We start from the raw sequence: 57,671 nt of genomic DNA, 5'->3' as shown, positions 1-57,671 counted from the left end.
TACCTGCTTCACCAACGATTCCCATATCATTTAATATGGAGAAAACCACATCCTTAATCGTTCGATGTGACTCTTCTCGTGTTTCTGCCTCGAAATTTAAGAGTGATTTACGGATGGTCAATAGAGATTTCTTTAATAAAAAACGCTCTGACGTTTTTTTAAGGATACTCTGCACTTCAATTTTGTTGATTGGTTTATGAATAAAAAATTCAATGTCCTTTTCATATGCATGGCCCACCATTTCTTTATTCTCCACCTGAGATATCATAATAAAGTATCCTTTAAAACCTTGTTTGCGCAATTGTTCAATTGTTTCAATACCATCTAAATTAGGCATCAGTAAATCAATCAGCACAAAATCTGGGTCACTGGATAAAATCGACTCTATAGCACTAATACCACTATCCGCCTCACCGACAATGACCCCCATATCTCCTTCCAAAATAATTTGCTTTAGCATACGGCGGCTCGCCGCATCGTCATCGACTATAAAGTATCTCATCTTTGCTCAACCCTCTTTTCTATGTTTTTCTTTGGAATCCTTATATGAAAGGCTGTGCCGTCTGCTTGATCTTCAAGCCTAATTTCTCCTTCAAGCATGTTGATTATTTCTTTTACATGTGAAAGGCCAATACCAGTAGCCGCAACGCCTTGTTGATTGTATTTTGTTGTAAAACCCGGTTCAAAGATAATATCCATATCTTCTTCTTTAATGCCAGTCCCATTATCTTGCACTTTAAAATGAATCATATTCCCTTCTGCCCATATAGACACGCTTATCATGCCAGATTCCTCGATTGCTTCCACAGCATTTGCAACTAAGTTATTGAGAATGGCTAGAATAGGATTTTGCTGAGATAGGATAAAGTCGACCGTCTGAGTAGTTTTGAGTTCCACTCTTTTATTTAACATACTGCTATATTTAAAATTTGCTTTTTCTACAAATTCTACAATATTCGATAAATAGTACTCCTCATTTGTTTTCACTACAGATATGTCTGAAAGGCCTGAAAAGATTCTTTGAGCATCCTTTTTCACCTCATGGATTTCCTGGGAAATACGGAGCGCGCGTACGCTAAGGTTTGTTTGATTATCAGCTTTCAATGTTCGATAAAAGTCATAACTATCAGCCATAATTTGTTCGATATGATTCATCATTTTTTGCAAATAGAGCGTTTCTACGTATAAACCAGAGTCGAGTGATAGTTGTTCACCTACTCGTTTTTTCTCTTCCATTGCAATGATTGAACTAAAAATACCCACAACAAAAAAGCTTCTTAAAAAAGCAACCATCACAATTAAGAGCAGATCAGAAATACCTATATTGGTAACTGACATAAGGTATCTCAGCAAATGCTCCGCAGTGTTCGCCACAATTTCAATGCCTGTAGCGATTAAACCTAATTTAAATGGTGAATCAATAAATTTCTCCAGCTTTATGAATTGAAAAAGGAGAACATACAAGAAGTAATAAAAAAACGCAGGAAGATGTTCTTGAAAGCTATTGTCCCATGTGCCACTGTAAAATATAACTGAAATAATGAGACGAAAAAGAACTACGGTTGTCCCCGTTATAATACCTGTTTTTAAAACGGACTTTGGTTTCCGAGCTAACAGAAGCACTAAGAAAGTTATACTGCCTACTCCAAAGCGAAACGGTTCGCCTTGAAAGGGAGAGAGTTTAATTTCGCTACTGACAGCTGTTAAAACAGCGATCAATAACATCCATATCGTTTCCGACTTCAACCAATTTTTTTGACTAATGCCTATGGAGATTCCCCTCCAATCAGATAATATATTCTCTTTATATTACCATGATTGCACTAGAATGAAAAAATACGGTGAAACTTATAAGTCATATAAAAAACAAAAGACGATATCCACGCTACTAAGGGCGTGGATATCGTCTAACTGTTAGCTCATTTGATCAATGAGCTTTTATGAAAAATGAATAGGTGTGCTGAAAATCATTTGAGATTTCGAGAAACCATTTAATAGTTCCCTGTATTTTGTTATGCTCTTTGCAAAAATGCCCTTGTACGCTCATTCTTAGGTTGATTAAATACCTCTTCTGGCTTGCCATCTTCTACGATAACACCTTGATCCATAAAGACAATACGATCGGAAACTTCCCTTGCAAATTCCATTTCATGTGTCACTATAATCATTGTTAAACCTAGATTCGCCAGCTCTTTCATCACTTTCAAGACTTCTCCTACCATCTCAGGGTCTAAGGCAGATGTCGGTTCGTCAAACAGTAGCGCATCAGGCTGCATAGAGAGGGCTCTGGCAATGGCTACACGTTGTTTTTGGCCACCTGAAAGCTGATGGGGACGAGCATTTTTGTAACGATCCATCCCGACAACCTTTAAATATTTCATCGCCACTTCCTTCGCTTCTTCCTTTGGCCGCTTTAATACTTTTATTGGTCCTACCATACAATTGCTTAATACATCACAGTTATTAAACAGATTAAATTGCTGGAATACCATGCCGAGGTGAGTACGGTATGTATTTAAATTATGCTCTTGGTCCAGTATATCCTGTCCTTTATATAAAATCTTTCCGCCAGTGGGCGATTCAAGCAAGTTAATACAGCGCAGCAGTGTTGATTTCCCTGAGCCCGAAGAGCCAATCACACAAACTACTTCACCCTCCTTAACAGAAAAGTTAATATCTCTTAATACCTCATGTGATCCAAAGGATTTATTGAGATGCATGATATCGATAATGTTTTCCATAGAATCCCTCTCCTTTGTTATTATGATGCCTTCTGTCCGCTCAGCATTTCTTGATTATCTATTAGCTGATATGTTGCATTGCCGGCAAGTTTTCTTTCGAAATATCTCAATATTTGTGTCACTATAATAGTCATAATCAGATAAATGATACAGGCGACAAAGAATGACTCAAAGTAGCGGAAGTTATTTCCTGCAATCGTCTTCGTTTGGAAGAATAATTCGGTAACACCGATCACATTTAACACTGATGTATCTTTAATATTCATAATGTATTGATTGCTTGTAGCTGGCAAAATATTGCGCATTACCTGTGGCAAAACGACATGCACCATCGTTTTCCAATGATTCATACCAATCGCGCGTGCTGCTTCAAATTGTCCATTGTCGATGCTAATAATGCCACCTCGTACGATTTCTGCCATGTAAGCCCCTGTATTGAGAGAAACAATGAACATTGCCGCAAATGTACGGTTCATATCAATGTGAAATATCAGGTCAGAACCAAAGTAAACAACCATCGCCTGCACAATCATTGGGGTTCCGCGGAAAAATTCCACATATACCGATAAAATGATGCTTACGCATTTTAAAAATACTCTTTTAATTCTACTTTTGCTTTTCGGGATTGTATGAATAATACCGATGATTAAGCCAATTAAGGCGCCAAAAATTGTACCAACTGTCGCAATGAGCAACGTCATCCATGCGCCTCTTAAAAACATTGGCCAGTTATTGACGATAATCTCTATAAACCATTCTAAACTCATCTATTTTCCTCCTCCAAACAGCGCCTTAACAGATGCTTATGTCTCTCCTATAACAAAGCTTTAATACATGCCGTATCCTTTAGGCGTAAATATTACATGTTAAAGCGCGATTGATGCAAAGCTAGTGAAAGCTGAAGAGCACTTTCACTAAGTGAACTTTTGCATTATTTGGCTGCTGGTTGTTGTTTAATGGCATCATCCATCATTTTTGTACGCTCTTCTTCTGAGATGCCTTTTAGTATTTCATTGATTTTCTTTGTTAATTTGCTATCTTTCGGTATACCCACTGCTGTTTGTGTATCTTCCGCGGCTGTTTTAAATCCTTTGCCGTCGCTAAATTCAACCATTTTAAATTGATCATTGGCTGAAGTTGCTGATACTGCTTCTGGTTTCTCTGAAACATATGCATCCATCTTGCCTGCTTGTAAAGCCACGCGCATAGCGGAGAAATTATCCGTTGCTGTTTGTTTTTTCACGCCTGGAATTTGATCAATAACTGTATAGTGGAATGTATTTAATTGAGCTGTTACTCTTGCCCCTTTAAAGTCTTCAATTGAAGTAGCATTTTCATATTTACTTCCTTTTTTAACGACCATCACTAGATGAGATGTATAGTAATTGTCAGAGAAGTCGATTGTCTTTTTGCGTTCTTCAGTAGGAGACATCCCTGCAATAATCGCATCTATCTTACCTGAAGCTAAAGCTGGCACTAAACCGTCCCATTCCATTTTAGAAATGACAAGTTTTTTCCCTAAGCCATCTGCAATTTTTTTGGCAATTTGAACATCATACCCACCTGCATACTCAGCGTTCCCTTGAATGGCAACCGCACCATTAGAATCGTCACTTTGCGTCCAGTTAAACGGCGGATAACCTGCTTCCATGCCGACTGTAAATGTGTCGCTTCCTTTGCTGCCTGAAGACTTTGCATCACCAGATTCTTTAGAACTGCACCCTGTTAGAATTAGCACAGCAATTAGTAACATGCTTGATAACAGTGTTCCTATTTTTTTCATATTGATCTCTCCCTTTTTTCTAAATAAAAAAGACTAGAATTATAGACCTGAGTTGAACTCAGGGCTACGTAATTCTAGTCCTAAATCCTCTACTTATATCCCAATTTGAGATAGCACAACTCAATAAACCATAGAAATTTATTGAGACAGTCCTGCAGTTATTCACTGCAGACCCAGCATACAACAATGAGAAACTTGTTACACACTTCGGCAATATTTCCTTCTTCTTAGACTCATCGCTTTCTCTAACTCCACTAAGAACTAATAAATACTGCGCCTCTACCTCACCGTATAAGTGAGGCTATATTTAGTTATGTTTTAAACAGTCTACAATAGGGATGGAATGGATGTCAATAATATTTCAACAATTTAAAAGATTCTAGCCATCAATCTTCCTCATATTCTTCTTCTGCATAATAGACTTCCCCGCTCATGGCATTAATAGCCATGATTTCTTTTCCAGCTGGAAATTCTGCTTCATAAGTCAAATCATATATAATTAGGTCTTCATCTTCTTCATCATTGACCTCAGTTCGTGCAAGATGCATTTCCAGCTGTTCTTTAAATTTAGCGTCGGCTTCCTCTAAAGGCAGGACTGGTACAATGTCTAGGGTATTTAACTTCCCTTCGTTTGGCAACAGCAGCGAACATTCACGAATAATCCCCGTATATTTCCCTACATTGATATGAATGGTGTAATCACTTAATAGGACACCCTTATGCTGTCTTATAAATGAAAATGTTGTGTATGGCTCAAAGTCAAAGTTTTCGTCAAACTCATCATCTTCTTCTAACTCCAACTCTTCAAAGAATTGTCGTTCCTCTTCTGACAAGTCTTCTTCTGTTATTATGCCATATGACGAATATTCCATTTCCCCTTGCTGTACTTCTAACAGGTACTTTTCATGGACATCGCCCACAATCGCCTCTAGGAACATTTTTGCTTTATTAGCTAATGTAGCTTCTGGCAGTTCTTCTTTCTGCTCTTCCCACTCTACCAGCGATTCGTATTCCATAAACATAGAATCTATGTTTTCAATTTTAATAACAGGTTCTTCTTCATCGGTGTTTTTCGAATTGCCTATATACCAAAAACGATTTGCTCCGTCCTCAATCAATTGCATATCATCAGTTACACCAAGCAATGTTTTTACACTCTCGGTTACTGTAACGGGCTCAAAGGAATTAGCATTTTGCTCCCCATATTCCATAAAATCCTCTTCGTATTGGAGACTACCGTCTACATGTACTCTAAAAGTGCCACTTTTTGGTTTGTAGAGAAGCTGTAATTCCCCATTCAAGTCTGCAATCGCAAGTTCGACAAGCGGTTGTTCAAAAAGAATTTCCCTAGCATCTTCAGCAGAAATCTGAATATCAGGATAGGCTAGCTGATAATACGACTGATTAAAGGTAGCCGACAGGATAAAACCTTGTTTATTTATTTCTAGCGTCACACCTGAATTAGGCAAGAATAGATTTAGTGCAACATCCTTTGCTTCAAACGTTAACAAGTATGATTCACCATTCCATTCAGAAATACTGCGGAAAGTAAGTTCTTTTTGATAGAATTCATCTATAAAATCTTCCGCAATTCCCATCAAATCCTCTTGTGTTAATTCTTCATACTCATCAAGTGACACATCATTGTGTTCCATGATGTCTTCCATTTCAATTAAAAGTGATGCTAATTTTCCGTCTTCTGTTACTTCGATTTGCCCATAAGGCAACTCTCTATTTAAGTCTACAATTTCTCCAACTGTCGGATCGTCCTCATCGTACTGAATAGCAATGACCGGACGCCCAATCATATAATCGCGTAATATAAATTCCCAGCTCTTCATTGGTTTTCTCCCCATATTCATTTAATTTTCTATATCTAATTATTAAGTGGTTAGTATTGTTCATCTATAATAAAAGTGCTCTTTCTACTAAAAGTAGTATCTTCTTTGTTAATTTTACAGTGCTACTACTAAAAAATTCTACCATAAATAATACATTTGGGCTTAAACAAATCAAAAAAAAGCCAGAGGAATTAATCCTCTGGTCCGTTTTCTAAAACACTTTTTTCCATAAGCTCTTTTTCATACCGTTCAATCTCTTCGATTGAATCTGCATACCAGACTCCGGTAAATCTAGATGGTTTTTTTTGCTCGAAATAATCTCCATCATAGTAGGCTAATGGGAATAGTACGCCTTTTTCAACATACTCTTTTATCGCTGTATAGAATGCATCTCGTTGGTCATTTGATCGGTAGGCTAAAAACTTGTTTACTGGCTTTCCAAGTTGTTCGTGTAGTAATAACATGGATGTAGAACCATTTTGTCTAAAGTTCAAATCGATAGCTTTCACTTGGCCATCCTTTGTAATAACAAGGTCAAATCCCGCTACACCGATAAACCCTTTTTCTACACCGCATTCCATAATTTCGCGACCTGCCTGAATGATTTCTTCTGGTACATTCTCTACTAGTATATTTCCACTGTATATTCCGTTGTCATCTGTAATTTGCTTCGATGCACCGATGAATTGGATACCAGTTTCTTCTGAATAAAGGTACTGGCAGCAATAATTCACTTCTATATCAAGACACTCTTCAACAATAACCATTTTTGCATCTTCACTTTTAAATTTGCGGACGGCCGCGACTAGCTGATCGTCAGTGTGACAAATCATAACACCATAGCCCCCAGATGAAGGCAAATCTTCACCTTGTTTTAAAATAAGTGGTAGCTGCCATGATTTAAGCTCTTCCTCTAATTGATCTATGCAAACAACGTCTCGTTTAGGTACATACTGTTTTGGGATGATATCATCGATATTAGCCTTACAGTTCAAATAATTAAACATTTCTGCATCCATCCAATAACAATCTCGACTGATTTCTTCTTCATCATATAAATAATGGAAAACAATTTTCTTTTTCTCTCGGCTCCACTTGTGTAAAACAGCTTCATATTCTTCTTGGTTGCCATATTGATAGGGTTGTTCGGGTATTTCTACCCCTACTATTTCGAACAGTTCTTTGATTTTGTCTGTTTGTGTCGCTTTATGAACCAGCGTTGGTAAATTTGAGATAACTAATTCTCTTGCAGTTAAAAAGTCCAACTGTTCCATGTCCTGCGACATCCAAGGGTTTTCTTGATAAGATGGCCTTGGACTATAGACAGCGTCCTCTCCGTAGATTTGCTTCAATGTAAAGGTTGGTTTTACGACTAGCTGATCCATATTATCTTCTCCTTTTCTATAACCGCACTGTAGCGGTCTTTTTTATCTATTGTGTTTCAATTGTTAGATTCGTCTTTAGTTAACTCTTTATAGCTTTCAAAAATCCCTTATAAGGATGCTATTAATTACCCCTTACTCTCTAACAAGAAACTATATTTCAAAAAGATAACTAAAATCTAAAAGACCTTTACAAATAACTAAAAATAATGTAAATTATCAAATGGCGAACGTTTTATAAATAAATAAAAATAATATTCGACTTTAGGGGTGTTCCTTTATGGATAATGTATTTGATTACGAAGATATTCAGTTGATTCCTGCAAAATGTATTGTGAATAGTCGATCAGAATGTGATACAAGTGTGACACTTGGCGGACATACTTTTAAACTTCCAGTGGTCCCTGCAAATATGCAAACAATTATTGATGAAAAGGTAGCAATCCAATTAGCTGAAAATGGCTATTTCTATATCATGCATCGTTTTAATCCAGAAAAACGCGCAGACTTTATCAAAGATATGCATGCACGCGGTTTAATTGCATCTATCAGCGTTGGTGTTAAATCGGAAGAATATGACTTTATTGAGACATTAGAAAGAGACGGGCTAACACCTGAATTCATTACTATTGATATCGCTCATGGACATTCCAATGCAGTCATTAACATGATCCAGCATATTAAAAAACATCTCCCTCAATCATTTGTCATTGCAGGTAATGTTGGAACACCAGAAGCAGTTAGAGAATTAGAAAATGCTGGTGCAGATGCAACAAAAGTAGGCATTGGACCGGGTAAGGTATGTATTACTAAGATTAAAACTGGCTTTGGCACAGGCGGTTGGCAATTAGCTGCACTTCGCTGGTGTTCTAAAGCTGCTACTAAACCAATTATTGCTGATGGTGGCATTCGCACACACGGCGATATTGCAAAATCTGTACGTTTTGGCGCTTCTATGGTGATGATTGGCTCTCTATTCGCTGGTCATGAAGAATCCCCTGGCGAAACAATCGAAATAAACGGCAAACTTTATAAAGAATACTTTGGCTCTGCATCTGAATTCCAAAAAGGGGAACGTAAAAATGTAGAAGGCAAAAAATTGCATGTTGAACATAAAGGGCATTTAAAAGACACCCTAATTGAAATGGAACAAGATTTACAGTCATCTATTTCATATGCAGGCGGTACAAAACTAGATGCAATTCGCAATGTTGATTATGTAATTGTAAAAAATTCAATTTTCAACGGAGATAAAACATATTAATTTTCTTTACCGGACAAATAAAAAAGCCCTCTACGTCATGCTATATGCTGATCGTAGAGGTTTTTTTCTACCCATTATTAAAAATATTTACTATTATCCGATAAATATTTTGGAAAACTATCACTAAACGATTCTTTATGTGATAGAATTAGCTCGCAATTAAGGTAAAAGACACTCATATGCACTATGTACATAACAGAATAAGGGAAATAAAGGATCTAAAATCCACATCACATAAGCTTTTAACCTTATCTAAAAACATGAGTGAGCCCAAAAGTCTTGATAGGAATCAGCACCCTTAAAGCAATTTGGTTAATGAATGCTCAGCGGACTTCCAACGAGTAAAGTAGTCACTAAACTTTCTTGCAGCATATCAAAGTTTTAGTATAAGAGAGGTAAACGCGAGTGAAAAAATTATTTAACTGGAGTCTGCGTTCTAAGTTAATTGGGGCTTTTTCAATTTTCTTGATTATTCCTTCGTTGCTGATGGCTACGATTTCTTACAGTAGCACAAAATCACAAATTAAGCAGGAACAACTGAATAGCGCTAATTCTACTATTAAACTGTTGAATACAAATATAACGAATACTATTCAACCTAAAATCCATGATGCAACTTATTTATCTAAACACATTTCTAAAGGTTTAATCGATTCTTCAAAGGATTCAGAGCTTCGAAAGATATTAAATCAATATATTAACGAACATCCCGAGACAGCGATGGCTTATGTAGGTACAGAAAAAGGCGAAATGATCCGTATGCCTTATGCTACATATCCGAAAGACTATGACCCACGAGAGCGTCCTTGGTACCAAGAAGCAAAGGATAAGTCAGGAGATGTGGCAATCACTGAGCCCTACACTTCAACTTCAACTGGCGAGTACGTGGTAACTATTACAAAAACATTATCAGACGGATCGGGCGTCATAGGCATAGATATTAAAATTGATGCTTTAAGAGACATTTCAAATCAAGTGAAAATTGGAAAGCTAGGTTTTATTTCTTTATTAAGTGATGGTGGAAAGTATATTGCAGATCCGAAGGCAGATAGTGGATCAGCTCCTAAAGAAACTTATATGAAGGAAGTATTAAATAAAGCAAAGGGTCAGACAGAGACAAATGAACACAATATCATCTACCTCACAAATAATGAAACAGGTTGGAAAGTAGTCGGCACCACATACAAATCAGAAGCAGATAAAGCGGCAGCATCTACACTTTACTTGGATATTATAGTAGAAATTATATTCTTATTATTAGGTGCATTTGCCATTTGGTATATTGTTCGGTCTATTATAAAGCCTATCAATCGCTTAAAAGAAAGTGCCTCTAAAATGGGGAAAGGCGATTTATCAGAGGAAATTATCGTCACTTCTACGGATGAGATCGGACAGCTTTCTAGCTCATTCAATGATATGAAGAATAATCTTGCCACTCTTATTCAAAAAGTAGGATCAAGCACAACGCTTGTCCGCACATCATCAGAAGAATTATCAGCAAGTGCTAGCCAAAATATTGCTGCTTCAGAACAGATTGCCTCTGCCATGCAGCAAGTAACTATCAATACAGAAAATCAGACAACTGGCATTGAGCAAAATGCTACTGCTGTTGAAGAAATTTCTCATGGCATCAGCCATATTACAGAAAGCATTAATGAAGTCGCTGTTTTATCTTCACAAGCGACAGAACAAGCAGAAACAGGCGAAGAATCCATCCAGCATACAGTGAATCAAATGGATTCAATCCATCATTCCGTATCTGCTACGGACACAAAAATAAAGTTACTGTATGATCGTACTAAGGAAATTGGTGCAATCTTAGATATCATCGGTGATATTGCTGGTCAAACCAACTTGCTTGCATTAAATGCATCGATTGAAGCCGCACGCGCAGGTGAACATGGCAAGGGCTTTGCAGTAGTTGCAGAAGAGGTACGTAAGCTTGCAGAGAGCTCACAACAGTCTGCATCACAGATCGCAAGTCTCATCCATGCGGTACAGCAGGATTCATCAGAAGCTGTTAAAAATATGGCTTCGACTCTAGAAAACGTTCAAGAAGGATTAAGCATTTCCAAACAGACAGCAATGCAATTTGAAGCAATCATTTCAAGCATGCAAGAAATTACACCAAAAATTGAAAATGTCTCGGCTACTACAGAGCAAATTTCTGCCTCTATTCAAGAAGTATCGGCTACTGCTATTACATTAAATGATCATGCAAAAGACAATGCAGCAGCATCCGAAGAGGTAGCAGCTTCAACAGAAGAGACGCTTACTTCAATGGAAGTAATGGAAGAAAACGCAAATCAACTTCTCAATATGTGTGAAGAGTTACAAAACATGATTGGTGAATTTAAAACAAATTAAGAGATACCTCCTATATAGAACTATCTATAGAGGAGGTTTTTATTCTATCACTTCCCCTTCATATGAATGGGCCATGCTGCATAAAGTGAATTAAAAAGGTGGGATTGATATGAATAATGACTTGCATTTTATACGTTACTTTTTGCCCCCGACAGCTGCTATTTTAGAATTAGAAACAGGTCCTGTTATTTTGCATGCCGATGTAGACGGTGACTCAATTGAAGAGCTGATTAGCGCCTATAGCTATAGGGGCAACACGTTTCTTCTTATGCTAAAGCAAATAAATTTCCAGTGGCAGCCGCTCGTCCACCTCAAAATAGAACAGCACCATATTGCAGGGTTATATGCTGTAAAAAAGAAGGAAAGCACTAAAAAGGATTTAGTCATAGAATGGAAAATAAACAACCTTCCTCCTTACTTAGATACACTAACGTGGACTTCTAATGGATTCCAGCGGCAGACAACCCCATCTCAACAGCTTATCATTACGAAAGCTTATGGCGATGTTACGGGAGATGGACTAATAGATACCGTCTACCTCACAGGTGAAAAGCAACCTGATAGCCCGCTTTGGCAGAACCTAGAGTTACAGATTATGAATCACTCGCAAGGCATTCCTGTTAACATATCGCTCAATGATATGAAAGGTTATAACCCAACCATCTTTCTCGGTGACTTTACCGGGGACAAAGCTCAGGATATCCTTGTAACTGTGGATTCTGGTGGGAGCGGTGGTATTATTTTCACAAAAATCTTTTCTTATCAAAATGGAGTATTTAAAGAAATATTCGACGACGAACGCTTTAATAACAAATCAAGTTATAAAGTAACATATGAAGACGGCTTTAAAGTGCGCGTTACGAGCTCAGTACCGCCAAAACAGTATAAAATCGATCTTACTTATAAAGGAAAATCCTATCTTTCAGAAATATACAAGCCAAATGGCCAATTAAAAGAACCGATTGAAGGTTGGGTAGATCCAATAAGCGGTCTATACCCAATCGATTTTGACCGTGACGGTGTCTATAGTCTCTTGGCATTCCAAAGCATTGCAGGCAGGTATCACGCTGACCGTTTAGGCTATGTTCAAAGTACATTAGAGTGGGATGGTGAACAGTTTGTAGTTGTAAGACAAAATGTCTCTATAGAAGGTCGAGAAGGAAAGCGCCAATAAACTATTAGGACAGGAGAGAAATTTTGCAAAATATCTTGCCAAAACATTCCTCTTTGAAAATCGTCTTACGAAAAAGGCAAAAACAAATGTGTAGGCAAAAAAGAGAGTCAATGAAAAAAGGTACTAGAAAAACAGGTATCGAGCCTACACTTCTTCCCGCTCACCAACAGCAAAAATAGTAAACTATGAGGCAGAGTGGCAAACACCACTTTGCTTTTTCTTTTCTTCTCTGCCTATACATTCCGTTGTATTTAAAATATAGTAGAAGCGGGTGATAAAATGAATACAAAAATATACATGGACAACGAAAACTTAATTGCAGGCATTTCATTAAAAGATACAAGTATGCCCGAAAACGGCAATATGGCACTCCATAGTTGCACTGATCCTTCTTTAATTTTACAAAATCGAAGCTTGTTGGCAGCATCTATCGGTTGCGATCTTAATCAATTTGTTTGTGCCAATCAAACACATAGCCCAAACTTTTATAAAGTCACTCGAGACGATGTTGGGCGTGGAGCTGAAGCAAAAGAAACAGCTATTGAGAACACAGATGCACTATATACGTTTGAACCAAATATAGTACTGTGCACCTTTACTGCTGATTGTGTCCCCGTGATATTATATGATCATTCTACAGGCCTGGTTGGCGTTATCCATTCTGGCTGGCAAGGGACGATTAAAGAAATTACTCTGAAAATGATTGACTATTTGAAAGAGAATGAAACATGTGACCCTAAAAATCTGTATATTCATATTGGCACAGCTATTAGCCAAGATAAATTTGAAGTAGATCAAGATGTATATGATCAATTCAAAAATCTGAGCTATGCAGATGAGTATATGTATTTTAATGAAAAAACAAATAAGTATCATATCTCTAACCAACAAACCGTTAAAAGGCAATGCGAGCTTGCGGGTGTACCAAGCGCTCACATTACCATAGATGAAACATGTACGTATATTAATAATGAAGGCTTTTCATATCGTGAGGATAAAAAAGCAGGTCGCCATCTAACATTTGTGATGAAAAAGCAGTAACTGATTGTACTTCCCTCCCTCTCTGCATATACTCTAAGACCATGCAAAAAGGGAGGACCCATATGTATATATATCCACGATTTGGCCATTCACTTTGGTATTATAGCCAACTATTTGATGTACCTCTTGCTCTTATAATTGATTCCAACCCTCGCCTTGAAATAAATGATTTAGGCGATAATGAAAGATTACAAATACCCGGATTCACTTTAAATCACTATATAGCCAAGCAGGAGGAAACCTTAAAACAAATTGCTAGGAAATTCACTATTCCCTGTGAAGCTATTCTTTGTGTAAATCTAGACTTACATGAAAATACCTCATTAACCGTGGGCCAAAAAATTGCTCTCCCCCAAAAAGTGACTTGGCGAACTATACGCGATAAAGACCACTACGACTCAGCCAAAATGAGGAAGGATCTTCAGGCACTGTTTCAAATTTATCCTTTTCTAAAGCAACAAACGATTGGCTACTCTGTATTAAATGATCCATTAAAAGAAATTCAAATTGGAAAAGGCCCTAAAAAGGTTCACTTCAATGCATCTTTCCATGGCAATGAGTGGATTACCACTGTATTTCTTTTGTCATTTTTAGACGATTATCTTTTAGCCTTAATGAATAAAACAGATTTGAGAGAGACAAACCCCCTCACTCTTTATATGCAAACAACTCTTTCCATTGTGCCGATGGTCAATCCTGACGGAGTCAATCTGGTATTAAACGGCCCTCCGGATGATCAAGAATGGGCAGGATATCTGCTTACTATAAATAATGAATCAACTGATTTTACTGGATGGAAAGCTAATATAAACGGTGTTGATTTAAACGATCAATTCCCCGCTAATTGGGAAATTGAAAAATCCAGAGCCCCTCAACTGCCAGGTCCCCGAGACTATGGTGGTGAGCTTCCGCTAACAGAACCCGAATCTATTGCTATGGCTGTGTTGACTAAACAGCGAGACTTTGATCGGGTATTGGCATTCCACACACAAGGTGAGGAAATTTATTGGGGGTATCATCATTGTGAACCCAAAGAATCAAAAACCATCGTGAAAGAACTCTGTAAAGTCAGCGGGTACAAGGCTGTCAGAAATGTAAATAGCGATGCGGGCTATAAAGATTGGTATATACAAGAATGGCGAAGACCTGGTTTTACTGTGGAACTTGGCTATGGTACAAACCCGCTACCTATTGAACAATTCAGCTATATTTATAAAAGGGCGATGGGAATTTGCTTAGCAGCTTTATATATGTAGATAAAAGAAGTCAGCTATCGCCTCCATGGCGTATAGCTGACTTCTTCTCTAATGTAAAACCTTTTTTCTATTGTTTCGTTTTTCATCGATGCGGGCAATCGTCCCGTTCTCTACACCAAGCTCTTGTAGCCATCTACGATAAGCAATAGTCAAGGCATCTGATTTAAGATGCATTTCCGCTTGTAAATCTAATGGTAGGAGTTCAGGCTTTTGGCTTTCTACGATATCCAAATCCTGAGCAAAGATTAAATCTTGAAATTCTACAAAAGATGCATCTGGCTGATCTAAATCATAGTTTCTTGTTAAAAGCATAAAGGCTTTAGTTTTTTCATGATCTTCTTGATTTACACAAACGAGAATCGTTAATTCATCCTCTGATTCTTTTGATGTTTTTGTAAAACGTGCAGTAGTTGGATTTAAAATCTCATAAACATAGTCAGTATAACCGCCCTTTGAACGTCCATCAGGATTAGGCTGATATACTGGTATTTTACTTGTGATAAATCGATTGTCTTCAAAAGAAACGGTATAATTATCAACTTCAGCATGGTCTTCGTCTCCAAGCATGCCGCCATGGACAAACATAAGGTGAGACACATCTAAGAAGTTTTCAATAATTCGAGGCGCGTTTGCATTTACATCATATGGCCCGCAGATGACTGTCCGATATCCCTCACGACTATAATCAAGGTAAGGAATCATCGGAGCAGGCTCATCACCTAAGCATACCCAAATCAAACCATACTGTTCTTGGCAATGGTAGACTGTAGCCTTAGCCTTGCTAGGAATTGCCTTCCCGCATGGTAACGCAGGAATTTTTGTACAATCGCCATGGCTGTTATATTCCCATGCGTGATAAGGACAAACAATATTCCCATCTTTTACTTTTCCAAGAGACAGCGCTGCCCCGCGGTGAATGCATAAATCTTTAAATGCATGCACTCCTTCTTCGTTACGGAAGACAACGACGCGTTCACCTAGTACAAAAACCTGCTTTGGCGCATCTTCCACTTCATTTGCAATACATACGGGATGCCATTCATTCCATAGATAATCTTGACGCATCTTCAATTCCCCCACTAATTTAAATTTGTCTGTACCTCGTTTGATTCCTTATGATCTTCTATACTTTCCGGCAAGATTAAATTTAATAACAATGCAGTAACTGCACCAACAGCAGTGCCTGATGCAACAAAATATGTCGCTAGGTCTGGTAACTGAGCCAATATATCTGCTGGCATTAATACTGCAAACAAAGCAGCCATAATAGAAACACCTATTACTAACATATTTCTTTCTGTAAACGGCACTTCTTTTATCACTTTAAAGCCGTTCATCATAATTACTACACAAAGGATGGCAAAAATACTATTAACTACAACAGATGGAATACATGCAATACAATTCATTAATTTTGGCATCATTCCAAGAACGATTAAGATGGCACCACCTACTAGAATTGGTTTTCGGCTTTTAATGCCTGTAATCGCAATAATGCCGGCATTAGAAGAATAACCAGTGACAGGGGTACCTCCGAGGAAGGAGCCCAAAAAACACCCCAATCCTTCTCCCAATGCCCCACCGTTTAGTCGCTTGTCATCTAGCTTGTCACCCGTAATATTGCTAACTGTAAACCAAGTACCGGTTGTTTCAATCATGACGATCAAATAGATGGCCAACATAATAAGGATGGCGTTGATATTAAACGTGGGCATTCCGAATGCAAAGAGAGTTGGCAACTGAAACCACGACGCTTTCTCAACAGAAGAAAAGTCAATCAATCCATAAAAGGATGCAACAAGAGAGCCGCTGGCAAGCGCTAAAATAACGGAAATTACTTTGATAAAGCGAAGTTTTGTTTTTGACTTTTCGCCAATATACATACAGAAAATTAGAACAGCAGCTGTTACAATCGCTACAATCATATTAGAGCTTAAACTGCCCTGCGCAGTATAAATTGAGTGGATGGCACTAGGCATTAACGAAATACCGACAATAACAATAACCGTACCAGCCACTAAAGGAGGAATAAACCTTCTTACTGCCTTACTGAACAGCTGCAGTGGATAACCTAGCAAGCCTATCAGCAATGCACCAGGTATTAAACTTCCAATCATTGTACCGATTCCCGAGGTTGTCCCAATGGCAGCAAGCGCGCTGATCGGAACGAATGAGGGTCCTTGCATGACAGGAAGCTTCATTGCAAGCCCTGCTTGAATTAATGTCGCCAGCCCACATGCAATAAATGTCATTTGAATTAATAGTGCACTATCATTTACTGAAAAAGAAAGCATACCTGCTAGGATCATCGGCGGAATAAAAAGGTCCATTGCCATTACTTGTTGTAATCCGAGAAGAAGCATTTGAGCAGCAGCGCCTCCCCTTTTCCGGTCCACAATAACTCTTTTTGTTCTCCCTGTTTCTAATTCTCTCGTTATACTTCCCATCATCAATCCTCCTGTAATAAATCAACCCATATAATTCATCAAAATAAAAAACTCGGATTACATACCTCTACCTTTGTAGAAAGCCATGTAATCCGAGTTCAAAAAAATGAGAATTCGAAAGAGAAGATAAACGTCCCTATAGGCGATTTATCTTTTCAAAGCTTTCCATAGCCAGTTTATTTACGGTAAACAGGTAGAAACTTGTGAGCCATATTCTCACGATTATATGAAAAACAACTTATATAATTTTATGGGCTAAGTATAGCACTCACCCTATGAATTGCAAGTATATTTTTTAATAAGTTTTTAGTCAGCAATGTCTTAAAATAACTTAAACCTGCACCATATAAGGATTTAGCCTATCAAAATAAACTTTCGCTTTTTTGTAATAGTATTTAGTCAACTAATCATTTATAATCAAAATATAAACAAAAACACGAACTTTATGGAGGTATTTATGGATAAATATACGTATATTTTCAAGGGAACTGCTTTTACAAGTGAAACAAATAAAAAAGTAGCCATCTTAAAAAATCATCTCTTCTGCATTAATGAAAAGGGCGTGATTGAGGATATTTTCAATCCTACGCAAGATGAGTATTCTAGGTTGATAGATGCCTATCAAGATAATGACAATTTCCACACATTAGCGGCAGGCCAATACATCTTACCTGGTTTTGTCGACTTACATGTTCACGCACCGCAATGGGCACAATCAGGAACAGCCCTTGATTTACCTCTATATGATTGGCTCCATACGTATACTTTTCCACTCGAAGCAAAGTTCGCTGATTTAGAATTTGCAGAGCTTATTTATGATGATTTAGTTACAACATTGCTTAAGAACGGAACAACAACAGCTCTTTACTTCGCTACTATCCATAAAGAAGCAAGCTTATTACTCGCGACAATATGTGCTAAAAAGGGACAACGCGGGTTAGTAGGCAAAGTGGTGATGGACGATCCAACACAAAACCCCGATTTTTACCGAGATCAAGATGCCAAAACGGCATTAGCTGATACAGAAGAGTTTATTCTTGAAGTCAATCACCTTTCAAAGGAAACCAAGCAAGGCGTGTACCCTGTAGTGACCCCTAGATTTATCCCAAGCTGTACAGATGAAGTACTGGCAGGATTGGGGGTATTAGCTGAAAAATATGATACCTATATCCAATCGCATTGCAGTGAAAGTGATTGGGCACACAATTATGTACAAGAACGTTTTTCAAAACATGATGCCTTTGCACTCAATGATTTTGGATTACTAAAAGATAAATCAGTGATGGCACATTGTAATTTCTTAGACGATGAAGACGCCTCACTATTCGCAAAAACGGGAACGGCTATTAGCCACTGTCCCTTATCCAATGCCTATTTTGCCAATAGCGTATTGCCTGTAGCACATCTGCAAGAAAAAGGAGTGGATATTGGCTTAGGAACAGATATCTCTGCTGGCGCTACGCCAAGCATATATGCCAATGCCATTCAATCAATTATTTCATCTCGGATGCTAGAAGATGGTGTAAACCCTTCTATACCAGCCAGTGAGCGGGGTGTACCTCATTCTCGCTTGACCATCGATGAAGCATTTTATCTGGCAACAGCCGGCGGTGGCGAAAGCTTAAGTTTACCTATTGGGAAAATCAAAAAAAATTACTCGTGGGATATTCAAATTATTGATACTACTGTGTCATCTGCAAGAATGCCCATCTTTTCGCCAGATGAGCAACCATACGATATTTTCCAAAAAATTATGTATCATACACGCCCAGAATATATCCAAGAGGTGTGGGTACAGGGAGATAAAGTCCAATTTTAATCCACAACAAAAAAGCACAGACCATTTATGCTGGTCTGTGCTCTATTGACTTATTTCCAAAAGCCATCTTGCTCTAATTTCTTTTTACCTTTAAATGCAAACAAGATTGCAATGATATTGATAACTAACATAGCTAGTAAAGCGTATAAAACAACTGTGTAGCTTCCTGTAAAATCATACACATAGCCATATACAGGAAGAGCGACAATAGAAGAGATTGCTAGTCCTAAAGAGGCTGTTGAATAAATTTGGCTATACTCTTTATTACCAAATAGACTTGCTGTCAACGCAGGTCCTAATGTACCGATTGATGATGAAATCACGCCAAATAACCCTACAGCTAAAGTAATGATCCCAGCATTTGACTCTGTAAATACAAGCAAGCAAATAGATATTAAACCAACAGCCATTGCAAGAAGTGCTGTATTTTTTGAACCTATACGGTCAGTCAAGAAGCCTATGATTAATGATCCAATTAATACACCGATCATTAAGGTCCCCATAATATTACCTGCAAACGAAACACTGAATCCTTTATTCATCAAGTATGTTGGGATATGCATAGAAAAACTTGCAATAGATGTTACAAGGAAGAAGAAAATAAGCAATGCATAAAAAGCAGAAGATTTTTTTGCTATTGCAAATGTAACACCTTTCTCTTCAGTATTGACTGCTGTCCCATTATTAGTTGCAGCTACTTCATCCACTCCATAGGGAAGAAGACCCTTTGCTTGTGGAGATTTTTTAATCAAAAGTAAAACAACGGGTATAATGATCACCATTGCTGCAATACCCACAATAACATACGATGATCTCCATCCATGGCTAGAAATCAATTTACCAACGATTGGTTGAGAAATAGCACCTAATAAACCACCAGCAGCACCTAAAATACCAAGAGCCAAGCCACTGTTCTTTTTAAACCACTGATTGATCAGCACTGGTCCTGCAATAACTGTGATAAAAACGCCCCCTACAGCTAATGGAATGGCCATAATATACCATCCCCATACAGAACTCATAAAACTAAATAGAACATAAGATCCCGCTTGTAAAATAATACCTACAATTAAAACTGCGCGAATATCATATTTCGCCAAGATTTTTCCGCCTATTGGCAGGAAGATCAACGTCACAATAGCAGAGACACTGAAATACAGGCTTAAGCTACCTAAGCCTACACCAAGATCTTTAGTAATCGGCGTTAAAAATAAGCTTGCAGAGTTACTCAAACTTCCTTTACCGATACCAACAATGATACAAAGCGCTAGCAAGGTCCACCACGCGTAATGTATTTTTTTCTTTTCCATAATTCGTTACTTCCTTTCTGCTTTCGTATTTATCACCAACAATAAGCAATTCAAAGTAACAATTGATAAGTGTGTATAGAAACCGATAATTTTATTGAAATAACTAAAAGTTGCATGTTCTAAATTTTAGTTATCTAAATATTAGGAGACTAAATATTTACCGCTACTTGACCTAATAGAATAGTAAATAGCGGTTATGGACTCTCAATTATTCTTTTTTCATGCTTGGCTTTTCAAAAAAAATTACTTAGAATTCTAAATAAATCACCAGTAAACAATAGCAGACTTACTGTAAAAGCGCAATACCTTTCTTTTAAATTTTGTGATAAAATATTGTTTTTTTAAGTAATTATTGGTCCAATTAATTACAATAATGTTATATAGAGCGATTAATTTAATGTGCGAATATATTCTAACGCAACGTATAATTTACATATGATAGAGGTTTTTCTTTTCCTATAAACGGTTAAAGTATTAAAAACAGGAGGGATCCATTATGCATCCAGTTGTACTTTTTGATGGCGAATGCAATTTTTGCGATTCAAGTGTACAGTTCATTATCAAACATGACCCTAAAGGACGTTTTTATTTTTCTTCATTACAGGGGGACACGGGAGAAAAAATGCGGGAGAAATATCAGATACCTTCTTCCATTGACAGCATCGTACTCATAGAGGATGACAAAGTTTACTATAAATCAACAGCAGCACTCAGAATATGCAAGGGCCTCTCAGGCTTTTGGAAGATATTTTATTTCTTTGTTGCCGTACCACTACCATTGCGTAATGCTGTATATGACATCATTGCGAAAAACCGCTATAAATGGTTTGGCAAAAAGGAAAGCTGTATGCTTCCATCGCCAAATATCCGAAAAAGATTCATATAAAAAAGAGCGAAAAGAAGGCCTTTTCGCTCTTTTTTTCTTTTTTATATTGGTAGATCTTATACCTCAAACTTCTGTAAAAGTGGTATAGCGCCATAAATGATTTGCCGTTTGCGGAGCCATCATTTCAAGGCCCTTATTATCCGTTTGATGTACTGTGTGCCAATCTTTTTTATCATGTTCTTTCATATACACTTCATGGCAAGGTGCTTGGTCATGGCTGCCTATAAAATCTACTGTCCCATTGCGATAAAATGTCCCAAATAATCTATAATTAATGGCAGGAGAAGCTACAAGCGGATTACCTACTTCATGATACAGCTCAAACCGTACGAAATCCTCGTTCTTGATGACTTCTTGCATTTCTATTCCTTCATCAGAGGCCCGCTCTTCTTTTAAAAAATGCTTATCCTCATCATATGCCTTGGTAATGCCAGCTGTTTTCTTCAGCACTGTCGCTTCTTCAGCTTCTGCATCATAGGTAATTTCTGTCCGAGTACGATAGCTATTTGCTTCCGGATCGTAATGACGATTGTCTCCTTTAAAAAAACGTTCAGAGGAGGCTATATTTGGGTTTCCAATCCACTCTTCCTTTAAAAATGTGGTGTAGCGCACCAACCAATTTTTATCTTTTTTCTCTTGCCTGTTTGCTTCGGGTCTTATAAGAAGATGTTCTGCTGGTCCAATCTTTTTTCTCAGCGTAAATTCTTCTTGTGCTGTTTGTTCTTTCGAGGTATCATTTTTTGCTATTCCTAATACACCAGCTATTGCAGAATTGGTCTTACTGCTTCCTTGTTCTGACAAGAGAAGCGGCCTTTTCGCCTTGATTTGGTAATTACATTCTTTACTTGTGCTTGGTATTTTTTCTTTAAAGTTGCATGTTTTTGTTTTACCAATCAATTGTTGATCTCGATATATAAAGTATTCATCAATTCCATCAATAGCTTCCCATTTAAACTGAATGTCTTCTTCTGAAATAACAGTTGTAATAACTAAATCCTTCAAAATATTATTCTCGGATTTTTTATCAACAGCTGTAGCCGTTTGAACAACGTACTTTTTAGAAAGTCCCTTTTCTTCTTCCTCAGTAAATTCCACATAATACTGATATAACGTACCTGGAACCAAACCTTTGTCAGCGAATTCACTTTTATCACCTTTATAAAGCAACTTTCCATCTCTATAAATTGTATAAAGCCCTTGTGTTTCCTTAAGTAAAAAAGTAATTGAATCCTTGGAATGACGAATAGTGCCAAAAGCAAATCCGTCATCTTTCTGCGGAGCTTTTTCTATTTTTTTTAAGATAATTTTTTCAGCGGTTCGAGCGATTACAAAAGTCCCCAGAAGAATACCTGCTGTCTTGATTGGATTTCTTTTCACTTTTTCCAACAACGATGAAGATAGCATTTGATCACCTCAGTATTTTTTTATGCTATACCCTTTTTTTGGTTTTTGCTATCAACATTTTGCTTAGGTGTTAAAAACAGTTGATCATAAGAAGAAAAACAAACCAAATAAAAAAACAAAAAATATTTTTAAATGGCCCCATTTTTCACCGTCTTTTCACTATTGAGGGATAAGGTATAGAGGCAACAAAAAATAAATGATATTTGGAGGAACACTTATGAACAAAAAGAAACTAGTTGGATATGTAATGTCAGGTGCCCTGTCAGTTGGAGTATTAAGTGGAATTGGCTCTAACGTATATGCAAAGACGATGTCAAATTCCTCTGATAGTAGTAATACGACTCAAGAACAAATACAAAAGATTAAAGCAGAACTAAAAAGCAAATTGGCGAAACTCGGCGTGTCATTACCAGAACCTACTTTTAAAAACTCTATGTTAGCTAATTTAGATGACGCCACTAAAAAGAAGGCTCAAGCTATTCTAGATAAAGAAAAAGATGGCTCTCTTTCTCATGAAGAGGCTCAAAAACAACTTAAAGCTTTAGGCGTAAACTTCCCTGAACATCCTGGTAAAGGTAAGTTCAAAGCTCCTCTAGACAACCTAGATGACGCCACTAAAAAGAAGGCTCAAGCTATTCTAGATAAAGAAAAAGATGGCTCTCTATCTCATGAAGAGGCTCAAAAACAACTTAAAGCTTTAGGCGTAAACTTCCCTGAACATCCTGGTAAAGGTAAGTTTGAAGCTCCTCTAGACAACCTAGATGCCGCTACTAAGAAGAAGGCTCAAGCTATTCTAGATAAAGAAAAAAACGGTTCTCTTTCTCACGAAGAGGCTCAAAAACAACTTAAAGCTTTAGGCGTAAACTTCCCTGAACATCCTGGTAAAGGTAAGTTCAAAGCTCCTCTAGACAACTTAGATGCTGCTACTAAGAAGAAAGCTCAAGCTATTCTGGATAAAGAAAAAGATGGCTCTCTTTCTCATGAAGAGGCTCAAAAGCAGCTTAGTGCTTTAGGTGTCAATTTTCCTGATCACCCGAAAAAAAGAGGAAATAAAGAATTAGAAAAAAGCTTGGATAAATTAGATGAAAAGACGAAACAAAAAGCACAAAAACTAATGGATCAAGCCCAAGAAGAAATACAAAAGCTTGATACAAAACGCTAATTATCACATTCAGTAGATATTTCAGGGCTCATACCACTACAACTTAGTTGTGGTGGTATGAGTTTTTTTAAAGAATTCTTTTCTACCGTAAAAGAAAGAAGTACTATAAGAAAAAGACATTACACTATAGAAATGGGGTGTGCCAGATTTGAATATTCTTTTAGCTGAAGATGATTTGCAGCTTGGTGAGTTAATTAGCTTTATGTTGAAAAAGAAAGGTGGCTATAAAGTAGATTGGGTCAAGGAAGGCGAAGATGCTTACGTATATGCCACCACCTCCTACTATGACCTCATTATTTTAGATTGGATGATGCCCAATGGGGATGGAATTTCGATTTGCCAAAAGCTAAGAAATGATGGATATACTGGTGCCATTATAATGCTTACAGCTAAGGATACTGTCAAAGATCGAATTAATGGTTTGGATGCCGGGGCTGATGATTACCTTATAAAGCCGTTTGAAATTGATGAACTATTAGCACGTTTAAGGGCACTTTCTCGGCGCAACTTTGCCCCACTTATAGAAGATAAAGTATGGATACAGGACCTTCTGTTGAATCGAACAAACCAGACGATCGTTAAAGGTAAAAAAAATATCCAGCTAAGCCCGAGAGAATTTCAGCTACTCGATTTACTAGTTCAAAATAAAGGGCAGGTGCTAACACGAGATATCATATTAGAACGTGTATGGGGTTTTGATGCAGAGGTTTCGATGAAAACGATAGATGCAACTGTAAAATTGCTACGTAAAAAATTAGAAATGGTTGATCAATATGATTTGCTTAAGAGCATAAGAGGAGTTGGCTATACACTTGAAAATTGCTAAACTACCATTCTCCCGCTTATTCCGTAAAAGAAATATATTTGAACAGACTCAATTTCGTTTAACTGCATTATACAGTGGATTGCTTATGCTCTTCCTTCTTTTCTTTACAGCTGTTGTTTACCTTTTGTTGTATACAACCATTTTTAAGAATCAAGAACGTAATCTCCAAGGAAACTTAAATCATGAAGTTAAAAATATCGAATCCTATCTTCAATCACACAATAATAAAGGTCAGTTGCGCTTTAAATATCAAGATTCTCTTATGAATGATGCAGATCAATTTTTTTATTACATTATGGATAATTCAGGAGAGTTAGTACTAGGTAATGAAGTCATACCTAGTATGCGTGATAACTTACTTAAAACCCTTTCTAAAAAACAAGAGAATCAAGAAAATATGTACCAAGAAACAGTTCAGGCAGAGTTTCCGAAAAGGGGTCAGTTTACCGATAATAAAGATGCCTTTCAACCCATTAAAACAACAAACAACATCCGCTTACTCATTGCTAAACACTCTATTAACTACCATGGTGAAGTGATCGGCACCTTATATATTGGCAAAGATATCTCAGTTGTACACCAAATATTCAAATGGCTCTTACTCATATTATTAGGATTAGTTCTGCTCTTTTCAGTGATTGCCCTTATTATTAGCCACTATATGTCGAAAAAAGCTATGATTCCAATAACGTATGCCTTTTCAAGACAACAAGAGTTCACTGCAGATGCTTCGCATGAGTTGCGTACTCCCTTAAGTGTGATGCTATCATCTATCAACGCTTTAGAATTAGTTATAGATTTAGAGGAAGAGTCCTATGAAAAAAAGATTATTTTAGGAATGAAGAAAGAAGTTAAAAGAATGACTAGATTGGTGAGTGATTTACTAACACTGGCACGTTCGGGCAGTGATGCTATTGAACTTAAAAAAGAAACATTTGATCTTCAACCTATTGTCGAAGAAGTCATAAACTCTGTTTGTCCACTTGCAGAAGCTAAGGAAATCAACCTTCATTATGACACGCCTAAGCAATTAATCCTTACAGGAGATCCCCAAAGATTAACTCAACTTCTTTATATTTTATTGGATAATGCGATTAAGTATAATCGAAGTGGTGGAGAGACAAGTCTTTTCCTCTCCATACGTGATAAAGAGCTGTGGGTGACAGTGAAAGATACAGGCATAGGGATTGATCCGGCTAATTATAACCGGATTTTTGAGCGCTTCTATCGCGCAGACCAGGCTCGCTCTCGTGAACTCGGTGGTTATGGCCTCGGCCTCTCTATTGCCAAGTGGATTGTGGAGTCTCATGACGGCACAATTCAAGTGAAAAGTGAACTAGATAAAGGAAGCACGTTTATTGTTCGTCTACCTATCCAGTAGGTTGATATAAATAATAAAGGAGTTGATGATATAAAAATCACCAACTCCTTTTTCATTAAAATGGATTTGTTGCAATAAAGCTAGCTGTTTTAATGTACATGCGTGAATTTAGTTTTAATTGGCTTACAATGAATTCAGCAAGATCTTCAGCCTGAATAAATTTAGATTCGTCATTGTCTTTAATTAAGCTTAGATCAAGCGCCAAATCTGTCGCTACTGTACTTGGGGTTAATGCAGATACACGAATATTATTACGGCGTACTTCTTGTGCAAGCGATTCTGTGAAACCAATCACAGCAAATTTGGATGCACTATATGCACTTGATGTTGCTGCTCCTCCCAAGCCGCTTGTAGAAGAAATATTGATAATATCTCCGCCATTTTTTTCAATTAATTGTGGCAATACTGCACGAGTTACATAATATGTGCCCATTAAATTAGTATCGATGATGCGTTTCCATTCTTCTGGATCCATTTCTAGAACACTAGCGAATGTTGCAACACCTGCACTGTTAATCAAAATGTCTGCTTGTCCTAATTGATTTGTCAAAGCTTCAACAGCCTCTTCAACCTGCTGTTTATTGGCTACATCAGCAACTGCATAAGCTGCTTTTACACCAGTGTTTTCAATTTCTTTTACTACTTCTTTTAAAGTCTCTTCTGTTCTGGCAAGCAATCCTACATTTACGCCTTCTTTAGCTAAAGCGATAGCTGTTGCTTTGCCGATGCCGCGAGCACCACCCGTAATAAATGCTATTTTGCCTTTTAATGATTGTGTCATCATACCAGCTCCTTGTTACAATATTTTTTAAGTATACTATGTCCGATAGATTCTGGCTAAAAGGATGCTTATAGATAATTTAAGACACCTAATTAACCATAATATGGACGTTTATAAAGACGTTCCTTTGGCAATGGTTACTTATGTTTGGACTAAAAGATCTTTTGTCTCTTGTCATCTCAGCCTTTATCATCTTGCCCGTAGTCTTGTTAATTAGGGAATCAGGATATCTTATTGTCAGCTGGTTATTTGGAGTTATAAATCCAAGGGTAACCATTGGCACTGGTCCCCGGATCTTTAAAATTGGCATGATTGATATTCGTAAATATTATCATTTGTATAGCTGGTTTTCCTATGATGGGATCAAACGGAAGAGCAACTTTGCATATGTCTGCATCTACGCAGGCCCTATTATAGCCAATCTAACTGTAGCTTTTTTTATTAATTTTTCTGTAGCACATGGATGGGGAGAGGAGTATAAGACTTTTTTAGATCGATTTGTGTTTTATGCTATTTATTATGTAATGTTCGATATCATTCCGATGATTACAACCAATTCTAAACCCAATAATGGAATGATTATCTATGAAATGCTCCGCTATGGCAAACGGGTAGACTTTAATAATGAAGCATTTCTTCCATCCACTTCAGAAGTAGAAAAGGAATACCAAGAGTATATAGAACAATTAGAGGAAATAAAAAAGGAAAGAAAAGAAAAATAGCATAACTATACCTCTTTAGTTCTAATAAGGTGTACCTCATGGAAAGAGGTACACCTTTTAAATTGCCACGACTACTGACTACAAAGAACATTTTAGAAAATACCAGCTCTTCCAGTTAGATAGAGTTCGTTTTATAATGAATAGAACGGCAGTTAGATATTTTGTTTATATTTTCAATTAATGTTAACCAAATAAATAGCGGAGGTATTTTAAATGAGTCAATACTTGTTATTGAAAGACCATGTTTATAATTATATTGTGGAACAAATTAACAATAACGAACTTCTTAGCGGCAGCAAAGTCAATGAGAGTGCAATTAGCGAAAGTTTAAATGTAAGCAGAACACCTGTTAGAGAGGCTTTAATTCAACTATCCTCAGATGGATTGTTAGAATATGTTCCAAGAAAAGGTTTTGTGATAAAGGGATTAACAAAGGAAGAAGCAAAAGAAACCTTCTTGATTATTGGAACGCTCGATGGACTAGCCGCATCTCTTACAGCACCATTACTTAATGAGAAACATCTAAAAGAAATGGAGTTTTATGTTCAAAGCATCGATCTGGCAATTAATACGGAAAACTTCAATATGTATCATAAAATGCAAGAAGAATTTCACAACGTATACCTTTCCATTTGTCCAAACAAAAGTATTGTAGGCTTGCTTCACCAATTAGAAAAGAAATTCTTAAAAAATATGTACAATCTAGAGAATGTTGAATTCACAAAGGAAAAGCTTAGACAGACAAATAATGAACACAAAAAGATGATCGAATTATTCAGAGCTGGAGATATCGATGTATTAGAAAAACACATGAGAGATGTTCATTGGAATTCAGATAAGATTGATATTATTCCCTTATAGGATTGCGGGTATTTATTCAACTCTTCTATTATTCGCTATCTCTTGAAGTGACCCCCACTTCCTCCGTCGAAGTGGGAAGCTGCGTGTAATATAGATGATTAGATAAAGATAATCTATATATGCCCTGTAAATGTTTTATAAACGTACAGATTTCCTTCTTCATTACCATCCTTTCTATTCACTTTCACCTTTCCGTTATTTCAAAAATAAATCTATCCCAAATTTTAAAAATCACCCTATTATGCAATGTCCCATTCTACATTTCTTATATTTAATTTCCCCATTCGAAGGGACCAACAATAGTTGGACTTTTCGAATTATTTTTTATTGAAAAACATAAAATATAATGTACAATATACAATATACTTTATAGGGGGTTTGCAAATGAATATACAAAACTATGAAGCCGCAAAGAAATTAAGGCATGAATTGCACCAGCATCCTGAACTATCCAATGAAGAGCATTGGACAAAGCAACATTTAATCCAATTCTTGAAAGCGCATACAAATAACCTTGAGATTATTGATAAAGGAAATTGGTTTTATGCTGCTTTCCATGCTGGAGAAGATAAGCAGAATATTGCCTTTAGAGCTGACTTTGACGCATTGCCTATGGACGAAGTCATTGATGTTCCATGGGCTTCGAAGTTTCCAGGAAAGGCGCATAAATGCGGACATGATGGTCATTCTGCTACGTTGGCGGGATTTGCCCTTGAAATTGATCAGAATGGAGCTGAGAATAATATATATTTTCTCTTCCAACCTGCTGAAGAAACGGGCGATGGTGCCATTCAATGCGTTGATTTTATTGTAGAAAATAATATTGATGAGATTTTTGCCTACCATAATATGAGTGGCCTTCCCTATCAATCGGTCAATATCATAGACGGTACCATGCTTTGTGCTTCCAAAGGTATGTCCATATATTTTAAAGGGTTGCCAGCGCATGCTAGTCAACCGGAAGAAGGAACCAATCCTTCTATTGCAATTGCCAATATCGTAAGAGAAATTCCGACATTCATTTCACCCCAAAAGAACGATGGCTTAATTTTATGTACAGTTGTTCAAGTTGATATCGGTGAAAAAGCATTTGGGATTGCTGCCTCCAAAGGGGTCATTCGGTTAACAATACGTGCTTTATATGAAAAAGAATTAGACCAGCTTCAACAAAATCTCGTAAACTTCGCTGAAGAACAGGCCAAAGAATATGGATTGGAAGTAGCTTTCGAGTATAATGATGAGTTTCCAGAAACCGCTAATCATAATGAGAGCGCAGAAAAAATACGAAATGTAGCCAAAGCAAAAGGGATGAAATTAATTGAATTAGAAGAAGCATTCCGTGAATCCGAAGATTTCGGCCATTTTACAAAGCTTACAAAAGGCTCTTATTGCTTTATCGGTAATGGTGAGGATTATCCTCAAGTTCATACTCATGAATATGATTTCCGAGATGAACTAATAGAAACAGGAGTAGAATTATTTATGGGTATAGCTCATGGTTAAAATCAAACGGCGACGCCTAATGGGGATTAGGGCTGATAGCATTTGATCTACAAGCTAGTATGCTTTTTCTGAAAAGCTACCTAGGGAATTGGGAGGACGATGTATGTTTAAAAAAGGAGAAAAAAAGGGGTTTAGCTTTCCACATGTTTATATTATGTTTTTGCTCGTCATGTTGCTAGTAGTCATCCTTTCATGGATTGTACCAAGCGGCGAGTATGAACGTACTGTAGATCCCAAAACCGGTATTACCAAACTCAATACGGATGTATTTCATTATATCCAAAACAAAAATCCTATTTCGTTTATGGACTTCTTTACAGCATTACATAATGGAGTTGTACAGTCGGCGGATATTATAGTAATGTTGCTCTTTGCTAGCGGAGCACTTTATATCCTTGAAAAATCCGGAGCTATCGCTGCGGGTATTCATAAGCTGTTGCAGATTGCAGAGGGAAAAGAAAAGCTTATCATTATTGCATTGCTTACTTTATTTTCTATCCTAGGAACAATTGGCTTTGGTGAGGGTGGCATACCTTTTATCCCTCTCGCAATGGCTGTCATCATGGGAATGGGTTATGACCGAATTACGGCTTTCGCTACGTCGACAATTGGTTTAGCCATTGGTTTTACATCAGGCGTAGTTAATTTTTATACTACTGGCGTAAGTCAAACAATTGTTGGCTTGCCAATCTATTCAGGGCTCATTTTTCGAATTGTTTCATTGATTGTCTTTTTGATTATTTCTGCAATATATATACTGCGATATGCCAATAAAACAAAAGCAGATGTTACAAAAAGTATTGTACGTGATGAATATATAGAGCAGCTGGATCATACTAAAAAAGCTGAATATGAAGAAGAAGTATTTACATGGCCAAGGAAAGTGGCATTAATCGGACTTGTCGCTGTTTTAATAGGCAGTGCCTTTGGAGCTATACGCCTTGGATGGGGAATGCCTGAGCTATCCTCCATCTATGCTATTTATGCCATCTTCTTAATTATCGTATTGCGATTAAATCCAAGTGATGCTGCTGAAACATTTGGTATAGGCGCTGCTCGTCTACTACCTACGGGACTAGCTATAGGGTTCGCACGTTCTGTGATGATACTGATGGATCAAGCAAAAATAATTGATACAGCTGTTCACGCATTGTCTGGCATGCTTAGTCACACGGGATCAATCATTACCCTGCTTGTCTTATTTATTGTAGTGATTTTCTTTAATTTCTTTGTGGTTTCAGGAAGCGGAAAAGCGATGATTTTAATGCCGATCATGGGCCCTCTTGGAAAAATATTAGGTATCAATCAACAAGTAATGGTTGTCGTTTACCAATTTGGAGATGGTTTTACAAATTATTTATGGCCAACCTCTGGGGGCTTAATGGCGGCTCTTGGCATGTCTAATGTAAGTTACTCCGATTGGGTGAAATTTTCATTAAAATTATTCCTATTGTTACATTTTGCGGCATTTATCTTAATCGTTATCGCTAATTCCATCGGGTTGGGTCCTAATTAATGATTTTCTATTACGCTTGTACTAATTAAAGGAGGAAGCTAGGATGATTAATTTTTTTGAGGAAGCAAAGAACTATGAAGAACAAATTATTAAGGATCGTCGACACTTACATCAACACCCTGAAATTGGTTTTGATTTACCACAAACGCAAAAATATATTCAAGATCGATTAGATGAAATGAAAATATCCTACAAGTCATGTGGGACTGTGTCGGATGAGGTCAGAGAAAAATATATCAAAGCAGGATTTGGTGCACAAGACAATTGTACAGGCGTTGTAGCAACGATTGGTCATGGAGCTCCCTGTATCCTCCTTCGTGCAGATATGGATGCATTACCTATCCAAGAAGAGGTAGACATTGAGTTTAAATCACAGAAAGAAAATAAAATGCATGCGTGCGGCCACGATTCTCATGTGGCAATGCTATTAGGAGCAGCACAGCTTTTGAAAAATCATGAAGAGGAATTAAGAGGAACTGTAAAACTCTTCTTCCAGCCGGGAGAAGAATGGGGTTTTGGTTCTAAACTGATGATTGATGACGGAGCACTCGAAAACCCAAAAGTTGATGCGGCATTTGGCATCCACATCATGCCAGATCAACAAGCTGGTACTCTATCTGTTAGTAAAGGTACTCTAACACAAGCAATGGATACATACATTGTTGATATTAAAGGGAATGGTGGCCATAGCTCTCAGCCCCACAAAACAGTCGATGCCAATATGATTATGAACCAGCTTTATACAAGTTTGAATCTTCTCTTCACACGCGAGGCAGCACCCGACCAAAACGTAACATTTTCAATAGGGGCCATGAACGGCGGTACAGTAACTAATGTCATCCCTGATAAGTCTGTACTTAGCGGTAATATGCGGAGTTATGATCAAAAAACACGTGATTATCTTTGTGAACGAATTCCTGAAATGATTGATTATGTGGTAAAAGCATGGCGTGGCGAATATTCAATAACAGATTTCCATACACCAACAACTTATAACGATCCTGAATTTATTGATGAGATAACCCCCCTACTTCAAGAAGTAATGGGTAACAAAAATATGGTTGATAATGGTGTTATGAGCGGCTCCGAAGACTTTTCTTACATTTCTCAGGAAGTCCCTTCTGCTTTTGTCGTGTTAGGTACAGGAGAAGAAGGCGCTGCCCCTGTTCATAACCCACGTATGTTCCAAAACGAAGATATTTTTAAGTATGGCGCAGCTTTACACGCAAATGTTGCCATGGGCTGGTTACGTTCTCAGCATAAAAATTAAAAGTTTAAAGCCCTATCCTTCTGACTTTTTTTAGCGGGATTGGGCTTTCATTCTGTTTCACGTGAAACATTGCTTTTGCTCAGTTCCTGCTACTGGAATGTATTAAACAAAATGCTTATGATGAAATTATTCCTACTCCATTTCTCTCGAAAGGACGTATAAAGCGATGCTAAACGAAATTAAATTGGAGCATTACCTGCCATATATCAATAGCCTGCCTGAATCTAAAATAATCACTAAAGATGACGTATTGAATAGCAACTTTCTCATTGAAAAAGACAACAATATTGAGATGTACTATGCCCCTCACAATGAGTACATTAATCGAGATGCCAAACTAGTTATAGTAGGCATTACTCCTGGCTGGACACAGATGAAGACTGCCCTACTACAAGCCAAAATTTGTTTACGTGAAGGTGATTCAACCGACCAAATTTTAGAACAATCAAAAAGAGCAGCCGGTTTTGCGGGTACAATGAGGGAGAACTTAATTGAGATGCTTGATGAATGTGAAATGAATAAAGCATTTGGGCTTTCGTCAACTCGGCAATTATTCGAGAAACATTTTAACCTTCTACATACCACTTCTGTGATTAAGTACCCTGTCTTTGTGAAGGAAAAGAATTATACAGGGCATACGCCAAAAATTGGCCGTTCTCCCCTATTAACCAATTATGCATATCATATATTTCTTCATGAGCTAAAAGAAATTAAACAAGACTATCTTCTCGTTCCCTTAGGTAAAGCTGTAACAGAAGTCATCTCCGACTTAGCGAAACAAGGAGAGATCCCAATGGAAAGATGTCTTTTTGGATTCCCTCATCCTTCTGGAGCTAACGGCCACCGAAGAAAACAATTTATGCAAAACAAGCATCAACTACAAACGATTGTTAAGAAATTCTCTCAACACATTTAGAAAGAATATTACAATATCACAATGAATTTAGGTAGCCTTACTCAAAAAATTGCTGTTCTTCTTGTAACCCCCTTTTTCTCTTAATTATTTTTACAATCGGAACTGCTATAAGTAATGCAACAGCTATGTTTATCAAGCCAATGGATGCATTAGCTATCCCCATACTTGAATTATCAGTAAAAAGGCTCACATTCGATATACCAAGGGATAAATTCACGAAAAAAAGGATTAGAAAAAAGTTTAAAATGCGCTTATAATAGTCAATTTTTGATTTTGTATCTGTATATATATCAAAGGGTCCCTCTGCTGCTGCCTTTTTCATGTAGACCCAACCGCCAGACTCATGAACGATGGTAATTCCGCTGTCTTTCAGAAATTCAAAGTACTCTTTCTTTTCCAGGTCAGACATCCCAGTAATAAATTCATTACGATAGATACTATCACCAGGCTCTCCCTTTGTAAAAGTAAATCGACCCAAGAGAAACTTTTCCAGATGCCAACCACTTTGCGCCATTTCATTAATCCACTTTTCTTCTTTCTCAAAATCTAAATAAAAGCGAAACTTTACCTTCTTCATTGCTGTCTCTCCCCCTTTGTAATGAGTAACCCATTGTGATGCAACTCTTCAAGCCGTTTTATTTCAGCTTCAATCAACAATTTTCCATATTCTGTAATAACATATTCCTTTTTCCGTCCATCATCATCTAAAGGAACAATCCACTTTCGCTTTACCAATGTCTTTATTGCTCCATAAATGGTACCAGGACCAAGCTCTACACGGCCATTGCTAAGTTCAGAAACGAACTGCATAATACCATATCCATGCCTTGGTTCATACAGAGCTAAAAGGATATAATAAACTCCTTCTGTTAAAGGCACATTCTCTTCCATCATCACACCACCTATCGTCAACCGTTATATCGACTGTTGATATAGACTATATCAGCTGTCGATATAACTGTCAATCTTTTCAAGATACAAAAAGGGAAACCGTTATTTCGGTTCCCCTTCCATTTGACACTGATTATTAAAACAAAATCGTAGATAAATAAATAACAGTTGTGACGGTGACCATGCTAAAAATGGTCGACATCAAAACAACTTGTGCCGCATACTCCGGATGATTATCATATTCCAAAGCAAAAAGTGCGCTGTTTCTTGAGGTTGGGAAGGAACTTGCGATGAACAAAGCCTGCGCCGTCACCCCATCCAATTTCAAAATAAAAATAATCAGCAATGCTACTGCAGGAGATAAAATTAGTCGTCCTACTAAACTCATAAGTAAAGGCAGCGAAAACTGTTTAAGTTGAAGAAATGCACTTTGAGCGCCCAATGTAATTAGAGCTACAGCAAGGAAAGCATTAGAAGAATTTTTAATGGGTTCCCACAAAAAAGAAGGAATCTTTATATGTAAAGTATGAAGAAGCAAGCCTAGCAAGAAGGCGTAAATCACTGGGTTTTTTAAAAAGCCGTTCAGTGCTTTCCCCTTCGTTTTATCTATTGAAACTGAGTTAAACAAGCCATAGGTATAGGTAAGCAAATTCTGATAAATCATTACAACAATTTGAATAGATGCACCTAATGGATTGTGTTGAAACACAAGCTGGCTGACTGGTAAACCGAAATTCCCAGAGTTAACTAAAACCACACTATTTTTAAATACAGAGGATACTCCTCTATCGAATTTTGCAACTTTCGCAATGCCTCCGCTTAAGATGATCAAGATTATACTTTGTATAATTAAAAACCCCAAAATGTGCAATAATGTTTCGCCGCCAATTTTATTTTCATAAATATTAGTGAAACTGACTGCAGGCATTAGTAAATAAGTATTCAATTTAGATAGAGTGTTCATATCAAATAAAAACTTACGATGGAGATAACCCCCGAGCCCAATTAAGATAAATATGGGCAGTATGACGTTTACTAAAATCTCAAAAAATATAGCCATAAATACCTCCTCAAATTAAATATAAGGCGTCGGTTAAACAACGGTAAATATAATATCCATTTAAACATGAAATTCCAAAAACTCAATGTAGAGAGTTTTTGGAATCAATCGTTAGATAGGAATAATGGAGAAAATAAGGGCTACTAAAATCATTACAGCTGTAGCTCCGCATGCCCATTTCAAGAAGGTACGTTGTAGACTACCAAAATCTTCGCCAACCATTCCTACTAATAAGTACGTGGATGGCACAAGAGGACTTAATAAGTGTACCGGCAACCCTAATAATGATGCCCGCCCAATCATAGCTGGATCAATTCCATAACCGCTTGCTGCTTTGGCGAGTAACGGTAATACCCCGTAGTAAAAGGCATCATTGGACATAAAGAATGTAAAAGGTGCACTAATGATGGCAGTAATTATAGCAAAGTGTGACCCCAAGGCATCTGGAATATGCGTAATAACCACATTAGCCATAGCATCAACCATCTTTGTTCCAGAAAGTATTCCTGTGAATACGCCAGCTGCAAATACCATGGAAACTACGGACAATGCATTATCTGCGTAGTGCATGACCCTTTCTTTTTGTTCTTTTAAATTCGGATAATTCATTGTAATTGCAATAGCAAAACCAATCATAAACAAGACAGTAGTTGGCAAAACTTCACGAATCAATGCTACTAAAAGGATGATTGTCAGTAAGTAGTTGATCAGTATAAGTTTCGGTCTCTTTAGACTTTCATCAGCCGTCGTTGCTGCTGCCATCGCTTCTGTACCATAGTTAATTTCTAATACACCCGTTCTTTTACGTTCCTTTTTACCAAGGGTGTAAGCCATAAACAAAACAAACAATACTCCGCCAATCATACTTGGGATGACGGGTGTAAAGATATCCCCCATCTCCAAATTCAATGCCGTCATCGCTCTTGCTGTAGGGCCTCCCCACGGAAGAAGATTCATTACACCAGAAGCTGAAACCGCAATTCCCGCAAGTACTAATGGTTTCATTCCGATACGTTTGTAAAGTGGTAGCATTGCTGAAATAGTAATCATATATGTGGTAGTTCCATCTCCATCAAGTGAGATTAATAAAGCAAGTACAGCTGTACCAATTGCGATTTTTACAGGATCACCTTTTACGACCTTTAAAATTGTATTAATAATAGGATCGAATACCCCTGCATCAATCATAATGCCAAAAAAGAGAATAGCAAATAAAATCATAATCCCAGTAGGTGCCACACTCTTGATTCCCTCTAATGCCATAGGACCCATATCTTTGCCGAATCCCCCAAATAAGGCAAAAACAATTGGAACCACTATCAGAGCAATCATTGCAGATAAGCGTCTGGTCATAATGAGCACCATGAATGTTATAATCATTAAAAATCCTAATGTTGCAAGCATTATTCTTCACCCCTTTTATAAGTAAATTAATAATATATAATTTTCTGTTTACTGAAAACGTTTTCAAATTAAAGTTATTATTGTACATAATGCTACATTTTGTTCATATTGTTCATGAAGCACAAAAAAAGAAGGCTATATTTAATAGCCCTCTTTAAACAGGATAATATTTTCTTTCCGGTCTTCCAACGATACCATATACAACCTCAGCTTTGGCTTCATTTATCGATGAAAGATACTCCAAATATCGGCGCGCAGTAATTCGTGAAGCCCCAATTTCTTTTGCTACTTCCTCTGCTGAAAGTCCCATTCGCTTTGTAAGAAGAACAGCCTGGACCTTCTCTAAGGTTATTTCATCTATTCCTTTTGGAAGTCCTGAATTTTTCTTCATCTTTTGATCGAAACTTTTTCCAAAAAGTAGATCTACATACGTTTGGTTTATCTCCTGATTCGACATAAGTATAGAATGTCTTTTTATATATTCTGAGATAACTTCATCAAAGCGTTCCCTATTGACTGGTTTAATTAAATAATGGATTACTCCGTAATTTAGTGCCGTTTCAATAAATACTTTATCAGTAGCAGCCGTAATCATAATAATGTCTACCTTAGGGAAGTCCTTTCGGATAAGGGGCAGTAAATCCGTGCCCATCATATCGGGAAAAAATACATCTAAAATTAATAAATCCGGCTGCTTTAACTTAATTAATTCAAGGGTTTGTTCACCGTTTAACGCCTTTCCAACTACCTCTATTTCATCAAATGTTGATAAGTATTTTTCATGTATATCCGCAATCCGGAAATCATCTTCTGCAATAACTGCTTTTATTCTGTTCATGTTTTCTCCCCTTTATAAATATTTAGGAAGATAGACGGTAAATATCGTTCCGGTTTCTAGCGTACTTTGAACCTCAATCATGCCATTCATCTCTGTAGCAGCCTTTTCTGCATTCGAAAGACCATATCCTCTTGCTTCCATCCTATCTGAATCTTTCGTAGTAAATCCTTTTTGGAAAAGATATGTTAAATTTTCTTCTTTAATCCCCTTTCCATTGTCAGCAATTTCAAAGATAATATCACTTCCAATGTCAGTAGTGAAGAATTTTACAGTTGGAATGTCAGAATCTAACACAGCTTCAAAAGCATTTTCAATTAAATTACCTAGGATAATAATTAAATTTGACAGTTTTATATGAGAAGGAAGAGAGTCTAAATAGCTATCTTGGGCTATATCAAACGCAATCTTCTTTTCCGATGCCTTTCCTAGTTTGCCTAGGAGGATAGCCTGAACTTTTGTATCTTTTATTTGTTTAAAGACAATAGAATTTTGAGTCTGAAGCATCTGTGTTTCTTGATGGAGCATATCAATCGCTTCTTTGTACTCTCCTAGCTCTAGCAATCCCATCAATACGTATAATTTATTAGTAAATTCGTGGGTTTGTGCACGAAGGTCCTCTGAATAACTCTTTACTTCAGATATTGTGTTGACCATTTGTTCAATTTCCGTTTTATCTCGGAAAGAGGCCACTACTCCAATATTCCCCTTTTTATTATAAAGAGGTGTACAATTCACAATGATTGTTTTTTCCTTCCACACTATTTCTTTATCTATTTGAGGCGTTCCTGTTCTGATCACTTCATATAGATATTCAGAAGGAAAAAGGTCATCTACCTTAAAGTCGATGACAGATCCTTGAATGTTCAAGAGGTTTTTAGCAGTTTGATTCATCGTGGTAATGAACCCCTCCTGGTCAATGGCCAGAATCCCTTCTTTCACAGCATGTAATATGGCCTCCTGCTCTCTATAAAGCCGAGCGATTTCATATGGTTCTAAACCCATGGTATCCTTGCGAATGTTACGACCGAGTAATGAACTGCCAACCAGGGATATAATTAACGCAATGAGAGAGACATATAGAACTTTAATAATGTTTTTCTTTGCCTGCTCATGAACATCTTCAAGTAAAAAACCTACTGATACAATTCCAATAATCTCGCCTTTTTTATTGTAAACGGGCGATTTCCCTCTAATAGAAGGGCCGAGCGATCCTTTTGATTTTGATACATAGTATTTCCCACCCTGAAGAGCTTTTTCGTTATCTCCGCCCTTCATTTTTTTACCAATCATTGCTTGTAGAGGATGAGAGTATCTGACCCCATTCTTATCTCCCACAACAATAAATTCAGCACCTGTTTCTTTACGGATTTTTTCTGCAATGGGTTGTATTTCATTGGATGGATTTTTTGTTTGTAAAGCAGTAATAATATTCGGCATAAAAGAGACTGTTTTAGATAACTCTAAGGCCATTCTTCCTTTATTATCTTCTATCTGTTTACTTTCCATATAGCTATAAAACACAGTTAACAGCAAAATTAACAACAGCCCTAAGGCAAAAACGAGGCCAAATATTTTCGTCTGTAAAGATGTTCTTTTGAAGTTCAATAAGGGTTTCTCCTTTGTTTGAATATACCTATCTTTCAATAAGTGTTATATTCACTGCCACTTTACTTGTCTTGATTCCTGTTCATTCCAAACCCCAAATCCTTCTGAATACTTTTTCTCTAAAAACATAGGGAACCTTTCTTTCATTCCTTCAGCAAAATTCAGTTTTGGTAACTCCTCCGTATCTACCCAAAAAATACGGCCTTCATCTGTTCTATCTAGCAAAGTTCCGCTAAAATCCTCTGTTCTATAATTAAAAACAAAATACTTTTCGCCTGTTTCATCGTTATACAAATATATAATTCCACAGGCTTCTAAATTAGAGATGGTTAACCCTGTCTCCTCTTTTATTTCTCTAATCGTTGAATCAATTAGACTTTCGCCGTCCTCAACCTTTCCACCAGGAAAAGAAATACCCTTCCAAGACTTAATCCGATCAAGAACTAAAACTTTATAATTCTCTTTATCATAAATCATACACATATTGGTTAATGTTGTCCTAGTCAAAAAATAATCCCCCAGCTTCACACTTTTATCAATTATCGCCTATGTACTACTTTATCTCATAATTTCTTTTATATATTAACATAAGCCTAAATAGACAATTCAAACAAATAGCACCTCTACATGATTAGAGGTGCTGGCATTTTTCTTCCTATAGCGTGGTTGAATTCATCTTTGCTTTTTATTATTTCCTAAGCGATTCATTTTGTTGCTTTAATTTCTTTTGAAGAAGGTTTAATTGATTCATCAATTCTTCATACTCTTCAAATTCAATATTACATGGTTTAACGTCAGCCGAGATTTTCGTGATAATAGCTTGTTTTTCTTTGAGAGCTTTTGGTTGCAGGTATATAGAGACTTTTCGTTCGTCTACTGTTGAACGCTCTCTTCTTACCCAATCATTCGCTTCCATCCTTTTAATCATTGGCGTTAAAGTACCTGTACCTAAATTTAACCGATTGCCCAATTCTTTTGCCGTAAGACCATCTTTTTCCCATAGCACTAATAAGGCTAAGTATTGAGGATAGGTAAGGCCAAATGGCTGAAGCACCTTTGCATATAATTTGTTAAATTGGCTGCTCGCTTCGTAGATTGAAAAACAAAGTTGGTTTTCTAAATTAAAAAAATCATCCAACATGCTCATTCCTTTATATACAATAATATTATTTTTTCTCTTCCCATTCCTATATAACAAAAACTTATACTTTACTATTATGGACCTTATCAAGAGATACTAAAAATTTAAACGTCTGCGATTAAGTTTAGGCGCTTTATTTGAGGGTATCAAGGTAAAATACAAATTTTAATCAAAAAAGATGTAATTGTTGACTCTTTCATTTAAATCTTATAGGATTTAATCGTACACGATTTAAATTTAAACAAAAGGTGGGAATGTAAATGACAGTTTTATACACAGCAAGCGCAACAGCAGTAGGCGGTAGATTAGGTAGAGTAGTTTCATCAGACAATGTATTAGACCTAGATTTAAAGACACCAAAAGAGCTAGGTGGACCAGGCGGTTATGGTACAAACCCTGAACAATTATTTGCGGCTGGTTACTCTGCTTGCTTTGATTCAGCATTAAACCTTGTCATCAAAACACAAAGAGTAAAAGAGGTAACATCAACTGCAGTCACAGCAAATGTATCCATCTTCAAAGGGGAAAATAATGGTTTTAAACTAGCAGTGGAATTAGAGGCTGAAGTTGAGGGCGTCGATAAAGAAACAGCTCAAAAACTTGTAGAGGCAGCTCATCAAGTTTGTCCTTACTCCAATGCAACAAGAGGTAATATTGAGGTAACTCTTAAAGTAGTTTAATGGTATTGGTTTTGGAAGGGTTTCTTTTTCAGAAGGAACCCTTCTTTCTATTAATTAATATATCTTTCTTTCATTATTTCCCTGTTCTTCAAAATACGTGTGCTCATGCTGAAGCAGCCATTCTTTTCTCCATTGCCCTCCTGCATAACCAGTTAATTTCCCATTAGAACCGATCACTCTGTGACAAGGAAGGACAATACTTAACCTATTTTTTCCATTTTCATTTCCTACAGCGCGAGTAGCTTTTTCATTCCCTATGGATATGGCAATATCCTTGTAGGATCTTTTTTCTGCATAGGGAATTTCTTTTAGCGCCCCCCATACTGTCCTTTGAAAGCCAGTTCCTTCTAATGCATAGGGAAAAGAAAAATTCCGACGATATCCTTTAAAATACTCATCTAACTGGGTGTAGCAAGCTTTTACAACAGATGGTGTTTCCTCCAATAAAAATTCTTCTGTGATATCCTCTTCAGAAAATAAAATGGAATAAATCGCTTCATTCGTGCCAATTATTTCAATTAATCCAATTGGTGATTTGTAATACATTTTATAAGTCTTCATCATACAAGGACCTCCAAAGATAAAAGGTAGCATACGCCTTCCACCCTTTCCAATGTTTTGCAAATGCTTCTATCTCTTCTATAGTGGGCTTTCTCTCAAGTTCTAACTGTTTCTTTAGCGCATTGTGAAGGCCAACATCTGCAATGGGAAAGGCATCGGCATAGTGTAGACATCTCATTAATACATAATCTGCCGTCCATGGACCAATACCTCTTATCATCATTAAAGACTTGCGTATTAGTTGATAATCTTTCCTCTGGAGCAATCTCTCTTTATTTAAGTTTCCTTTGTCCATCGCTTTAGCAATATCAATAATATATTCTGCCTTCCTCTGCGTAAATTGAAGTTCTCTTAAATCATCGATGTGGAGGGATGCTATTTTTTCAAATGTGGGGAATAACCAAAATGTATCTCCTTCAAAGTTCAAGCTTTCACCGTATTTTTCAGTAAAACGTTTTTTTAATGTGTATGCAAATGTTAAATTAATTTGCTGCCCCATAATTGCCCATACGAGCGCTTCAAACAAATCTGGAATACATACAATCCGTAAACCATAATATTTATGGACAAGTGTCTGTAAGACTTGATCTTGAGCAGCCAACTGATAAAATCCCTTTAATTCCTGATCAAAATCGAACCATTCCCATATATAAGCTGCTACTTTTTGTCGTAAATCAATTGATGGAGTGCTTATAGGGAATTCAACATTTAAGGAACAATTGCCCCATCCAATTCTACATAAAATGAAAGAATGATCCACCTTTATTAATTTATATAAAAATCCCTCTTTAATCTGGTGGGTTTCTTCTAATTTAGACCTACCCAAATAGAGTAAACACTCTTCAAAATTAAATTCATGTGGGGGATAAATTTCCAAATATGTCTCTTTATCCTTCCAATTCATTTACACAACCCTTTCGAAATTCACTTGGAGAACAATTTTTCAAACTTCGAAACACCTTATAAAAATTAGAGGGGCTCTGAAATCCTACTTCATAACAGATCTCTAAATTTGTCATAGAGGTATGACTTAATAGGTGGGCTGCTTTATCTATTCGAATTTTTTCTAGATACATACGTGGTGTCTCAGAGGTCTCCTGTTTAAATATGCGTTCTAAATAAAATGGACTTACACCAATTTCATTTGCAATATCCTTCAGTATCAACGATTGTTTATAATTGTTAACTAGGAATGTAATTACATTTCTCACAAGTTCAATATGTGGGGAGTGCTCAACTTCTGGCTGACATCTTTTGCAAGGACGATAACCAGACTTTTCAGCTTCATTCATTTCAATATAGAATTCAACATTTATTTTTTTAGGTTTTCTTGATCTACAGGAAGGACGACAGTAGATTTTCGTTGTCTTGACTGCGGTAAAAAACAGCCCATCATATTTCCGATCACAGGCGATGATTTTCTCCCACATCTCTTCAAAAGAAAGATTGATATTAGTTTCCATGTACACACTTTCCTTTCATATTAGAGCTTCGTCTCATACAAACAGAATGTATCCCTATGCTCTAATAATTCGCCCGCCTTCTTTTCCAAATATGCGATTACTATATCAGATAGAGCATTTCCAAAACTAAAACGTCTGACTCCTAATTCTTTAAGATGATTATAATTGGTTACGCCAGGTAAAGATAATATATTTACAGGTGCACTAACACTCATTGTAAGCTCTTTAATATCCATATCTTCTTTTATCCCGGGTACAAAGATTCCGCTAGCCCCACTTTCCAAGTATGCCCTTGCTCGTTCCATTGTTTCAGGTAAAGGGTTTTCCTTTTGAAGATAAGTATCCGTTCTTGCATTGATAAAAAAATCCTTAACCCCCCTATGATCCAACTCTAGTCTTATTTTTCCCAACAAGCTAGCATGTTGGGAAATACTTTTTAATCCATGAGTTTTTTTCTTGGAATCCTCGATATTGATACCTGCTACTCCGACTTCCGCCGTCCTTAACACATTCTCAATTATCATGTTCGTATCTTCACTATAGCCTGCCTCAATATCAGCAGAAACAGGAATATTTACATTCTTCGCGATTGTTTTTATGACTGCTAAATGTCGATCAAAATTAATTAGTTCTCCATCTGCATATCCCAGTGAGTTGGCAATCCCCCAACTAGTTGTACCAATAGCTTTGAATCCTGCCATTTCAAGCGTTAACGCAGACAATAGATCCCAAGCGTTACCAAGAAATAAAGGTTCCTCTGCATGATGTAGCTCATTGAATGTTTGAATTGTATTCATCTTATTCTCCTCCAAGTAACTTTTGTTGAACCTATTCTAACAAGAGGTCGAACCACATTTCGTCCTCATTCTTGCTCTTATGGTCAGGAGATTCATTAAAAAGAGAATTCTAACGTGCATTCCACTTAAACACCCTTCATCTGGAGTCGGTTCTTTTCATAAAGAAAAGTATAATATATCAAAATGATATATATCTTTTTGTTAGGATGATCACATTGAAAAATTACAATCATACAACCTATGCCATATTAACAAGTAAAGAAAAACAGCATAAAATGATAAAAAAGTGGAGTTGATTGCTCTGACCAATTTCTCTCCTGAAAAATTATCAGTAGAATACAGAGATGGGATAACACCTGTGCAGCCTGTAATCCCAAGACACTATACGCTAACTCATTCAGATTTAACTGGAGATCTATTTTTAACCATTGGTAACCATTATGCATGGGATAAGGTCACCTCTATGCGAGATGAAGTATTGGGTGAATGGAAAGAAAATAGTAGTTTCTTATACTATTGTGTGTATGTTTATATTGACCAAGAGCCATTTAATCAACTTATCTCAGCGAAACGCTATGAAGTATTTAGACGTGAATTGCCCCTTGCATTAACCGCTATTCGTTATGGCGACAATCTTCTTTTTCAGAACTACCCCATACTTGATCAAGCAACCATAGTGGTTAACTTTGTGTCAGCCTATCCCCCATTTGCCAGACAAGAAAATTGGGGGATGTTTCATAATTATTCCGTAAAATAAATCACTAGGCTGCTGAGTAATTAAATTAAGAAATTCCTTTCTCCTAACCATTAATTATTCAGTAGTCTTTGATTAAATGACTGATAGCTTTATATAATTCTTTTTCAGTTAGAGTCTAACCCTGCCCTTACAGCATCCTAAGAAAGTGCTCCATTCGTTTACACAAGGGAAAATTTACAAAAATATACGAGAGGCACTCTCTCGCTGTTACGGCATGTTTTTTCAGATTTTTTGGTCCCCAAAGCTAGTAAGATCTTTAAAGTCCCCAAAAATACATACATGACCTCTACAAAGACACTTCATATGGAGTGGATTCTTTTCATAAAGTAAAGTATCATATATCAAAATGATATATATCTTTTAGTTAGGATGGTCACATTGAAAAATTACAATCATACAACCTATTCCATTCTTGGAATTTTAACCACAGAATGCCGTACTGGCTATGCTATTAAGCAGCTAATTGACGAGAGTTTAAGCCACTTTTGGAAAATTAGTTATGGCCAAATCTATCCGACATTAAAGTTGATTGTCCAAGATGGATTAGCAGAAGTCCATACGTCGACTCAAAAAGGTAAGCCTGATCGTAATGAATATTTCCTTACGCCAAAAGGAAGGGATGCTTTAAAAACTTGGTTGGAAGAGCCGGTTGAACAAATTCCGGCTGAACGAAATGAGATCTTACTTAAATTGTTTTTTGGAAGCTATCAATCAAAAGAATCTACTATTTCCCTAATCGAAGAATATAAGCAAAAATTAGAGGCTCGTTATGAAACATATAAAAATATTGAACATACTATTTCTACCTACAACAATGACGCTTCTCAATATTGGCTGTTTACATTAGATTACGGAAAAAGGATAACAATGGCCGCCATTGAGTGGTGCACCTCCACTCTCAATCAAATATCAGTTTAGGGGGAATAAAATGGCTAAGAAAATTTATACAGGGCGTTATACAACGGCAAATGACGAGGATATTGTTGTTTTTATTATTGGCATGAGAATCAACAAGCGATTAGCGTTGCATAAATGGCTTCCTGTATTTAATGCTATGCCTGGTATGATTAAAGAGCTGTATGTGAACAAAGAAGAATTGGGTTTTCTTTCAATGGAAACCTATTTTGGCCTTAGAACAACCATTATGGTTCAGTATTGGCGTTCTATTGATGATTTACTTTCTTATTCAAAAAACGACCTACACTTAAAGGCATGGAAAAATTTCAATAAAAAAATAGGTAACAATGATGCAGTAGGTATTTACCATGAATCATATAAAGTAAGTAGCGGAAACTATGAATCGATTTATGGAAATATGCCTCTCTATGGATTGGGAAAGGCATTAAAACATATCTCTGTTTCTGAAAGCCAGAACTCTGCGCGTAAACGACTTAAATAAGCTTAATCCTCTCTTTTGTTTTGTGATTTAAGGGTAAATAATTCTACATTTACATTCCCCAACCTATCAAACTGATTTAATAGATACAATACGTTCAAATATTCTGTTATTATCCAATTAGAAGAACTATATTTAAAGTCAGCAAAAGCCCCATAAAAGGGGATTTTTAATGGATTCGAATGATACTGTGATTTAGGGGATCTATATTAATTCCTAATTTAAAAAGTAGAGGTGAATTTATAGTGATAGATATTAATTGGGCGTTAGTCGCCCCACTCCTTGTTATTCAGTTTATATTATTTATTGTTGCATTAATTGATTTGATACGCATTCATGCAACGAACGGTCCAAAATGGGTTTGGGCTATTGTCATCATATTCCTCAATACGATTGGACCAATCTGTTACTTTATTTTTGGGAGAAAAACTTCATGATTAGAATTGAACATCTTACGAAGGTTTTTGGTGGAGAAAAAGTAGTAGATGATTTGTCTTTCGTTCTTGAAGCAGGGACTTCCACTGCATTAATTGGTCCAAATGGAGCTGGAAAAACGACTACTTTATCCATTCTCACGGGCTTACTAAAACCAACCAATGGATCTATTAGAATGAATGATACCCAAGATATCCGAAAAGAAATTGGCTTTTTGCCTCAATACCCTAACTTTTATCCTTGGTTAACGGCATTAGAGTTTACTGAGATGACTGGAAAGCTAAACGGTGTACCATCAAGGGATGCAAAAAAAGAGGCAGAAAGAGTGTTGGATTTCGTTGGATTAACGAACGATAGATTAAAGAAAACGTCCACATTTTCAGGTGGTATGAAACAACGGCTTGGTATTGCTCAAGCCATCGTCCACAAACCAAAACTCCTCATATTAGACGAACCTGTATCTGCTCTTGACCCGGTTGGGAGACGGGAAGTTATAAATCTATTAAAACAATTGCAGCAACATTCAACGATTTTGTATTCTACTCATATCTTAAATGATGCAGAAGAAATGACAGACCAGCTGCTCTTTTTAAAAAAGGGAAAATTAGTAGAGCAAGGTTCCTTGAAGGATATACGTACGAAATTTGATTCATTTCATTATAAAATACAATTTACAAGTAAAGAAGAGGTATCCCTCTTTGCCACACAATCACAGCTACCAACCACAGTAGAGGAATCTTATGCTTTTATAGAAATAAAAGATGGCTATCCAACGATGCAAGAACTCATGTCCCAACTTATTGTTCTGCCATTTTCTATATTAAAAGTGGAACGAGTGACGATGACACTGGAGGAAATTTTTATGAAGGTGGTTGGACAATGAAGACTTTCATTATACTACTACAAAAAGAATTTCGTGAAAGCTGGAGAAGCTTCAAGTTTTTGTGGATGCCGCTACTATTTATTTTGCTAGGTATTACAGATCCATTAACCAATTATTATATGGAAGACATTTTAAATGCTGTCGGCAATATGCCCGATGGATTCTCTCTTTCACTACCAGACTTTATACCAATTGATATTCTGATGGCTTCTACTGGTCAATTCCAATCAATAGGCCTTATCGTGTTTGTTATTACAATAGCAGGGATGATTAACCGTGAAAGACAAAACGGTACAGCAACTCTTATATATGTGAGACCTATTTCTTTTATTGCTTTGTTTATGAGTAAATGGGTTGTAGGAAGCATACTAGGCATTCTAAGCGTTAGCTTAGGCTATGCTGGCAGTATGTACTATACAGCTATTTTATATGGATCAGTTGATACTATGGCGTTTATTCAAATGGTTCTGTCCTATTGTGCATGGATTGTATTTGCCACTGCTGTTGCGCTAATGTTTAGTGCTATATTTAAGACAGCGTTCGCAACGACCTTCACCATTATAGTCATCCCATTTGGTGTTATGATCGATGCATTGATTGGCCAATACTGGCATATATCACCATGGAAATTAGCAAATTACAGCGTACAGTTACTATCTGGTACGCACAATGAATATTATATAAAAACTCTACTATTAACGATTATCTTAATGGTTTTAGCCATTATCATCGGTATCCTTTTTACGCGGAAAAATGCCGGAACAACGAAAATTTAACTTGATAAAATGAAAATAATTCACATTATTATCTGATAGTAAAAAACTGCCTCTCATACTTAGTGGGCAGTTTTTTATTTTCTTGGATACAACAATATTTTCAACTATTAAAACGATATCCGCTGCCCCAAATTGTCTCGATCGGCAGCTCGGATAATTTTGCTTTTTTCAATTTATCTCGTATTCGTCCAACATGGACAACAACTGTAAAAACATCTCCATCTAAATCGTCCATATACCATAATTGACGGAAAAGCTGTTCCTTTGTCCAAACGCGATTTGGATGATCCATAAAGAACGCGAGCAAATCAAATTCCTTCGTTGTAAAAATAACTTCCTGATCTAACACGAATACTTTCCGTGCAGCTTTATCAACTATAATATTTTTCATCTCTACATAATCTTGTGTTTGTCCAGTACCCGTCAACTGCTTATAACGTTTACTATGAGCTTGCACACGCGCGACAAACTCGCTCGGGCTGAATGGTTTCGTTATATAATCATCCGCTCCTAAACCAAGCCCCCTGATCTTATCAATATCTTCCTTTTTTGCAGACACAATTATTAGTGGTATATTTTTCTTTTCACGAATACGTCGACAAATTTCAAAACCATTCATAGAGGGGAGCATCAAATCAACGACAACTAAATCAAAAGGCTCGTTTAAGGCTCGATTCATCCCCTCAAAACCGTCTGTCACGATATCTGCTTGTATTTGATTAATTTCTAAATAATCTCTCTGTAATTCTGCAATACTGATATCATCCTCGATAATTAATATACGAGTTGGCACGAGTCATTGACACTTCCTTTAAGCCTTTTTCAAGATTATTGTCACCGTTGTACCATAATCTAGCTTGCTTTGAATTTTTACATGGCCATTGTGCTTGGAAACGATCTGCTTTACAATGGCAAGCCCCAGGCCACTTCCGCCTGTCGTTGAGGTACGTGCTTCTTCACCACGATAAAAATGATCAAATACATATGGGAGCTTGGATTCCGGAATTCCTTGCCCGTTATCCCTTACTTTAATTTCAACTAGATCATCCACGACTATTACTTCTAAAATTATATATAAAAGTTCAGTTTGCTTTTTAAATTTCATACTATTTTCTATTAAATTAATAATAGCCCGATTCATCTGCATACGATCAATATAAACATACACATCCTCCTCTACATTCAACTCTAACTGAACTTCTTGATTATATAGCTGAAACTCCTCCACGATATGTGTAAGGAACTTTGTAAGCTGTATACGCTCAAAATAGAACTGAATGGCCTCTGCATCAAACTTTGAATAAAGAAAAAGTTCTTCAATTAAACTATTCAATGCAAGTGATTTAGAATGGATGGTCTTCAAATACTTTTCTCGCTTTTCAGGTGTTTCGGCAACACCCTCCTGTAAACCTTCCACATAACCAATAATGGTGGTAATCGGTGTTTTTAAATCATGAGAAATACTGGCTATTAGGTCTTTTCGATTTTTTTCAAGATTACGCTGCTCCTGAATAGAATCTAAAAGTGCTAACCGCATACTCTCAAAGTTGGAGGTCAGTTCATGTACTTCCTTTGCTGTCTTGGAAGGTAATATTGGTGTCTCAATCATTAAATCTCCTTCTCGAATTTCAGACATGGTCCGTCCTAAATTTTCTAAAGGCTTAACAATCGTCTTGCTTAAAAACTGATTTAAAAAGAGCATTGCCGTGATAGCTACAAGAAAGATGATGAGAATAATAATAATTCCCCATTTTGTCAGGAAATCTAAAAAGCTATTTTCTTTCTTTAACACTAAAACGCTGCCCTTCGACTTATCGCTATAAAAAAAATCATACTTAATATAACGGTAGAGTCCACCTGCATTATCTATTGTGCCCTTTGTCTCAATATTATTCTTATCAAAAGACGGGAAATGTACAATAAGTGATCTTTCTACTAGACCCTTAGAATAATATACAATCTTCTTTTCATGCCGAATGACAACCCCAAGTGACCTCTGCTCAATCTGTTGTAACCTTTTTTGTATATCCTGCTCTAATAGATTGTCTGGGTCCATCTTAGCAATATTACGTAGTTCTACATAAGCAAGCCCCTCATCTGGACTTAAAGAACGCTGCTTCGTAAAAGTTTGATACAATGTTTTAGGGGTGGGAATAGACCCTGTTGTGACATAAAAAACAATGCATAGAATAGAGAGAATAGAGACACTCGCAATCACAATACCGCCAATATATGAAGTTAAAAATCTATTCTTTATAGTCATTATTCATCTCCTTTCTTCAATTTATAAAGGAGAATCCTTCCTTTTTCAAGGAAGGAGGCATGATTGATTAAAAACTAAATGAGGGATTTAATTCTCCCTTATAGGGCTCATGTTCCACAAAGATTGTGATATCTTTGCCATTTTCATCTTTACCCACACGTTTATAAGTAAACTTGCCATCGTTCAATTCAGTAAGTTCTAATGCGGCTCCGTATTTATTTTCGCCTAATGATACATGCGCACGGATTTTATTGTGGTTTAGGACATCAAAGTAACCGTAATCTCCACGACTTTCCCCTGTTTCCTTATTAAAGAATTCGTATTTGTTCGTATCCTCTTCAAACTTTGCCACACTCAAAAAGTTCGTATTATATTGTGAGACATCATTTCCATCCTCATCAAGTACCTTTGTTCCTTGCCATAATGTTTTACTAAGAATCTTATCCCCATCTACACGAGTATTAATGTCTCCAGTAGAAGTAGTTAGCTTTTGATCTGCTTTAGAGAAAGCTAAATCATTTTTATCATATGGTATATGCTCTACAAATACTTCTATATCATTACCTTTCGTATCTTTGCCCATACGTTTGTACGTGAAAATCTTCTGATCTAATTCAGTTATTTCAACAACGGCTTGATATTTCATCGTATCTGAAATTAAAATGCGTTTCTGGCCATCATTTGTGACAAAGAATGTACCCTCGTCGCCTCGTGTTTTGCCTGTTTTCGCATCAAAAAACTCGTAACGTCCTTTCTCTGCATCGTATTTTGCTAAACCGATAAAACCGGAATTCTCCTTAGTTAAATCATTTTTATCTTTATCATAAACACGAGTGCCTTGCCAATTTGTACTACTTAATATGTTCGCCATTTCTTGCCCCTTTGAAAGTGGCTGTTCAGCGTTTTTGGCTTCTGCCTGCTCATTTTGTACTGCTGATTTGTTAGTCTCATTTTTAGTTGTATCATTGCATGCTGCTAATAATGTGACTGAGCTAAGAATAGCGAGTGTAGTGAATTTGAATTTGTTATTCATAAAGTATTATCTCCCTTATCGTTTTCTTATACTCAGTATGGACATCAGTTCTAAACTGTATATATCGCAAATATAAACAAAATATAAATTCGTAAAAAACGCACAATGCTTTATATAGGTATGTTTTTTAGAATAATAAAAAGGTATATGAAAAATTCCATATACCTTTAATAATTGGTGTTGTGTCTCACCTAATGTTTTTATTATATTAAGATAAATCCCTATAATGAGTGGCTCGGTTTCGCCCCATTTTCTTAGAAGAATAGAGAGCTTGGTCTGCATTTTCTATGATCGATTCTTCTGTATCCTTTTTAGTAAATGTGGCTGCACCAAGACTGATTGTTAAACTTCCAATCTCATTCCACTCCGCTTGTGCAACCTTTTGATTCATATTCTGAGAAATTGTGATCGCTTCTTCTACATCCGTATGTGGAAGAATGATTGTAAATTCTTCTCCACCAAAACGAGCAGGAATATCTGTAGGTCTCACCTGGCTTTTTAGGATATTTGCTAGCTTTATAAGGGCCATATCACCTATATGGTGTCCATACGTATCATTTACCTTTTTAAAATGATCAATATCAATAATAAGTAGGGAGAATACTTTTTGTTCTTTGTGATAACAGCCAATCTGCTCTTCCAGTTTTTGCTGAAAGAATCTTCGGTTAGGAATGCCTGTAAGCTTATCTGTATTTGATATTTCAACTAATCCTGAATTAATCTCCATCAATTCAATTTGTTTCTTTTCTATTTCAAGATAGATTTGTTCTAGTTTTGCAAAAGCTATATTCTTTTCTATATAGGCCTCTTCCATTTGCTTTTTGGTCTTACGTAATTCTAGTTCATAATCTATCCGCTTTTTCATTTGAACAAATATACAGTCGACCATTTCAATACTGTCTTGCTTTACATGTCGTGCATTCATTAAATAAGGAATAGCTTCGCCGTTTTGATTTCTAAGATTAATGAATAATTCTTCTACATATCCATGTAAATTAATATTTGGGTAAAAATAAGAATGAAAGATTAACTTATTCCCCGTCGATAATAATGATTCAAAATGCTTCCCTATTAAATTCTCTTGCTTGAACCCCATCCATTCAAGAAAGGTATTATTAACCTCTGTTATATAACCATTACGGTCAATCGATATAAACCCACAAGGTGCTTCTCTTAATCTTTCATTCATTATTAAACCCCTCTGATAAATTAATTCTCTAGATACTCCATAATCATCTTAGATGTTTCTAACGGTTGACTAATATGTGGGTAATGACCTCTTGCATCTATGATTTTAAGCGTACTATTTTGTAAATGTTGATTTAAATATTCACCTACTTCTTTTGGTACAATGCTATCCTCAGAGCATTGAATAATTAATGTAGGTACATCTAATAAGTCTAAGCTAGAACGGTAATCTGAATAGAATGTAACCTCTGCAAACTCCCTCGCTACACGTGAATTCGTTGAAACAAAGCTACTTTCCAGTTCTTTAGTTAGCTCTGAATCATTCGACTGGTCCATAGCTAAAGGAGCCATATAGCTTGCCCAGCCAGCAAAATTCATTTCCATCATTGCAAGTATTTCATTAATATCACTTCGTTCAAATCCACCAATATATCCGTCTGAATCATTTAAATAACAAGGAGAAGGCGCAATCATAATCAGTTTATCGAAGTAATCTGGTCGCTCAATTGCAGCCAGCATGCCAATCATTGAACTAATTGAATGTCCAATAAATAATACATGTTGAAGATTCATTTCTTCAATGATGTCTAGAACATCCTGTTTATATCCATGGAGCGTGCTATATTTTTCAGATTTATAAGCAGTGATATCCGAGTTTCCTGATCCTACATAATCAAATAAAACAATTCGATAACGATCAGCCAGGTTTGGAGTTACATATTGCCACATGCTCTGGTCACAACCAAATCCGTGTGCAAGAATAATCGTTTGCTCTCCCTGCCCTATAACCTTCACATTATTTCGATTCATCACATTATGCATAACAAGCGCTTCCTTTCTACTTTTCCTATTTTCATTTTAACGAGTACACTTTAAATCTCTAGTGAAATTTCCCATATTTAACCTCTATTTAACCATTGTACTGGATAATTCAATTAATAAAAATACAGTCCAAGCAATTTACTGGGACTGTATGAAATGTTTGTTACATATTTTTTAATATGCCTGCAAGATTATATAAAGATTGGGGCTTAATAATTTGGTAGTGCCTTCCATCCTTTTGTAAATAGCCTTTATCACAGAATTGTGTTAATACATGCAATAAGTGACGATAGGATACACCTAAATAATCACAAACTGTTATGTGCCTCTCTTTATATATCCCTTCGTCAGCTGTTTGTAAAATGAAATCTGCTAGTCTATTTTCGAGCGGAAAAGCTAGGCTCTGTGAATACCTCGTTGCCATAATAGTTGCCTTAATACTTAAAAACTTGGTTAATTCACGTAGAAACTTTACGTCTTCTAACAATTGTGTACCACAAAGATGAATGGGAATAGCAAAGCAAATGGTCTTAGTTAAGGCCTGAATCCCTTTTGTATAGTACACCTCATTTAGTAATTCCATTTCTCCAATATAATCATGAGTGTTGATAAAATTAATTAAGGATACCTTCCCATTTTGATGTGTTACATAAATTTTGCCCTTTCCTTCAATAACATAAAACAGAAAGTTGGATCGCGTTCCTTCTTGTATAATCCATTCATCTCGCTCATACTGATGTACCTCAATGAACTCCTCCACTGGAAAAGAAAACAAATGTGCGATAGAGTACATCTTCATATATTGTTGTTTTTTCTCATCCTTATAAATTTCCACCTTGCACCTCAAAAATATGAGATATCTCATATTATTCTCTCTTCACTCCATGATACCATGCAAACAATGGAGGGAAATAAAATGAACACACATCACACACATCGCTGGATGAGCATACAATATTTTAGCTTTTTCATAACATGGGGGATATTTCTACCCTATTGGACGGGATGGTTGATTCATGCCAAAGGAATGACCGTCCCTCAAGCTAGTTTGATTATGAGTGTGGGTCTAGTTGCAAGAGGCCTTTCTACACTATTTGCATTTCCTTATTTGTCAGAGAAATATAGTAGTAAAACCTTATTAAATGGAGCAGGGATTGGAACGCTGATTGCCATACTGTTTTATATTCCATCCAGCTCCTTTACAAGCTTACTTATAGTTACATAATATTTCACTTCTTTTATCCTGCTTTGATGCCTACCCTGGATAGTGCTGCTGGCGTGCTTATACAAAGTAATCAGTTAAAAAACTACGGAAAGAGCCGTCAGTGGGGATCTATTGCCTTTATCTTTGCTGGCATGCTTTTATCTGTCTTTACAGGGGCGCTTGGAGATAAAGTTATTTTTTGGGGATTTTTACTTGGTGCTGTGGTATTAATGTGTCTTGGCTTCACACGTGCGCCCGTAATTCTATCTGTAAAGCCAACGGTAGATCCAATGCAAAAAGGTGGAATGCTAAAATTATTCCGTATCAAGCACTTTAGTTTAGTACTTATCATAGTCATCTTACTGCAAGCAGCACATGCAGCCTATTACAGTTATGGTTATCTCTTTTTGCAAGAAATACATGCGCCCAAGTTTTTAATAGGTACTATTATTAACATCTCCGTTATAGCAGAAGTCATCTTTTTTTCAATAGCTGATCGAAAGTTTCATACATTTTCAGTGGGATCTTTGTTAGCTATAGCAGCGGTGGGTTCTACCATCCGTTGGGTATTCGTATTTGTCTTTCCAAATGTAATCGTTTTTAGTATTGCACAGGCTTTGCATGCTTTTTCATTTGCTATGGCGCATTATGCGTTTATGAAATACCAAATAAAAAACATTTCACCTACAATGATTTCGAAAGCTCAAGGCATTTATTCAGCTTTAGCCCTTAGTTGGAGTACTGCTGTATTTACTGTATTTGGCGGTTACCTATATGAAATTGAGCCAAGATATGCCTTTCTAGGCATGATTGTTTGTACTATCCCTGCTATGATACTCGCGCTTTTATATCGAAAACTGGAAATAAATAATTCATAAGAAAAAATAAGCAATGGAGATAATCCAATGCTTATTTTCCTTCTCAAATCTGCTTAAAGATCTCGATTTAGTTAGGTGCTATTTAATGGTTGTTATTTATTCTTTAAGCAATTTAAATTTCTCATAACTCTGTTTAAATTCTTTTTCAGTTACAGCATGAAATCGCAGTTGTTCACCGGTTATCCAAAATAAAAGGTCTAAGCCAGTTGCATCCTTAAGAAAATGCCCATCCAATTTTGTAGATCTTCCGTTTACGGTAGGAAAGAACTCAACCATATTTCCGTCTGTTATTCCATTCATCACATAACGGGTTTCCTTATAGGGCTTATGCGAGTCACCATTAGCATTCATAACAAGAAGTGACCCAGACAATTCTCCTCCAGATAGTACCTCATCAACTTTTAGAAAGAGCTGATATGTTCCATTTTTCTCAGCATACAGATAGCCATAATTCCGTTTCAGTGCTACCGTAAATTGTTTCCATCGTATCTTTTCATCATATTCCGTATTATATTCCCGATTGGCCTCTACAGATATAGCAAGCTCCTCTCGGCTAACACCCCTGTATAAATGGCTACTCTTCTCGCTTCTTTTTTGTACCAGCAGATTAGTTTTAGAAGGTTTTATATCAAATATCAGAACAGCCCCATGTGTATCCACCTTCAATTCAAACCCTTCTTCCGTTTCCTTTCCGGTGACAGAGAATGTTTCTTTTTCTTTGATTTTCTGTTGATGATATTCACCTTTCACTTTTCCATTTCGACTAGTCAGTTCAAACCAAGAAAGGACATCGTTATCATCGTATACAAACGCATCAAATTGATTCAGTAGTACCTGTCGTTCCTTTATCTCTGAAGCAAACCACCAAAGTGCTAGCCCAACAAGCAGTAACATTACCGCTACAATTCCCCAATGTTTGAACTTCCTCATTTTGCCCTCCCCTATAAGTAGCCTTAGCCTGCAAAACAAGATCAGTCTATCTTATGTAAGACTTCAAGATTATTTGTTAGAAGTCCTGCAAAGCAAGTTGTTCTTATCTTTCAATTTTAGGGATTCATACTCTATTTAGTAATAGAATAAATGTTCAATTTTTCTGAGTAAATGATTGTACATAGCCTAGCTCTTAGCTTCTTATTCTGCTGGTAAATTAATTCTGAAGTACTTTATTTTTATTGTTATCAATAATAAAGAAAGAAGCGTGAATAGGAAGCCACTCCAAATCAGCTGGTGAATTCCTAATTTAGAAATAAACCAGCCTCCAATAGTCGTTCCTAAAGTAATTCCAAGGTTGGAAAACGAGACGAATAAACTGTTTCCAAATTCCGGTGATTCCTTTGCTTCATTCATTAACCAAGCTTGGCTTACGATTAATCCACCAGAATGAACGATCCCCCATATAAATATCATAAAAATCATGGGAACGAAATAAGAGCCTAAATAATATAGCAATATATAAATAATTAAATATGCACCTAGGAATGATACGATGGTATTCACAATACTTCTTTGTAAAAATAATCCGAATAAATGATTGCCAACAATCATAATTAGCCCGAATATGAGTAACATGATACTGATTAGAGAACCATTCATGTTCGATACTCTTGCAAGGTAATCAGCAAAGTAACTATAAACTGAAAACATGGCTGCAAAAATAAATACAACCGCTATTATGTTTAACCACAATCCAGGCTTACGTAATATACCTATCTGTTTTCCAAAGGACATTTTTTCTGTAACTGGCATAGAAGGAAGCAAAGTAGCTATTCCTATAAAAGCAAGAGCGTTTACAATTGCTCCAAATAAAAAAGCAACTTCTAATGAAAACTGTTCTGCAAGATAAGATGTCAATGGTACACCAAAAGCAAAACCAACGGTAATTCCCATGAAAACCTTTGTGATGGCTTGTCCACTTTTTTCAGGTGGAACAAGAGACGCTGCAG

General features: G+C 36.6%; 55 protein-coding genes, 1 pseudogene and 2 riboswitches (2 of these 58 cut by a window edge). Of the genes and pseudogenes, 24 read left to right on the top strand and 32 right to left on the bottom strand.

All coding sequences use genetic code 11. The features are described from left to right. The 7 genes from F0527_RS14200 to ldmS all read right to left on the bottom strand — a co-directional run. Positions 1–502, bottom strand: the 5' portion of a protein-coding gene (locus F0527_RS14200) for a response regulator (RefSeq protein ID WP_066791028.1). Its footprint begins 404 nt before the window's first position; 502 of the gene's 906 nt are visible here — the first part of the coding sequence; its start codon is at positions 500–502; the stop codon falls past the left edge of the window. Continuing rightward, positions 499–1,725 (bottom strand): ATP-binding protein, encoded by a 1,227-nt coding sequence (locus tag F0527_RS14195; RefSeq protein ID WP_223823619.1) that lies wholly within the window; start codon positions 1,723–1,725, stop codon positions 499–501. Before F0527_RS14195 ends, F0527_RS14200 begins: the two co-directional genes overlap by 4 nt. 287 nt (positions 1,726–2,012) lie before the next feature. Continuing rightward, positions 2,013–2,741: an amino acid ABC transporter ATP-binding protein gene (locus F0527_RS14190; protein WP_150285368.1), complete on the bottom strand. Its 729-nt coding sequence runs from the start codon at positions 2,739–2,741 to the stop codon at positions 2,013–2,015. A 20-nt stretch (positions 2,742–2,761) separates the two neighbouring features. After that, the gene (locus tag F0527_RS14185) at positions 2,762–3,508 is read right to left on the bottom strand and encodes an amino acid ABC transporter permease (protein WP_150285367.1); all 747 of its coding nucleotides are present in this window, start codon (positions 3,506–3,508) and stop codon (positions 2,762–2,764) included. Between the two features lie 164 nt (positions 3,509–3,672). After that, on the bottom strand, positions 3,673–4,524 hold the full coding sequence (locus F0527_RS14180; protein WP_150285366.1) for a transporter substrate-binding domain-containing protein: 852 nt from the start codon (positions 4,522–4,524) through the stop codon (positions 3,673–3,675). 103 nt (positions 4,525–4,627) lie between these two features. Beyond that, positions 4,628–4,814, bottom strand: a riboswitch (Lysine riboswitch). Between the two features lie 96 nt (positions 4,815–4,910). Continuing rightward, entirely contained in the window at positions 4,911–6,365 is a 1,455-nt protein-coding gene (locus F0527_RS14175) for a hypothetical protein (protein WP_150285365.1), read from the bottom strand. 191 nt (positions 6,366–6,556) lie between these two features. Continuing rightward, entirely contained in the window at positions 6,557–7,750 is a 1,194-nt protein-coding gene (gene ldmS, locus F0527_RS14170) for an L-aspartate--L-methionine ligase LdmS (protein ID WP_150285364.1), read from the bottom strand. Between the two features lie 277 nt (positions 7,751–8,027). On the opposite strand from ldmS, the gene guaC reads away from it, so the two are divergent. The 5 genes from guaC to F0527_RS14145 all read left to right on the top strand — a co-directional run bounded on the left by guaC (position 8,028) and on the right by F0527_RS14145 (position 14,849). After that, on the top strand, positions 8,028–9,011 hold the full coding sequence (gene guaC / locus F0527_RS14165; RefSeq protein WP_150285363.1) for a GMP reductase: 984 nt from the start codon (positions 8,028–8,030) through the stop codon (positions 9,009–9,011). Between the two features lie 405 nt (positions 9,012–9,416). Continuing rightward, positions 9,417–11,378 (top strand): methyl-accepting chemotaxis protein, encoded by a 1,962-nt coding sequence (locus F0527_RS14160; protein ID WP_150285362.1) that lies wholly within the window; start codon positions 9,417–9,419, stop codon positions 11,376–11,378. Positions 11,379–11,487: 109 nt separating this feature from the next. Then, positions 11,488–12,552: a hypothetical protein gene (locus F0527_RS14155; RefSeq protein ID WP_223823618.1), complete on the top strand. Its 1,065-nt coding sequence runs from the start codon at positions 11,488–11,490 to the stop codon at positions 12,550–12,552. 279 nt (positions 12,553–12,831) lie between these two features. Next, a complete protein-coding gene (pgeF, locus tag F0527_RS14150) occupies positions 12,832–13,593 on the top strand; it encodes a peptidoglycan editing factor PgeF (RefSeq protein WP_150285361.1) in 762 nt (253 codons plus the stop codon). Between the two features lie 62 nt (positions 13,594–13,655). After that, positions 13,656–14,849 carry a M14 family metallopeptidase gene (locus F0527_RS14145; protein WP_150285360.1) on the top strand — a complete coding sequence of 398 codons (1,194 nt, stop codon included), beginning with the start codon at positions 13,656–13,658 and terminating at the stop codon, positions 14,847–14,849. 48 nt (positions 14,850–14,897) lie between these two features. On the opposite strand, the gene F0527_RS14140 is transcribed toward F0527_RS14145, so the two are convergent. Next, a complete protein-coding gene (locus F0527_RS14140) occupies positions 14,898–15,914 on the bottom strand; it encodes an aromatic ring-hydroxylating dioxygenase subunit alpha (RefSeq protein ID WP_150285359.1) in 1,017 nt (338 codons plus the stop codon). Between the two features lie 14 nt (positions 15,915–15,928). Then, positions 15,929–17,299, bottom strand: coding sequence for a nucleobase:cation symporter-2 family protein (locus F0527_RS14135; protein ID WP_066791052.1), 1,371 nt, complete (start codon positions 17,297–17,299; stop codon positions 15,929–15,931). Positions 17,300–17,444: 145 nt separating this feature from the next. Next, a riboswitch (purine riboswitch) is annotated at positions 17,445–17,546 on the bottom strand. A 207-nt stretch (positions 17,547–17,753) separates the two neighbouring features. Here F0527_RS14135 and guaD point away from each other — a divergent pair. Next, a complete protein-coding gene (gene guaD, locus F0527_RS14130) occupies positions 17,754–19,115 on the top strand; it encodes a guanine deaminase (RefSeq protein WP_150285358.1) in 1,362 nt (453 codons plus the stop codon). A gap of 50 nt (positions 19,116–19,165) precedes the next feature. Here the strand turns inward: guaD and F0527_RS14125 are convergent, their stop codons facing one another. Then, positions 19,166–20,425, bottom strand: a complete 1,260-nt coding sequence (locus tag F0527_RS14125; RefSeq protein ID WP_150285357.1) for an MFS transporter — start codon at positions 20,423–20,425, stop codon at positions 19,166–19,168. 496 nt (positions 20,426–20,921) lie between these two features. Here F0527_RS14125 and F0527_RS14120 point away from each other — a divergent pair, with 496 nt between their 5' ends. Further along, positions 20,922–21,311 carry a thiol-disulfide oxidoreductase DCC family protein gene (locus F0527_RS14120; protein ID WP_147197486.1) on the top strand — a complete coding sequence of 130 codons (390 nt, stop codon included), beginning with the start codon at positions 20,922–20,924 and terminating at the stop codon, positions 21,309–21,311. Positions 21,312–21,374: 63 nt separating this feature from the next. Here the strand turns inward: F0527_RS14120 and F0527_RS14115 are convergent, their stop codons facing one another. Continuing rightward, the gene (locus tag F0527_RS14115) at positions 21,375–22,715 is read right to left on the bottom strand and encodes a DUF3238 domain-containing protein (RefSeq protein WP_150285356.1); all 1,341 of its coding nucleotides are present in this window, start codon (positions 22,713–22,715) and stop codon (positions 21,375–21,377) included. A gap of 217 nt (positions 22,716–22,932) precedes the next feature. On the opposite strand from F0527_RS14115, the gene F0527_RS14110 reads away from it, so the two are divergent. The 3 genes from F0527_RS14110 (at position 22,933) to F0527_RS14100 (ending at position 26,084) form a co-directional block, all read left to right on the top strand. Further along, positions 22,933–23,877 (top strand): hypothetical protein, encoded by a 945-nt coding sequence (locus F0527_RS14110; protein WP_150285355.1) that lies wholly within the window; start codon positions 22,933–22,935, stop codon positions 23,875–23,877. A 148-nt stretch (positions 23,878–24,025) separates the two neighbouring features. Then, positions 24,026–24,703 (top strand): response regulator transcription factor, encoded by a 678-nt coding sequence (locus tag F0527_RS14105; protein WP_150285354.1) that lies wholly within the window; start codon positions 24,026–24,028, stop codon positions 24,701–24,703. After that, positions 24,690–26,084, top strand: coding sequence for a sensor histidine kinase (locus tag F0527_RS14100; RefSeq protein ID WP_150285353.1), 1,395 nt, complete (start codon positions 24,690–24,692; stop codon positions 26,082–26,084). The genes F0527_RS14105 and F0527_RS14100 overlap by 14 nt, the downstream gene beginning before the upstream one ends. Before the next feature lie 55 nt (positions 26,085–26,139). On the opposite strand, the gene F0527_RS14095 is transcribed toward F0527_RS14100, so the two are convergent. Further along, positions 26,140–26,865, bottom strand: a complete 726-nt coding sequence (locus F0527_RS14095) for a 3-ketoacyl-ACP reductase (RefSeq protein WP_150285352.1) — start codon at positions 26,863–26,865, stop codon at positions 26,140–26,142. A gap of 143 nt (positions 26,866–27,008) precedes the next feature. On the opposite strand from F0527_RS14095, the gene F0527_RS14090 reads away from it, so the two are divergent. The 6 genes from F0527_RS14090 to F0527_RS14065 all read left to right on the top strand — a co-directional run bounded on the left by F0527_RS14090 (position 27,009) and on the right by F0527_RS14065 (position 33,653). Further along, the gene (locus tag F0527_RS14090; RefSeq protein WP_150285351.1) at positions 27,009–27,587 is read left to right on the top strand and encodes a hypothetical protein; all 579 of its coding nucleotides are present in this window, start codon (positions 27,009–27,011) and stop codon (positions 27,585–27,587) included. A gap of 213 nt (positions 27,588–27,800) precedes the next feature. Beyond that, complete coding sequence (locus F0527_RS14085; RefSeq protein WP_147197505.1) at positions 27,801–28,448, top strand: GntR family transcriptional regulator; 648 nt, start codon at positions 27,801–27,803, stop codon at positions 28,446–28,448. Between the two features lie 384 nt (positions 28,449–28,832). Next, positions 28,833–29,951, top strand: a complete 1,119-nt coding sequence (locus F0527_RS14080; RefSeq protein ID WP_150285350.1) for a M20 metallopeptidase family protein — start codon at positions 28,833–28,835, stop codon at positions 29,949–29,951. 103 nt (positions 29,952–30,054) lie between these two features. Continuing rightward, positions 30,055–31,467: a YfcC family protein gene (locus F0527_RS14075; protein WP_150285349.1), complete on the top strand. Its 1,413-nt coding sequence runs from the start codon at positions 30,055–30,057 to the stop codon at positions 31,465–31,467. 43 nt (positions 31,468–31,510) lie between these two features. After that, a complete protein-coding gene (locus tag F0527_RS14070; RefSeq protein WP_150285348.1) occupies positions 31,511–32,737 on the top strand; it encodes a M20 metallopeptidase family protein in 1,227 nt (408 codons plus the stop codon). Between the two features lie 166 nt (positions 32,738–32,903). Next, the gene (locus tag F0527_RS14065; RefSeq protein WP_150285347.1) at positions 32,904–33,653 is read left to right on the top strand and encodes a hypothetical protein; all 750 of its coding nucleotides are present in this window, start codon (positions 32,904–32,906) and stop codon (positions 33,651–33,653) included. A 37-nt stretch (positions 33,654–33,690) separates the two neighbouring features. Here the strand turns inward: F0527_RS14065 and F0527_RS14060 are convergent, their stop codons facing one another. The 8 genes from F0527_RS14060 to F0527_RS14025 form a co-directional block, all read right to left on the bottom strand. Beyond that, positions 33,691–34,230, bottom strand: a complete 540-nt coding sequence (locus F0527_RS14060) for a DUF2812 domain-containing protein (RefSeq protein WP_150285346.1) — start codon at positions 34,228–34,230, stop codon at positions 33,691–33,693. Beyond that, entirely contained in the window at positions 34,227–34,547 is a 321-nt protein-coding gene (locus F0527_RS14055; RefSeq protein ID WP_150285345.1) for a PadR family transcriptional regulator, read from the bottom strand. Before F0527_RS14055 ends, F0527_RS14060 begins: the two co-directional genes overlap by 4 nt. 133 nt (positions 34,548–34,680) lie before the next feature. Next, positions 34,681–35,604: an AEC family transporter gene (locus tag F0527_RS14050; protein WP_150285344.1), complete on the bottom strand. Its 924-nt coding sequence runs from the start codon at positions 35,602–35,604 to the stop codon at positions 34,681–34,683. Positions 35,605–35,715: 111 nt separating this feature from the next. Further along, complete coding sequence (locus F0527_RS14045; RefSeq protein WP_147197521.1) at positions 35,716–37,008, bottom strand: CitMHS family transporter; 1,293 nt, start codon at positions 37,006–37,008, stop codon at positions 35,716–35,718. 154 nt (positions 37,009–37,162) lie between these two features. Next, the gene (locus F0527_RS14040) at positions 37,163–37,846 is read right to left on the bottom strand and encodes a response regulator (RefSeq protein ID WP_150285343.1); all 684 of its coding nucleotides are present in this window, start codon (positions 37,844–37,846) and stop codon (positions 37,163–37,165) included. Positions 37,847–37,858: 12 nt separating this feature from the next. Beyond that, the gene (locus F0527_RS14035; protein WP_150285342.1) at positions 37,859–39,451 is read right to left on the bottom strand and encodes an ATP-binding protein; all 1,593 of its coding nucleotides are present in this window, start codon (positions 39,449–39,451) and stop codon (positions 37,859–37,861) included. 51 nt (positions 39,452–39,502) lie between these two features. Continuing rightward, on the bottom strand, positions 39,503–39,958 hold the full coding sequence (locus F0527_RS14030; protein WP_150285341.1) for an 8-oxo-dGTP diphosphatase: 456 nt from the start codon (positions 39,956–39,958) through the stop codon (positions 39,503–39,505). Between the two features lie 181 nt (positions 39,959–40,139). After that, complete coding sequence (locus F0527_RS14025; protein ID WP_223823616.1) at positions 40,140–40,592, bottom strand: MarR family winged helix-turn-helix transcriptional regulator; 453 nt, start codon at positions 40,590–40,592, stop codon at positions 40,140–40,142. A gap of 260 nt (positions 40,593–40,852) precedes the next feature. Between F0527_RS14025 and F0527_RS14020 the strand changes: the two genes are divergently transcribed. Continuing rightward, a complete protein-coding gene (locus F0527_RS14020; protein ID WP_066791091.1) occupies positions 40,853–41,272 on the top strand; it encodes an organic hydroperoxide resistance protein in 420 nt (139 codons plus the stop codon). Between the two features lie 54 nt (positions 41,273–41,326). On the opposite strand, the gene F0527_RS14015 is transcribed toward F0527_RS14020, so the two are convergent. From F0527_RS14015 to F0527_RS14000, 4 genes are read right to left on the bottom strand one after another with little or no spacing between them, the layout of a single operon-like run. Continuing rightward, complete coding sequence (locus F0527_RS14015; RefSeq protein WP_150285339.1) at positions 41,327–41,836, bottom strand: methylated-DNA--[protein]-cysteine S-methyltransferase; 510 nt, start codon at positions 41,834–41,836, stop codon at positions 41,327–41,329. Further along, positions 41,820–42,737 carry a DNA-3-methyladenine glycosylase family protein gene (locus F0527_RS14010; protein ID WP_150285338.1) on the bottom strand — a complete coding sequence of 306 codons (918 nt, stop codon included), beginning with the start codon at positions 42,735–42,737 and terminating at the stop codon, positions 41,820–41,822. The genes F0527_RS14015 and F0527_RS14010 overlap by 17 nt, the downstream gene beginning before the upstream one ends. Then, positions 42,721–43,296 (bottom strand): bifunctional transcriptional activator/DNA repair enzyme AdaA, encoded by a 576-nt coding sequence (locus F0527_RS14005; RefSeq protein ID WP_150285337.1) that lies wholly within the window; start codon positions 43,294–43,296, stop codon positions 42,721–42,723. Before F0527_RS14005 ends, F0527_RS14010 begins: the two co-directional genes overlap by 17 nt. Positions 43,297–43,316: 20 nt before the next feature. Continuing rightward, positions 43,317–44,093: an isocitrate lyase/PEP mutase family protein gene (locus F0527_RS14000; RefSeq protein WP_150285336.1), complete on the bottom strand. Its 777-nt coding sequence runs from the start codon at positions 44,091–44,093 to the stop codon at positions 43,317–43,319. 286 nt (positions 44,094–44,379) lie between these two features. Here F0527_RS14000 and F0527_RS13995 point away from each other — a divergent pair, with 286 nt between their 5' ends. From F0527_RS13995 to F0527_RS13970, 6 genes are all read left to right on the top strand, one after another. Next, positions 44,380–44,850, top strand: a complete 471-nt coding sequence (locus F0527_RS13995) for a staygreen family protein (RefSeq protein ID WP_370454693.1) — start codon at positions 44,380–44,382, stop codon at positions 44,848–44,850. Positions 44,851–45,228: 378 nt separating this feature from the next. Then, entirely contained in the window at positions 45,229–45,768 is a 540-nt protein-coding gene (locus F0527_RS13990; RefSeq protein ID WP_150285335.1) for a PadR family transcriptional regulator, read from the top strand. 10 nt (positions 45,769–45,778) lie between these two features. After that, on the top strand, positions 45,779–46,249 hold the full coding sequence (locus tag F0527_RS13985; RefSeq protein WP_150285334.1) for a DUF4188 domain-containing protein: 471 nt from the start codon (positions 45,779–45,781) through the stop codon (positions 46,247–46,249). A gap of 242 nt (positions 46,250–46,491) precedes the next feature. Continuing rightward, entirely contained in the window at positions 46,492–46,683 is a 192-nt protein-coding gene (locus F0527_RS13980) for a PLD nuclease N-terminal domain-containing protein (protein WP_173668490.1), read from the top strand. Then, positions 46,680–47,564, top strand: coding sequence for an ABC transporter ATP-binding protein (locus F0527_RS13975; protein ID WP_150285333.1), 885 nt, complete (start codon positions 46,680–46,682; stop codon positions 47,562–47,564). The genes F0527_RS13980 and F0527_RS13975 overlap by 4 nt, the downstream gene beginning before the upstream one ends. Continuing rightward, entirely contained in the window at positions 47,561–48,340 is a 780-nt protein-coding gene (locus F0527_RS13970) for an ABC transporter permease (protein WP_150285332.1), read from the top strand. The genes F0527_RS13975 and F0527_RS13970 overlap by 4 nt, the downstream gene beginning before the upstream one ends. Before the next feature lie 100 nt (positions 48,341–48,440). On the opposite strand, the gene F0527_RS13965 is transcribed toward F0527_RS13970, so the two are convergent. The 6 genes from F0527_RS13965 to yeiL all read right to left on the bottom strand — a co-directional run bounded on the left by F0527_RS13965 (position 48,441) and on the right by yeiL (position 54,481). After that, a complete protein-coding gene (locus F0527_RS13965; RefSeq protein ID WP_150285331.1) occupies positions 48,441–49,133 on the bottom strand; it encodes a response regulator transcription factor in 693 nt (230 codons plus the stop codon). A gap of 18 nt (positions 49,134–49,151) precedes the next feature. Further along, on the bottom strand, positions 49,152–50,603 hold the full coding sequence (locus F0527_RS13960) for a sensor histidine kinase (protein WP_150285330.1): 1,452 nt from the start codon (positions 50,601–50,603) through the stop codon (positions 49,152–49,154). Between the two features lie 67 nt (positions 50,604–50,670). Beyond that, on the bottom strand, positions 50,671–51,636 hold the full coding sequence (locus tag F0527_RS13955; protein ID WP_150285329.1) for a DUF4822 domain-containing protein: 966 nt from the start codon (positions 51,634–51,636) through the stop codon (positions 50,671–50,673). 208 nt (positions 51,637–51,844) lie between these two features. Continuing rightward, a complete protein-coding gene (locus F0527_RS13950) occupies positions 51,845–52,825 on the bottom strand; it encodes a sensor domain-containing diguanylate cyclase (protein ID WP_150285328.1) in 981 nt (326 codons plus the stop codon). Positions 52,826–52,845: 20 nt separating this feature from the next. Continuing rightward, positions 52,846–53,646, bottom strand: a complete 801-nt coding sequence (locus tag F0527_RS13945; protein ID WP_066791114.1) for an alpha/beta fold hydrolase — start codon at positions 53,644–53,646, stop codon at positions 52,846–52,848. A 163-nt stretch (positions 53,647–53,809) separates the two neighbouring features. Continuing rightward, positions 53,810–54,481, bottom strand: a complete 672-nt coding sequence (yeiL, locus tag F0527_RS13940; protein ID WP_150285327.1) for a transcriptional regulator YeiL — start codon at positions 54,479–54,481, stop codon at positions 53,810–53,812. An 81-nt stretch (positions 54,482–54,562) separates the two neighbouring features. Here yeiL and F0527_RS13935 point away from each other — a divergent pair. After that, positions 54,563–55,728, top strand: a pseudogene (locus tag F0527_RS13935) (MFS transporter). A 96-nt stretch (positions 55,729–55,824) separates the two neighbouring features. On the opposite strand, the gene F0527_RS13930 reads toward F0527_RS13935, so the two are convergent. Both F0527_RS13930 and F0527_RS13925 read right to left on the bottom strand, forming a co-directional pair. Next, positions 55,825–56,658 (bottom strand): hypothetical protein, encoded by an 834-nt coding sequence (locus F0527_RS13930; RefSeq protein WP_150285326.1) that lies wholly within the window; start codon positions 56,656–56,658, stop codon positions 55,825–55,827. Between the two features lie 201 nt (positions 56,659–56,859). Beyond that, positions 56,860–57,671, bottom strand: the 3' portion of a protein-coding gene (locus tag F0527_RS13925; protein WP_150285325.1) for an MFS transporter. 355 nt of this gene lie beyond the right edge of the window; the window shows 812 of its 1,167 coding nt (coding positions 356–1,167); its start codon lies off the right edge, out of view; its stop codon occupies positions 56,860–56,862.

This window comes from Rummeliibacillus sp. TYF-LIM-RU47 (genome assembly GCF_008638315.1).
Lineage (GTDB): Bacteria > Bacillota > Bacilli > Bacillales_A > Planococcaceae > Rummeliibacillus > Rummeliibacillus stabekisii.
The sequence above is the reverse complement of the archived record's forward strand: the minus strand, read 5'-3'. Positions and strand labels throughout refer to the sequence as shown.

Coding starts and splice junctions, on each gene's coding strand:
- F0527_RS14195 (WP_223823619.1), bottom strand. CDS start 1,725: ATGTTATTGATCGCTGTTTTAACAGCTGTCAGTAGCGAAATTAAACTC.
- F0527_RS14190 (WP_150285368.1), bottom strand. CDS start 2,741: ATGGAAAACATTATCGATATCATGCATCTCAATAAATCCTTTGGATCA.
- F0527_RS14185 (WP_150285367.1), bottom strand. CDS start 3,508: ATGAGTTTAGAATGGTTTATAGAGATTATCGTCAATAACTGGCCAATG.
- F0527_RS14180 (WP_150285366.1), bottom strand. CDS start 4,524: ATGAAAAAAATAGGAACACTGTTATCAAGCATGTTACTAATTGCTGTG.
- F0527_RS14175 (WP_150285365.1), bottom strand. CDS start 6,365: ATGAAGAGCTGGGAATTTATATTACGCGATTATATGATTGGGCGTCCG.
- ldmS (WP_150285364.1), bottom strand. CDS start 7,750: ATGGATCAGCTAGTCGTAAAACCAACCTTTACATTGAAGCAAATCTAC.
- guaC (WP_150285363.1), top strand. CDS start 8,028: ATGGATAATGTATTTGATTACGAAGATATTCAGTTGATTCCTGCAAAA.
- F0527_RS14155 (WP_223823618.1), top strand. CDS start 11,488: ATGAATAATGACTTGCATTTTATACGTTACTTTTTGCCCCCGACAGCT.
- pgeF (WP_150285361.1), top strand. CDS start 12,832: ATGAATACAAAAATATACATGGACAACGAAAACTTAATTGCAGGCATT.
- F0527_RS14145 (WP_150285360.1), top strand. CDS start 13,656: ATGTATATATATCCACGATTTGGCCATTCACTTTGGTATTATAGCCAA.
- F0527_RS14140 (WP_150285359.1), bottom strand. CDS start 15,914: ATGCGTCAAGATTATCTATGGAATGAATGGCATCCCGTATGTATTGCA.
- F0527_RS14135 (WP_066791052.1), bottom strand. CDS start 17,299: ATGATGGGAAGTATAACGAGAGAATTAGAAACAGGGAGAACAAAAAGA.
- guaD (WP_150285358.1), top strand. CDS start 17,754: ATGGATAAATATACGTATATTTTCAAGGGAACTGCTTTTACAAGTGAA.
- F0527_RS14125 (WP_150285357.1), bottom strand. CDS start 20,425: ATGGAAAAGAAAAAAATACATTACGCGTGGTGGACCTTGCTAGCGCTT.
- F0527_RS14120 (WP_147197486.1), top strand. CDS start 20,922: ATGCATCCAGTTGTACTTTTTGATGGCGAATGCAATTTTTGCGATTCA.
- F0527_RS14115 (WP_150285356.1), bottom strand. CDS start 22,715: ATGCTATCTTCATCGTTGTTGGAAAAAGTGAAAAGAAATCCAATCAAG.
- F0527_RS14110 (WP_150285355.1), top strand. CDS start 22,933: ATGAACAAAAAGAAACTAGTTGGATATGTAATGTCAGGTGCCCTGTCA.
- F0527_RS14095 (WP_150285352.1), bottom strand. CDS start 26,865: ATGACACAATCATTAAAAGGCAAAATAGCATTTATTACGGGTGGTGCT.
- F0527_RS14090 (WP_150285351.1), top strand. CDS start 27,009: ATGTTTGGACTAAAAGATCTTTTGTCTCTTGTCATCTCAGCCTTTATC.
- F0527_RS14085 (WP_147197505.1), top strand. CDS start 27,801: ATGAGTCAATACTTGTTATTGAAAGACCATGTTTATAATTATATTGTG.
- F0527_RS14080 (WP_150285350.1), top strand. CDS start 28,833: ATGAATATACAAAACTATGAAGCCGCAAAGAAATTAAGGCATGAATTG.
- F0527_RS14075 (WP_150285349.1), top strand. CDS start 30,055: ATGTTTAAAAAAGGAGAAAAAAAGGGGTTTAGCTTTCCACATGTTTAT.
- F0527_RS14070 (WP_150285348.1), top strand. CDS start 31,511: ATGATTAATTTTTTTGAGGAAGCAAAGAACTATGAAGAACAAATTATT.
- F0527_RS14065 (WP_150285347.1), top strand. CDS start 32,904: ATGCTAAACGAAATTAAATTGGAGCATTACCTGCCATATATCAATAGC.
- F0527_RS14060 (WP_150285346.1), bottom strand. CDS start 34,230: ATGAAGAAGGTAAAGTTTCGCTTTTATTTAGATTTTGAGAAAGAAGAA.
- F0527_RS14055 (WP_150285345.1), bottom strand. CDS start 34,547: ATGATGGAAGAGAATGTGCCTTTAACAGAAGGAGTTTATTATATCCTT.
- F0527_RS14050 (WP_150285344.1), bottom strand. CDS start 35,604: ATGGCTATATTTTTTGAGATTTTAGTAAACGTCATACTGCCCATATTT.
- F0527_RS14045 (WP_147197521.1), bottom strand. CDS start 37,008: ATGCTTGCAACATTAGGATTTTTAATGATTATAACATTCATGGTGCTC.
- F0527_RS14040 (WP_150285343.1), bottom strand. CDS start 37,846: ATGAACAGAATAAAAGCAGTTATTGCAGAAGATGATTTCCGGATTGCG.
- F0527_RS14025 (WP_223823616.1), bottom strand. CDS start 40,592: ATGTTGGATGATTTTTTTAATTTAGAAAACCAACTTTGTTTTTCAATC.
- F0527_RS14020 (WP_066791091.1), top strand. CDS start 40,853: ATGACAGTTTTATACACAGCAAGCGCAACAGCAGTAGGCGGTAGATTA.
- F0527_RS14015 (WP_150285339.1), bottom strand. CDS start 41,836: ATGATGAAGACTTATAAAATGTATTACAAATCACCAATTGGATTAATT.
- F0527_RS14010 (WP_150285338.1), bottom strand. CDS start 42,737: ATGAATTGGAAGGATAAAGAGACATATTTGGAAATTTATCCCCCACAT.
- F0527_RS14005 (WP_150285337.1), bottom strand. CDS start 43,296: ATGGAAACTAATATCAATCTTTCTTTTGAAGAGATGTGGGAGAAAATC.
- F0527_RS14000 (WP_150285336.1), bottom strand. CDS start 44,093: ATGAATACAATTCAAACATTCAATGAGCTACATCATGCAGAGGAACCT.
- F0527_RS13985 (WP_150285334.1), top strand. CDS start 45,779: ATGGCTAAGAAAATTTATACAGGGCGTTATACAACGGCAAATGACGAG.
- F0527_RS13975 (WP_150285333.1), top strand. CDS start 46,680: ATGATTAGAATTGAACATCTTACGAAGGTTTTTGGTGGAGAAAAAGTA.
- F0527_RS13970 (WP_150285332.1), top strand. CDS start 47,561: ATGAAGACTTTCATTATACTACTACAAAAAGAATTTCGTGAAAGCTGG.
- F0527_RS13960 (WP_150285330.1), bottom strand. CDS start 50,603: ATGACTATAAAGAATAGATTTTTAACTTCATATATTGGCGGTATTGTG.
- F0527_RS13955 (WP_150285329.1), bottom strand. CDS start 51,636: ATGAATAACAAATTCAAATTCACTACACTCGCTATTCTTAGCTCAGTC.
- F0527_RS13950 (WP_150285328.1), bottom strand. CDS start 52,825: ATGAATGAAAGATTAAGAGAAGCACCTTGTGGGTTTATATCGATTGAC.
- F0527_RS13945 (WP_066791114.1), bottom strand. CDS start 53,646: ATGCATAATGTGATGAATCGAAATAATGTGAAGGTTATAGGGCAGGGA.
- F0527_RS13930 (WP_150285326.1), bottom strand. CDS start 56,658: ATGAGGAAGTTCAAACATTGGGGAATTGTAGCGGTAATGTTACTGCTT.